Origin of the sequence: Paenibacillus sp. FSL R5-0345, from assembly GCF_000758585.1 — a bacterium.
Lineage (GTDB): Bacteria > Bacillota > Bacilli > Paenibacillales > Paenibacillaceae > Paenibacillus_AQ.
On record NZ_CP009281.1, the window covers coordinates 1,153,431 to 1,211,101 of the forward strand.

The 57,671-nt window shown below is 45.2% G+C and carries 52 protein-coding genes and 1 pseudogene (1 of these 53 only partly in view); 27 read left to right on the forward strand and 26 right to left on the reverse strand.

What is annotated here, in order from left to right; translation table 11 throughout:
- Positions 1-388, reverse strand: partial view of a bifunctional metallophosphatase/5'-nucleotidase gene (locus R50345_RS05030; RefSeq protein ID WP_042124625.1) — the 5' end (the start) only. Its footprint begins 1,193 nt before the window's first position; 388 of the gene's 1,581 nt are visible here — the first part of the coding sequence; it begins with the start codon at positions 386-388; its stop codon lies beyond the left edge, outside the window.
- Between the two features lie 174 nt (positions 389-562).
- On the opposite strand from R50345_RS05030, the gene R50345_RS05035 reads away from it, so the two are divergent.
- From R50345_RS05035 to R50345_RS05055, 5 genes are all read left to right on the forward strand, one after another.
- Positions 563-1,540, forward strand: a complete 978-nt coding sequence (locus R50345_RS05035; RefSeq protein WP_042124627.1) for a phosphate/phosphite/phosphonate ABC transporter substrate-binding protein — start codon at positions 563-565, stop codon at positions 1,538-1,540.
- 138 nt (positions 1,541-1,678) lie between these two features.
- Positions 1,679-2,461, forward strand: coding sequence for a phosphonate ABC transporter ATP-binding protein (phnC, locus tag R50345_RS05040; protein ID WP_042124629.1), 783 nt, complete (start codon positions 1,679-1,681; stop codon positions 2,459-2,461).
- Position 2,462: 1 nt separating this feature from the next.
- Positions 2,463-3,254, forward strand: coding sequence for a phosphonate ABC transporter, permease protein PhnE (gene phnE, locus R50345_RS05045; protein WP_042124631.1), 792 nt, complete (start codon positions 2,463-2,465; stop codon positions 3,252-3,254).
- Positions 3,251-4,054, forward strand: a complete 804-nt coding sequence (phnE, locus tag R50345_RS05050) for a phosphonate ABC transporter, permease protein PhnE (RefSeq protein WP_042124633.1) — start codon at positions 3,251-3,253, stop codon at positions 4,052-4,054. The genes phnE (R50345_RS05045) and phnE (R50345_RS05050) overlap by 4 nt, the downstream gene beginning before the upstream one ends.
- A gap of 170 nt (positions 4,055-4,224) precedes the next feature.
- Positions 4,225-4,956 (forward strand): ZIP family metal transporter, encoded by a 732-nt coding sequence (locus R50345_RS05055; RefSeq protein WP_042124635.1) that lies wholly within the window; start codon positions 4,225-4,227, stop codon positions 4,954-4,956.
- Between the two features lie 82 nt (positions 4,957-5,038).
- Here R50345_RS05055 and R50345_RS05060 read toward each other — a convergent pair whose 3' ends face one another.
- Both R50345_RS05060 and R50345_RS05065 read right to left on the reverse strand, forming a co-directional pair.
- Positions 5,039-6,028, reverse strand: coding sequence for an aldo/keto reductase (locus tag R50345_RS05060; protein ID WP_442950200.1), 990 nt, complete (start codon positions 6,026-6,028; stop codon positions 5,039-5,041).
- 94 nt (positions 6,029-6,122) lie between these two features.
- Entirely contained in the window at positions 6,123-6,971 is an 849-nt protein-coding gene (locus tag R50345_RS05065; RefSeq protein ID WP_042124639.1) for an AraC family transcriptional regulator, read from the reverse strand.
- Between the two features lie 202 nt (positions 6,972-7,173).
- Here R50345_RS05065 and R50345_RS05070 point away from each other — a divergent pair, with 202 nt between their 5' ends.
- Positions 7,174-7,842 (forward strand): general stress protein, encoded by a 669-nt coding sequence (locus R50345_RS05070; protein ID WP_081953998.1) that lies wholly within the window; start codon positions 7,174-7,176, stop codon positions 7,840-7,842.
- A 78-nt stretch (positions 7,843-7,920) separates the two neighbouring features.
- Here the strand turns inward: R50345_RS05070 and glpX are convergent, their stop codons facing one another.
- The 4 genes from glpX to R50345_RS05090 form a co-directional block, all read right to left on the reverse strand.
- Positions 7,921-8,916, reverse strand: coding sequence for a class II fructose-bisphosphatase (gene glpX, locus R50345_RS05075; RefSeq protein ID WP_042124641.1), 996 nt, complete (start codon positions 8,914-8,916; stop codon positions 7,921-7,923).
- Between the two features lie 143 nt (positions 8,917-9,059).
- The gene (locus R50345_RS05080) at positions 9,060-9,866 is read right to left on the reverse strand and encodes a pyruvate, water dikinase regulatory protein (RefSeq protein ID WP_042124643.1); all 807 of its coding nucleotides are present in this window, start codon (positions 9,864-9,866) and stop codon (positions 9,060-9,062) included.
- Positions 9,867-9,878: 12 nt separating this feature from the next.
- Positions 9,879-10,535: a CBS domain-containing protein gene (locus R50345_RS05085; protein ID WP_042124644.1), complete on the reverse strand. Its 657-nt coding sequence runs from the start codon at positions 10,533-10,535 to the stop codon at positions 9,879-9,881.
- A gap of 141 nt (positions 10,536-10,676) precedes the next feature.
- Positions 10,677-11,609, reverse strand: coding sequence for a DMT family transporter (locus R50345_RS05090; RefSeq protein WP_042124645.1), 933 nt, complete (start codon positions 11,607-11,609; stop codon positions 10,677-10,679).
- Positions 11,610-11,755: 146 nt separating this feature from the next.
- Here R50345_RS05090 and R50345_RS05095 point away from each other — a divergent pair, with 146 nt between their 5' ends.
- Together R50345_RS05095 and R50345_RS30120 are read left to right on the forward strand one after the other, a co-directional pair.
- Complete coding sequence (locus R50345_RS05095) at positions 11,756-13,165, forward strand: aminotransferase-like domain-containing protein (RefSeq protein ID WP_042124647.1); 1,410 nt, start codon at positions 11,756-11,758, stop codon at positions 13,163-13,165.
- Between the two features lie 136 nt (positions 13,166-13,301).
- A complete protein-coding gene (locus R50345_RS30120) occupies positions 13,302-13,982 on the forward strand; it encodes a hypothetical protein (RefSeq protein ID WP_052414470.1) in 681 nt (226 codons plus the stop codon).
- A 450-nt stretch (positions 13,983-14,432) separates the two neighbouring features.
- On the opposite strand, the gene R50345_RS05105 is transcribed toward R50345_RS30120, so the two are convergent.
- From R50345_RS05105 to R50345_RS05125, 5 genes and pseudogenes are all read right to left on the reverse strand, one after another.
- Positions 14,433-15,842, reverse strand: a complete 1,410-nt coding sequence (locus R50345_RS05105) for a nucleoside recognition domain-containing protein (RefSeq protein ID WP_042124649.1) — start codon at positions 15,840-15,842, stop codon at positions 14,433-14,435.
- Positions 15,820-16,528 (reverse strand): annotated as a pseudogene (locus tag R50345_RS05110) (FeoB small GTPase domain-containing protein). Before R50345_RS05110 ends, R50345_RS05105 begins: the two are co-directional and overlap by 23 nt.
- On the reverse strand, positions 16,525-16,779 hold the full coding sequence (locus tag R50345_RS05115; protein WP_042124651.1) for a FeoA family protein: 255 nt from the start codon (positions 16,777-16,779) through the stop codon (positions 16,525-16,527). Before R50345_RS05115 ends, R50345_RS05110 begins: the two are co-directional and overlap by 4 nt.
- Positions 16,780-17,051: 272 nt before the next feature.
- Positions 17,052-17,510 (reverse strand): SRPBCC domain-containing protein, encoded by a 459-nt coding sequence (locus R50345_RS05120; protein ID WP_042124653.1) that lies wholly within the window; start codon positions 17,508-17,510, stop codon positions 17,052-17,054.
- A gap of 102 nt (positions 17,511-17,612) precedes the next feature.
- Complete coding sequence (locus R50345_RS05125) at positions 17,613-18,569, reverse strand: helix-turn-helix transcriptional regulator (RefSeq protein WP_042124655.1); 957 nt, start codon at positions 18,567-18,569, stop codon at positions 17,613-17,615.
- A gap of 435 nt (positions 18,570-19,004) precedes the next feature.
- On the opposite strand from R50345_RS05125, the gene R50345_RS30125 reads away from it, so the two are divergent.
- Positions 19,005-19,955 carry a GNAT family N-acetyltransferase gene (locus R50345_RS30125; protein ID WP_052414471.1) on the forward strand — a complete coding sequence of 317 codons (951 nt, stop codon included), beginning with the start codon at positions 19,005-19,007 and terminating at the stop codon, positions 19,953-19,955.
- Between the two features lie 477 nt (positions 19,956-20,432).
- Here the strand turns inward: R50345_RS30125 and R50345_RS05135 are convergent, their stop codons facing one another.
- On the reverse strand, positions 20,433-21,590 hold the full coding sequence (locus R50345_RS05135; protein WP_042124657.1) for a phosphodiester glycosidase family protein: 1,158 nt from the start codon (positions 21,588-21,590) through the stop codon (positions 20,433-20,435).
- Positions 21,591-21,766: 176 nt separating this feature from the next.
- Here R50345_RS05135 and R50345_RS05140 point away from each other — a divergent pair, with 176 nt between their 5' ends.
- The gene (locus R50345_RS05140; RefSeq protein WP_042124659.1) at positions 21,767-22,345 is read left to right on the forward strand and encodes a histidine phosphatase family protein; all 579 of its coding nucleotides are present in this window, start codon (positions 21,767-21,769) and stop codon (positions 22,343-22,345) included.
- 76 nt (positions 22,346-22,421) lie between these two features.
- Complete coding sequence (locus tag R50345_RS05145) at positions 22,422-23,240, forward strand: GGDEF domain-containing protein (protein WP_081389765.1); 819 nt, start codon at positions 22,422-22,424, stop codon at positions 23,238-23,240.
- Positions 23,241-23,338: 98 nt separating this feature from the next.
- Here R50345_RS05145 and R50345_RS05150 read toward each other — a convergent pair whose 3' ends face one another.
- The 7 genes from R50345_RS05150 to R50345_RS05180 form a co-directional block, all read right to left on the reverse strand.
- A complete protein-coding gene (locus R50345_RS05150) occupies positions 23,339-24,556 on the reverse strand; it encodes an SLC45 family MFS transporter (protein WP_042124661.1) in 1,218 nt (405 codons plus the stop codon).
- Positions 24,557-24,573: 17 nt separating this feature from the next.
- A complete protein-coding gene (locus R50345_RS05155) occupies positions 24,574-25,302 on the reverse strand; it encodes a glycerophosphodiester phosphodiesterase (protein WP_042124663.1) in 729 nt (242 codons plus the stop codon).
- A 157-nt stretch (positions 25,303-25,459) separates the two neighbouring features.
- Positions 25,460-26,326 carry an STM4011 family radical SAM protein gene (locus R50345_RS05160; RefSeq protein WP_042124666.1) on the reverse strand — a complete coding sequence of 289 codons (867 nt, stop codon included), beginning with the start codon at positions 26,324-26,326 and terminating at the stop codon, positions 25,460-25,462.
- Positions 26,323-27,672 (reverse strand): STM4012 family radical SAM protein, encoded by a 1,350-nt coding sequence (locus tag R50345_RS05165; RefSeq protein WP_042124667.1) that lies wholly within the window; start codon positions 27,670-27,672, stop codon positions 26,323-26,325. The genes R50345_RS05160 and R50345_RS05165 overlap by 4 nt, the downstream gene beginning before the upstream one ends.
- A gap of 128 nt (positions 27,673-27,800) precedes the next feature.
- Positions 27,801-28,583, reverse strand: a complete 783-nt coding sequence (locus tag R50345_RS05170) for an STM4013/SEN3800 family hydrolase (RefSeq protein WP_042124668.1) — start codon at positions 28,581-28,583, stop codon at positions 27,801-27,803.
- Positions 28,583-29,920 carry an STM4014 family protein gene (locus R50345_RS05175; protein WP_231574051.1) on the reverse strand — a complete coding sequence of 446 codons (1,338 nt, stop codon included), beginning with the start codon at positions 29,918-29,920 and terminating at the stop codon, positions 28,583-28,585. The genes R50345_RS05170 and R50345_RS05175 overlap by 1 nt, the downstream gene beginning before the upstream one ends.
- On the reverse strand, positions 29,880-30,725 hold the full coding sequence (locus R50345_RS05180; protein WP_042124670.1) for an STM4015 family protein: 846 nt from the start codon (positions 30,723-30,725) through the stop codon (positions 29,880-29,882). The genes R50345_RS05175 and R50345_RS05180 overlap by 41 nt, the downstream gene beginning before the upstream one ends.
- A 169-nt stretch (positions 30,726-30,894) precedes the next feature.
- On the opposite strand from R50345_RS05180, the gene R50345_RS05185 reads away from it, so the two are divergent.
- Genes R50345_RS05185 through R50345_RS05200 form a run of 4 tightly spaced genes read left to right on the forward strand, consistent with a single transcriptional unit; the run spans position 30,895 to position 33,863 of the window.
- Positions 30,895-32,370 carry an amidase family protein gene (locus R50345_RS05185; protein WP_036680384.1) on the forward strand — a complete coding sequence of 492 codons (1,476 nt, stop codon included), beginning with the start codon at positions 30,895-30,897 and terminating at the stop codon, positions 32,368-32,370.
- A gap of 36 nt (positions 32,371-32,406) precedes the next feature.
- Entirely contained in the window at positions 32,407-32,940 is a 534-nt protein-coding gene (locus R50345_RS05190) for an NAD(+) diphosphatase (RefSeq protein ID WP_042124672.1), read from the forward strand.
- 1 nt (position 32,941) lies between these two features.
- On the forward strand, positions 32,942-33,313 hold the full coding sequence (locus R50345_RS05195) for a cupin domain-containing protein (protein WP_036680386.1): 372 nt from the start codon (positions 32,942-32,944) through the stop codon (positions 33,311-33,313).
- Positions 33,314-33,317: 4 nt separating this feature from the next.
- Positions 33,318-33,863, forward strand: a complete 546-nt coding sequence (locus tag R50345_RS05200) for a GNAT family N-acetyltransferase (protein WP_036680387.1) — start codon at positions 33,318-33,320, stop codon at positions 33,861-33,863.
- Between the two features lie 97 nt (positions 33,864-33,960).
- Here the strand turns inward: R50345_RS05200 and R50345_RS05205 are convergent, their stop codons facing one another.
- Positions 33,961-34,830 (reverse strand): AraC family transcriptional regulator, encoded by an 870-nt coding sequence (locus tag R50345_RS05205; protein ID WP_042124674.1) that lies wholly within the window; start codon positions 34,828-34,830, stop codon positions 33,961-33,963.
- Between the two features lie 170 nt (positions 34,831-35,000).
- On the opposite strand from R50345_RS05205, the gene R50345_RS05210 reads away from it, so the two are divergent.
- From R50345_RS05210 to R50345_RS05235, 6 genes are all read left to right on the forward strand, one after another.
- Positions 35,001-36,086 carry a glycoside hydrolase family 88/105 protein gene (locus R50345_RS05210; RefSeq protein WP_231574052.1) on the forward strand — a complete coding sequence of 362 codons (1,086 nt, stop codon included), beginning with the start codon at positions 35,001-35,003 and terminating at the stop codon, positions 36,084-36,086.
- A 33-nt stretch (positions 36,087-36,119) separates the two neighbouring features.
- Positions 36,120-37,064, forward strand: a complete 945-nt coding sequence (locus R50345_RS05215) for an ABC transporter permease (protein WP_036680389.1) — start codon at positions 36,120-36,122, stop codon at positions 37,062-37,064.
- A 12-nt stretch (positions 37,065-37,076) separates the two neighbouring features.
- Positions 37,077-37,958 (forward strand): carbohydrate ABC transporter permease, encoded by an 882-nt coding sequence (locus tag R50345_RS05220; RefSeq protein ID WP_036680390.1) that lies wholly within the window; start codon positions 37,077-37,079, stop codon positions 37,956-37,958.
- Between the two features lie 51 nt (positions 37,959-38,009).
- Positions 38,010-39,599: an extracellular solute-binding protein gene (locus R50345_RS05225; protein WP_042124676.1), complete on the forward strand. Its 1,590-nt coding sequence runs from the start codon at positions 38,010-38,012 to the stop codon at positions 39,597-39,599.
- A gap of 64 nt (positions 39,600-39,663) precedes the next feature.
- Positions 39,664-41,436 carry a DUF8769 domain-containing protein gene (locus tag R50345_RS05230; RefSeq protein ID WP_036680394.1) on the forward strand — a complete coding sequence of 591 codons (1,773 nt, stop codon included), beginning with the start codon at positions 39,664-39,666 and terminating at the stop codon, positions 41,434-41,436.
- 70 nt (positions 41,437-41,506) lie between these two features.
- Positions 41,507-45,082 (forward strand): hypothetical protein, encoded by a 3,576-nt coding sequence (locus R50345_RS05235; protein WP_042124678.1) that lies wholly within the window; start codon positions 41,507-41,509, stop codon positions 45,080-45,082.
- Positions 45,083-45,127: 45 nt separating this feature from the next.
- Here R50345_RS05235 and R50345_RS05240 read toward each other — a convergent pair whose 3' ends face one another.
- From R50345_RS05240 to R50345_RS05260, 5 genes are all read right to left on the reverse strand, one after another.
- Positions 45,128-46,816 carry a glycoside hydrolase family 13 protein gene (locus R50345_RS05240; RefSeq protein WP_042124680.1) on the reverse strand — a complete coding sequence of 563 codons (1,689 nt, stop codon included), beginning with the start codon at positions 46,814-46,816 and terminating at the stop codon, positions 45,128-45,130.
- 37 nt (positions 46,817-46,853) lie between these two features.
- Positions 46,854-47,675 carry a carbohydrate ABC transporter permease gene (locus R50345_RS05245; RefSeq protein WP_170880249.1) on the reverse strand — a complete coding sequence of 274 codons (822 nt, stop codon included), beginning with the start codon at positions 47,673-47,675 and terminating at the stop codon, positions 46,854-46,856.
- Complete coding sequence (locus R50345_RS05250) at positions 47,672-48,538, reverse strand: carbohydrate ABC transporter permease (protein ID WP_036680400.1); 867 nt, start codon at positions 48,536-48,538, stop codon at positions 47,672-47,674. The genes R50345_RS05245 and R50345_RS05250 overlap by 4 nt, the downstream gene beginning before the upstream one ends.
- Before the next feature lie 82 nt (positions 48,539-48,620).
- Positions 48,621-49,892 carry an ABC transporter substrate-binding protein gene (locus R50345_RS05255; protein WP_042124682.1) on the reverse strand — a complete coding sequence of 424 codons (1,272 nt, stop codon included), beginning with the start codon at positions 49,890-49,892 and terminating at the stop codon, positions 48,621-48,623.
- 153 nt (positions 49,893-50,045) lie between these two features.
- Positions 50,046-51,050 (reverse strand): LacI family DNA-binding transcriptional regulator, encoded by a 1,005-nt coding sequence (locus R50345_RS05260; protein WP_042124684.1) that lies wholly within the window; start codon positions 51,048-51,050, stop codon positions 50,046-50,048.
- A 396-nt stretch (positions 51,051-51,446) separates the two neighbouring features.
- Between R50345_RS05260 and R50345_RS05265 the strand changes: the two genes are divergently transcribed.
- From R50345_RS05265 to R50345_RS05290, 6 genes are all read left to right on the forward strand, one after another.
- Complete coding sequence (locus R50345_RS05265) at positions 51,447-52,400, forward strand: AraC family transcriptional regulator (protein WP_042124686.1); 954 nt, start codon at positions 51,447-51,449, stop codon at positions 52,398-52,400.
- 7 nt (positions 52,401-52,407) lie between these two features.
- Entirely contained in the window at positions 52,408-53,484 is a 1,077-nt protein-coding gene (locus R50345_RS05270) for a Gfo/Idh/MocA family protein (protein WP_042124688.1), read from the forward strand.
- Positions 53,485-53,543: 59 nt separating this feature from the next.
- Positions 53,544-54,275 (forward strand): ThuA domain-containing protein, encoded by a 732-nt coding sequence (locus R50345_RS05275; protein ID WP_042124690.1) that lies wholly within the window; start codon positions 53,544-53,546, stop codon positions 54,273-54,275.
- Positions 54,276-55,244: a sugar phosphate isomerase/epimerase family protein gene (locus R50345_RS05280; RefSeq protein ID WP_042124692.1), complete on the forward strand. Its 969-nt coding sequence runs from the start codon at positions 54,276-54,278 to the stop codon at positions 55,242-55,244.
- 141 nt (positions 55,245-55,385) lie between these two features.
- Complete coding sequence (locus tag R50345_RS05285; protein WP_231574053.1) at positions 55,386-56,123, forward strand: copper homeostasis protein CutC; 738 nt, start codon at positions 55,386-55,388, stop codon at positions 56,121-56,123.
- A gap of 312 nt (positions 56,124-56,435) precedes the next feature.
- Complete coding sequence (locus R50345_RS05290) at positions 56,436-57,350, forward strand: L,D-transpeptidase family protein (protein ID WP_231574054.1); 915 nt, start codon at positions 56,436-56,438, stop codon at positions 57,348-57,350.
- Positions 57,351-57,671 lie beyond the last annotated feature (321 nt).

The following is a 57,671-nucleotide window of genomic DNA, read 5'->3' on the forward strand; positions in this document are numbered from 1 at the left end:
ATGTCGTGCGATCTATAATCCCAGCAGATAACCAAGGGAATTTGGAATCCTGAATGGCTTTATTGAGCAGTGGCTTACCAAAATTAAACTCATGGTTGCCGATAATTGCAGCGTCATATTTTAATTCGTTCAGTGCAGCTATGCCTGGATTTAATTCGTCACTGTACTGTGTGGCTGCATAATAAGCTAGCGGTGTCCCTTGAATAAGATCGCCGTTATCCAGAAGAATCAGTTCCGGACAATGGGATCTTTCTTGTTTAATAAGGCTGGCAATGGTTGCTAAGCCCTTTTGTCGTTTCTCACCTGTACGGTAATCAATGGGTCCTAAGTGCCCATGTAGATCACTTGTTATGAGGATTTCACAGGTTAAAGTGTTGTCTTTATTCATGGGAAGCCTCCTGCAAATTATAAGTTCAGACCCCCATTCTATCAGATAATTTGGAAATTTTAAGAGATTAAAATAAATTTTACATATATTTAATAGTTAGATGCCCTAGATTTAATACAAAATATTTATAGTCTAGAAGTACTAAAAAAAAAGAAAACAGTGGAGGTCTTTCGTTTGAGAAAAATAAGTAAATTCGTATTGCCGCTAATGATGTCTATTACACTGCTTAGTGGTTGTGGTGCTAATAACACTACTAATACTGCAAACCAAGGATCTACAGATGGAACAAATGCACCGAAGGAAACGGCAGCTCCTGTAGCAGAGGGTTATGTTCCAGAGAAGCTTACAGTACAATTTGTCCCTTCCCAAAATGCAGATACGCTCGAAGCTAAGGCGAAACCTCTTGAAAAATTACTGGGTGATAAACTCGGTATTCCTGTAGAAGTAAGTGTCTCGACTGATTACAACACAGTTATCGAAGCTATGGCTTCCAAAAAAGTGGATGTGGGCTTCCTTCCTCCAACAGCTTACGTATTAGCAAAAGAAAAAGGAGCTGCTGAAGTTATTCTTCAAGCTCAGCGTTTTGGAGTAAATGATGAAACGGGTGCTCCGACAGATGAATTAGCTGATTTCTACAAATCTATGATTATTGTTAAGAAAGATTCTGCGATCAAATCCGTTGCCGATTTGAAAGGCAAAAAAATTGCCTATCAAAACGTTACATCCTCAGCAGGTTTTGTATGGCCGGCTGCAACGCTGATGGATGCAGGACTTGATCCGTTGAAAGATGTACAAGCCATCACGGTTAAGGGACATGATCAAGGCGTACTTGCTGTGCTGAACGGTGACGTAGATGCAGCAGCTATTTTCCAAGATGCTCGTAATGTAGTCCTTAAGGATTATCCGAAAGTATTTGAAGATACCCAAGTTCTTGCCTTCACTGATAAAATCCCTAACGATACGATTTCGGTTCGTTCAGATATGAACAAGGAATGGATGGAGAAGATTCAGCAAGCATTCATTGATATCGCAGCTGACAAAGAAGGACATGAGATTGTTAAAGAAATTTATTCTCATGAAGGATATGTGAAGTCACAAGATAGCAACTTTGACATTGTTCGTGAATACAACAATAAAGTAAAAACAGAGTAGTCCAAGCCGTTCAAGGATACAACGATGTTGGTGTATAACAGTCATTAAGGATAGCCAGCTCCGGATTCCCCCCCCGGATCTGGCTATCTCTTTCTCTTTTATACGATTATACGAAAACACACACAAAGGAATGATTTCATGATAAAGATTCAGAATGTATCCAAGACGTATCAAAACGGAACTAAAGGCTTGAACAACATAAATCTGACTATTCCAGCTGGGGAATTTGTAGCTATTGTTGGTCTTTCTGGAGCGGGGAAGTCCACCTTGCTGCGTTCCATTAACCGGCTTCATGATATTTCAGAAGGCGATATTCTTATCAATGGGCAATCCATCAAGAAGGCAAAGGGAAGCCAGCTCCGAATGATCCGTAGAAATATCGGAATGATCTTCCAAAGCTTTAACTTAGTCAAACGTACGACGGTGCTTCGTAATGTATTGGCAGGGCGGGTCGGCTATCATTCTACAATGCGGACGATCATTGGGAGATTCCCACAGAAGGATATCGACTTAGCCTTTGAGTCACTCGATAGGGTCAATATTGCTGAGAAGGCCTACACACGTGCAGATCAACTATCTGGAGGTCAGCAGCAGCGCGTGGCTATTGCCCGTGTTCTTGCGCAGGAGGCGCAAATTATCCTTGCAGATGAACCTGTCGCTTCACTGGATCCGCTCACGACCAAGCAGGTTATGGATGATTTGAAAAAAATTAATGTGGAGCTTGGGATCACCACCATCGTGAACTTGCACTTTATCGATCTTGCTAGAGAATATGCTACCCGGATTATCGGACTCCGAGCAGGAGAAGTGGTCTTCGATGGCCCTGTATCGGAGGCAACCGATGAGAAGTTCGCTGAGATTTACGGAAGACCGATTCATCAGGATGAGTTGTTAGGTGAGCCTGTAATCGGGGGCATGTGATATGAATTTGAATGCAGAGAAACTACACCCCAAACCGCCAAGGAAAATAAAGCATTATTTCACAGTCATCATATTAGTAGTATTACTGTGGAGAAGTGCAGTTTTGACCGATTCATCTATCGGTGAGCTGATCTCCGGTCTGCCGAATATGCTGGATCTGTTTAAGGAAATGTTCCCTCCAAACTGGGGGTATTTTGACAATATTATAGATGCGATGCTGGAGACGATCCGGATGGCATTGGTCGGTACAACGTTTGGTGCCATTCTTGCAGTTCCCATTGCACTACTGTGTGCAAGCAATATTACGCAAAGTCGATGGCTTCATTATCCAGTGCGTATGCTGCTGAATTTGATCCGCACAATTCCTGATCTATTGCTGGCTTCTATTTTTGTCGCCATTTTCGGTCTCGGTGCGCTTCCGGGAATATTTGCTTTGACGGTATTTTCGCTGGGGCTGATCGCCAAGCTTACGTATGAATCGTTGGAGACGATTGAAAAGGGACCTTTGGAAGCAATGACTTCAGTCGGAGCGAATAAGACGCAACGAATTATATTCGGAGTCATTCCGCAGGTACAGGCTCATTTCATGTCCTATGTGCTGTATGCCTTTGAGATCAATGTCCGTGCTGCAGCAGTTTTAGGTTTGGTAGGCGCGGGTGGAATCGGCCATTACTATGAAGTGACATTAGGCTTTTTAGAATACGATAAGACTTGCACCATTATCTTGTTCACATTAGCAGTAGTATTGATTATTGATTATGTAAGCACTAAGCTGCGGGAGAAATTAATATGAGTAAATCATGGAATACCCTTGTCCCTAAACCTCGTAAAAATCGCTTCCGCCTACTGATTTATGTGGCATTAGTGATAGTCTATATTTGGGCCTTTTCCGGAGTACCGTTTAATGGATTTAAAGAAACCGCCGGGGTCATTACTAAGGCGATCTTTGCCGGGATATTCTCACCTGACTGGGCCTTCGTTTATTTACCAGATGGGGAGGATCTGCTTCGTGGATTGCTTGAAACGCTTGCTATTTCAATTTTAGGAACTTTTATCTCGACCTTCATATGTATCCCTTTTGCTTTTTGGGCTGCGGTCAACATGAGCAAGGGAAAGGTGATTTCGGGTTCCGGTAAGCTGGTGTTAAGCTTTATACGGACATTCCCTGAGATCATTATGGCTTTGCTGTTTATCAAGGCTGTTGGGCCGGGTTCATTTGCAGGTGTACTGGCTCTGGGACTGCATTCCGTGGGCATGCTCGGCAAATTGTTCGCGGATGAGATTGAGAATATTGATAACGGTCCACTTGAAGCCTTAATTTCTTCTGGCGCCAGCCGCATGCAGGTGTTATGGTTTGCTGTTGTACCGCAGGTATTGCCAGGCTTTCTATCCTACACTTTATACAGGTTCGAAATTAACGTTCGCTCAGCTACGATTCTGGGTGTGATTGGAGCTGGGGGGATTGGTACGCCGTTAATCTTCGCACTCAGTTCACGGAATTGGGACCGGGTCGGAATTATCCTACTAGGCATTATTGTGATGATTACGATTATTGATTTGATTTCCGGCATGATTCGGAAGAAGCTAGTATAACTGAATCGCGTAATTACATGTTAGACAAAGACCTCCTTAGGGTATGAATAGAGCCTATGGGGGTCTTTTTATGATTAGCGCATTATTCGGAAAAGCTATATAGAAGTAATAATACTTTTTGTGTTAACATATGTTGGTCTATCCGAACTTGTACCAAAGGAGTTGAAAACTTGGAAACTGCGCTTATTGGCAGCTTTGTATCAGCAATGGCTACGGTGCTTGGAGCGTTTCCGATCCTGTTTGTGAAGAGGTTATCTGAGAAATGGAAGGACGTTCTCGTTGCTTTTACAGCAGGTATTATGGTATCGGCTTCTACATTTGGACTCATGCCGCAAGCGATTAAAGAATCGGGGATTATCGCTTTAACCTTAGGCTTGATTACAGGTGTACTGCTTCTCGATTTAATTGAAAAAAACATTCCGCATATCGACGTGGAGAATAAACCCGGATACACCAATATGGATTCGAAGGCGTTGCTCGTTTTGATCGCGCTATTCATTCACAACATACCAGAAGGTCTTAGTACGGGATTCAGTTATGCCAGTGAACAGGCGAGCCTGGGTCCGACCGTGGCCATTGCAATTGGTGCGCAAAATATGCCCGAAGGATTGATTCTTGCAGTCTTTTTGATGAATTCTAGAACAAGCAAGTTAAAAGCCCTGGGAATTGTTACGCTTACCGGACTTATGGAAATGGTATCTGCGGTGATCGGCTATTTTACAGCCAGTTATCTGCAAAATGTAGTGGGTTATGGTCTTGCTTTTGCAGCCGGGGCTATGCTATTCATCGTCTACAAGGAACTTATTCCAGAGAGTCATGGCCATGGTTACGAACGGCCTTCGACGTATTCATTTATCTTTGGATTATTAATTATGGTGTATATTACGCAGATATTTGGGTGAGTAGAAAAAAAACGGCCAATGAAGTGCCAGAGCAGCTTAAGCTGCCTGACCTCATTGGCCGTCTTTATGGTTTAATCTATAATTATCCTCGCAAAATCGTCTCGATTTGCTCCAGCTCTTCTGCGCTTAGCTCCGGTGCATTCAAGGAAGCGACAGCATCTTCAATCTGGCTCACCTTACTTGCACCGATCAAAGCTGAAGTGACTTTACCTCCGCGGAGTACCCAAGATAACGCTAGTTGAGACATTTTTTGTCCACGTGCAGCAGCAATCTCGTTCAGTTTGCGAACCTTAGCGATCTTCTCTTCCGTAATGGCATCTTCGGACAGGAATACACTTGGTCCAGCAGCGCGAGAATCGGGAGCAATTCCGTTAAGATAGCGGTCGGTAAGAATGCCTCCTTGTAGTGGAGAGAACACAATCGATCCGATACCCTCCTCAGTTAATACATCCTGCAAGCCGTCTTCGATCCAGCGGGACATCATGGAGTAGTTAGGTTGATGAATCAGGCAAGGCGTTCCAAGCCGAAGAAGAATTTGTGCCGCTTCGCGTGTCTGTTCAGGGTTGTAATTCGAAATCCCAACATACAGCGCTTTACCTTGACGTACAATAAGATCCAGCGCAGCCATAGTCTCTTCCAGTGGTGTATTCGGATCTGGACGGTGGTGATAGAAAATATCTACATAATCAAGGCCCATACGTTTCAAGCTTTGGTCTAGACTGGAGACGAGATATTTCTTGGAGCCCCATTCGCCATAAGGACCGGCCCACATATAATATCCAGCCTTAGTAGAGATGACCATTTCATCACGATAAGGAGCAAGATCCTTCTTAAGGATTTGACCAAAGCTTTCTTCTGCGGAGCCAGCTGGGGGACCGTAGTTATTAGCGAGATCAAAATGAGTGATTCCAAGATCGAAAGCTCTTCTTGCCATGGCGCGACCATTCTCGAATAAGTCGTTTCCGCCAAAGTTATGCCATAGTCCTAGCGAGATCGCCGGAAGGAGTAGACCGCTTTTTCCAGTGCGGTTATATTTCATATTGTCATATCTGGTAGCGCTTGCGTTATACATCATTATTTCCTCCTAAAAAGACTTATTTCTGATTACGTTACGTCCTTATTGTAGCGAAAGATCCCGGACAAACGTATGTCAGCAAGGAAGAAGTTTATAGTACAATGTCATTTTCGAGATGACGGACACGGTATTCTTTTGGAGAACAACCTTTCACCTTCTTGAACATCCGCGAAAAGAGTAAGGGGTCCTGATAGCCGACAGAACGCGAGATCTCACCGATAGTACAAAGGGTTTCTGTCAGAAGCTCGCATGCTTTAGCGATTCGGTAATTTAATAAATATTGCTGCGGTGGCATACCAATGGTCCGTTTGAACAAGGAAGATAAATATTTTCGATCCAGTTTGAGAGAAGAAGACAGCATCTCCACGGAAATGTTCTCACAATAATGTGTATGCAAAAAGTGCAGACTTTGCTCAACGTAAATACTCTTTTGACGCGGTAAAGGAAGTACATCCGGAACAGCTGGCACCGCTTGAAGCAAAAGGGAGAAAAAATCATACATAATCGCTTTTAGTGGCAGGTCAAGACAATCCGAAGTGTCGGCTGCTTCTGTCAGGCGCTCGTAGAGATTAGGCATAAGCTGTTCATCCATCGGGAAGATTGGCTGCTCAGGCGATAAGGAAGTTTTGGATAAAATATATGATACCTGTACTCCGGTGAAAGCTACCCAAGAATAAGTCCAGGGCTTTGATAGGTCTGCTGCATAAGAAGTAACGATATGAGGGTAGGTAAGAAAAGCTTGTCCTGCTTGCAGGATATGGGTCTGTTCTCCCACAGATACCTTTCCTGTTCCCTCATGAATGAAATGTATTTTGTATACGTCACGAACCCCTGGTCCGAAAAAATGCCCAGGTAGACACTGCTCCCGACCCCAGTAATGGAGATGCAAATCGGGATTACCTCTGAAGGGACGCTCAGAATTATAATTAAATATCGCCATGATTTCTTCAGTCTCTTTCTTTTATAGAGTTAAGCAAGGGCAATTTTGCCCGTCTTCTTTTATTATACAGCATATTTTAGTGGGACCATTACTTGGAATGGAATGCGAATTCTGAGATAGAAGTTTATCCCTGCCCAGTTTGGTTAAGTAAGCTATGAAGCTGAACGTATGAGCTAACTTCGATCACTAGGAGGTAATGGAGATGAATAAGAGAATAGTGGGTGTCTTTGCTGCCGAATACGAAGCTTCGAGGGCTATTGAAGAGTTGAAACGTCAAGGCTGCAGAACAGAGGACATATCGATTATCGCGAGAAATTCAGAGAGTGCGGATACGCTTAGAGATGAATCAGGGACTCAAGCGCCGGAAGGAATAGCTACTGGTGCGGCTACTGGTGGTCTGCTGGGTGGTTTGACAGGGCTCCTGATGGGAATAGGCGCTTTGGCTATTCCTGGTATTGGACCGATTATCGCAGCCGGACCGCTTGCGGCAATGCTGGCTGGAGCGGCAATAGGTGCTGGTAGCGGTGGACTAGTTGGCGGTCTTATTGGTCTTGGCATTCCTGAAGAGGAAGCCAAGCGTTACGATAACTACGTAGGTGAAGGCCATATTCTTGTAATGGTGGATGTGGAGGGTGAGCGTAAGGAGGAAGAAGTGAAGCGGATTTTCGTACAGCATAATAGTCTGAACTCAGACCGTTTTGAGGATATCGCAAATATAAATACAGCTGAGAATCGAAACTATGATGGCAGTGTAAAAGAAAGCGATGCGCTCCGGGCCGCTGATCAGCAAGAAGCGAGAAATTTAGCTCAAGCCACCGGAACCATGGATGCCATGGATACCTTAGCGAGTGAGCGCATTAGAAATAAATAAGAGTGAATAGCTATTTAGTAAAAACAGACTATTTCACTAGCCATGGGTGAGCTGGTGAGATAGCCTGTTTTTTGTGATTTATAAAGAGGCGACGTTCTGTCTAACAGTCAGTGCATCCGGTATTTCTTTACCAGGAAGGAAATGAATGCTGCGGATGTAGCGGATCGTCCGACTCTGTGCCCGCATAATGACCGAATGTGTCTCTGCGCGTTCTTTCCCAATGAAACGGACGCCGTTCAGGAATTCGCCTGACGTTACACCCGTGGCGGCAAAGAGAACGTCACCTGTGCCAACCATGTCCTCCATGTATAGCACTCTCGTAGGATTGGTAATTCCCATACGTACACAGCGCTGTAACTCTATTGGTCCATCTGGGAGCAATCTGCCTTGCATTTCTCCGCCAAGGCATTTCAGTGCAGCGGCGGCAAGGACACCTTCGGGTGCTCCGCCCGAGCCCATGTACAAATCCACATCGCTATCCGGCAGTGCAGCCGCAATAGCGCCAGCTACATCTCCGTGACCTAACAGCTTAATCCTTACACCCGCTTCTCGAAGGCTATGAATGAGTTGTTCATGCCGTTTGCGGTCAAGAACCATTACGGTTAGCTCGGAGAGGGACTTGCCACTGAAGTGGCATGCTTTCTGGAGAGTGACCTCTACAGGGTCTTCGAGACTAAGCTTACCGGCAAGCTCAGGACCGCAAGCGAGTTTCTCCATATAAATGTCTGGAGCATGAAGCAGGCTGCCCTTATCTGCTATGGCAATCACGGATTGGGCATTGTGTAGACCACAGGCCACCACTTCAGTGCCTTCCAGAGGATCGACGGCTACATCGACAGAAGGGCCCTTTTGATTCCCAACTTTCTCGCCAATATAGAGCATTGGAGCATCATCCATCTCTCCTTCACCAATGACGACCGTTCCGTCGATGGAGACAGAATCAAACATGGAGCGGATGGCAGTCGTGGCTGCATCATCTGCCGCATTTTTATCTCCCCGCCCGATCCAGCGAGCCGAGGATAATGCACCTAGTTCAGTTACCCGTACAATCTCAAGAGCCAGTTCGCGATCCATTCTAATTCCCTCCAGTACATCCCATATATTTTATAAAATATAAGAATTTATAAGTTTCACGCTATATATTATCCTTATATTTCTCGCATAAACGCTTACCGTCCTTATTAGAACGCCGAAGGCGTTTTTGCTTGATTCGAATGTTAGATATAACCCATAATAATACCAGCGGTTTCTTCTATAGCTTTGTCGGTAATATCGATTACAGGACAGCATAGTTTATTGAACAGAGAAGAGGCACATTCCATCTCCTCTGTAATCCGCTCCAGACTTGCATATTGGGAGCCAGTCGGTAACCCAAGCACCTTCAGCCGCTCGGAGCGAATCTTCAGCATATACTCCGGCTTCATGGTTAGTCCGATTAGTCGGTTCGGCGGCAGACTTAGCAGCTCTTGCGGAGGAGCAATTTCCGGAATAATCGGATAGTTAACGACCTTTTTCCCCCGATGAGCCAAAAAGATACTAAGTGGTGTCTTCGAGGTACGGGACATCCCTAGCAGAACGATATCGGCTTTTAGCATGGCGCCGAGATCCCGGCCATCATCACAGGCAACTGTGAATTCGATAGCCTCCATGCGGCGGAAATAGTTCTCATCAAGCTGGTGCAACAGACCCGGTCGCTGCTGTGGAGCATCGTCAAACGTATCGATGAAAGCTTGCATCATGGGGCCCATGATATCGACGATACGAAGGTCAAGCCGTACGGCCTCTTCTTTAATCATTTCTCTTAGCTCCGGCTGCACCAGCGTATAGACGACAAAACCTTTATGCTGCGCGGCTTCTTCCATAAGCTTCCGGAGCTCATCTTCATGTCTAATGTTCCCGTATCTTTTGATGGTGATCTGCTGATTCTGGAATTGATGAATGACGGCCTGCACGACAGCTTCTGCCGTATCTCCTATAGAATCTGAGCAGATCGTTATTAGGTTGGAAGATTGCTCGATGCTCATGAATTCCTCCTGTTATCCTTTGGCTTCAAGTTCGAGGAGAAGTTTTACGATAGCAGTTTTCGTCAAACGTCCTATGACATCCAGTTTCGTACCACTGTCCTCAGTGGCGCTGGGAACAACTACCGGTAAACTATCTACCTCGTGAAAAATCATTTTATGTGCGGCGTCAAGCACCGTCTCATCTGGTGAAGTTGTAACTACTTTGGGCTGGCGTGTCATGACCATGCTTACGGGCATGGAGACAGCACCCGGATTGCCAAGGGTTACCTTCAGGAAATCCTTACGTGAAGCAACACCGGTGAGCTTACCCTCTTCGTCACAAATAATAAGGGTGCCAACATCCTGTAGAAACAGCGTAACTACGGCATCTTGAACCGTAGTAGTCTCACGGATAATGATAGGTACACTTTGAATCTCTTTAACCTTTGTCTCCTGCAACAAATAATTGCTTCCCAGACGATTAGATGATTTGAGTCCTGGGAAGTAACCGACTTTAGGTTTAGCATCAATATATTTGAGCATAACCAGAACGGAGAGATCAGAACGAATCGTTGGCCGCGTTAGATCTAGACATTCGGCAATCTGTTCGCCGGTAATCGGAGCTCTTTTGTTCACAATATCAATGATTTCTAGTTGACGTGATGTCAGTTCGATCGCAATTCCCTCCACTTCAGATAAAAAGGCATTCCTCTTAGAAAAGAAGCGCCGTTAAGCGAATCCTCCTTTCATATATGAGTCATATATAGACATTTTTAATTTAACTTGGTTATATAATACGCAATAGTGGTCATAAATGCAATATATAGTACGTCATATATTTGATTTTTTTAAACCGGATGTACTGATCCTACGCTTTAGCATTAATTGCTTCAAGGCGTCAGCGTTCACTAGGATAGTCCCAGCAATAATGGTGAATACACCGAGGATCGTAACCCAATTCACGGCCTCATTATAAAAGAAAAAGCCAACCCCTACGGCAATCGGTGGAGAAATATAGAGCCAGGTAGAAGGAAACACAGGATTTGTCTTAGCGACGAGCCAGTAGAACAACGAATGACCGACCATCGAGCCGATTACGATTAGATAGAGCAGTGAACCTGCGGTCTCGTAAGAGAGCAGAAACTCAGGATGTACATTTTCGGTCGCTAAAGAAAGAATGAATAATAACACGCCACCATACATCATTTGGGCTGCATTAAGTGCGATTGGAGAGACCTCGGGCATACTGTTGATTACTTTTTTAGAATAAATCGCACCTACTGCGTAACAGCATTCCCCAATGAGGACAGCTGCGCAGCCGATGATCCATAGCGGTGAAATATCAACGACAAGATTAGGTAGAACGAGCAGCAATACACCAGTTAATCCGATAATGCAGCCATATAGGGAGATGGCGGGTGCTTTTTGACGAAGAATAGAGGTTTGGAGTAATAGAATCATGATCGGTCCGGTCGCAGAGAGTACGGCTGCAAGCCCAGAAGATACATATTGTTCAGCCCAGTAAAGACCCGCGAAGGTGCCAAAGGTTAATGCAGAGCCGGTGAAGAGCATTTCTTTACGCAGGAGCAGGGAGAAGCTTGCCTTTCGTTTCCAGACCATCCATAGAAATAGTACAGCACCTGCAACGAAAAAACGTAAGCCAGCTGAAAAGAAGGGCGGCGCACCAGCATCCACACCGATTTTGATCGCTAGAAAGGTCGTGCCGAAGATCAGACATACAAGTGCATAAGCGAATAAGATCATTTTGAAAGTCCCCTTTAATGTGTTAAATCATTTTGTTAATCATATAGGGGAGTATACAGAACAGATGACGTTGAGTAGAACAGATGACTTCGGAAATCGTGTACAATACTGTAAATAGGAGTTGCTCGGAGAGGAGTTGCAGTGAGGTGAAGAAGTCAGCGAGCGCGGAGCATAATCATCCCTTGTTTCGGCAGGTATATGGATTTCTAGTGAATCGCATGGAGCGAGGAGAGTGGGAGGCACATGATAAGCTTCCTTCTATACGGCTGCTTGCGGAGGAATTAAAGGTACATCGACTGACGGTATTCAAAGCGTATAGAATGCTGACGGAGGATGGTAAGGTATATGTAAAAGACAAATCGGGTTATTACGTATCACCAGTAAGCAGGCTTCCTTCAAATGAAGAGGGTGCCGCAGTATCTGCTTATGCGCTCACTAATCCGCTATCAGATATACAAAGAGTGCCGACCAAGTATCAGTTCTCGCAAGCGCTGATTGATCCGGGATTACTGCCGAACCTTTTTCTATCCGACTATGTCAAAAAAGTGTTCGATTTATATCCAAAGGTAATGGGGACATATTCTTCGGTTCAGGGAGATGAAGAGCTACGTGAGACGTTAAGTCGTCATTTTCGGAAGAAACATCGGTTACAGTTATCCTCGGAAGAGCTGCTTATTACTTCAGGCGCGCAGCAGGCGATCAATCTGATTGCTCGAATTGTGCTCGGGCCTATGGACACGGTGCTTGTGGAGCGACCAACCTACAGTGTGGCCATGGATGTTTTTCGCCGGGAGGGGGCACGGTTGATTCCAGTGGAGATTACTCCGACGGGCTATGACTTGGAGAAAGTTGAAGCTTTGATGAAAAAGCATAAGCCACGCATGTTCTACATCAATCCGACCCATCACAATCCAACCGGATATACGGTGCCAGTGCAGCAACGCAAACTGTTAGTAGAGCTAGCTGAACGTTATCGCTGTCTACTGGTAGAGGATGACCCATTTCGCGATATGTATTTTGAAGAGGAGCCCCCGCCGCCTTTTTTTGCTTATGATACGGAGGGCTGGGTGATTTATATCAGCAGCTTCAGTAAATATGTAGCTCCAGGCTTACGGATCTGCGCGGTGGCTTGCCGTTATCCATTTATGGAACGCTTGATCACAGCTAAATCACTCGCGGACAATGGAACTCCGCTGCTTAACCAAAAAATATTCTTGCATTACTACACTTCAGCACGCTTGCAGAATCATCTCGGTAAGCTGCGTATTGCGCTTCAGGTGCATAAGGAAATTGTGGAAGAAGAGCTAGCTGCAACTGGGTGGGAGTGGACGCCTCCGCAAGGTGGTTTAAATCTATGGGTGAAGCTGCCGGATCATCTTTCGGTGGATCGACTGTTTGCCTCAAGTATGGCGCAGTCGATTGCATTTGTGCCAGGAGAGCTGTTTGATCCGCTGGGGGAAATGAAGTCGAGAATTCGAGTTAGCTATTCCTTCGCAAGTGAAGGGGTGCTACGTGAGGGGATTCAGCGGTTGATTGCTATAGCGCGGGGGTTATGAGTAGGTACATTAGATATGAGAGACCAATGAAGACCAATCCGGGTAGAATTGACTAGACTTGTATAACTTGTTTTAAAATTCCTGTAACACTTTCCACATCTGCTCCGTCTGTAAGATAAAGAAGGAGGTCATTAAGGTGCGAAAGTTCAATTTTCGAAGTCCAGTGATGATAATTCTATGTATTACATTAATATTTATGGCCTTGCTGACGGTGCGGCCCTCCGTTACTTATGCATGTTCCTGTGTTGTACCTGCGGAGCCGCTTGAGGCTCTGGAGTCAAGCTCGGCCGTCTTTGTTGGGAAGGTAGTAAAGATAAAGGAGCCAAGGGGAACTATAATCTCGTCCGCGGATCCAGTAAAAGTAACCTTTGAGGTTGGTTCCAGTTGGAAAGGGGTCGAGGGGAATAAGGTTACCTTGACAACTGCTCTATCGTCTGCCAGCTGCGGGTTTGAATTCGTGGAAGGGGAAAGTTATATCGTCTATGCAAATGATAATAGGGAAGGAGATTCAGGTGAAATAGTGGCCAGTTTATGCAGTCGAACGAAGCTGCTTGCCTCGGCATCAGAGGATCTGAAGGAGCTTGGACCTAGTATATCGGCAGGGACTCCTACAGCTACTCCGGAGGTAACATCAAATCATTCGCCGAAATCAGGAGCTGGGAATAATGGTGCGACTGATGTTGAGGGGAAACCAGCTGCGGACAGTGACTCTTTTCCACTTGTGAATGTTGGGATCAGTGGAGTCATTATCGTTTTGATAGCGATAGTTGGCACTGTGCTCTACCGTCGTAGAGATGGTGGAACGCGAAAAAAATGACGCTGTGATGAAGCGGTCGCCCGGGAGTTATTCGTGCGACCGCTTATTTATTTGAGCTGACCTTAACTACAGTAACCAATAATTAGGGAAATCCTCCCTTAAATTAACGTGTTTTACTCGATATTATTGATAATAAGGGAAAACCTCCCTAAAATTCAGCGGAAATTGTCCATTTTGGCAATATTCTGCTCATTTATAGGGAGGTTTTCCGCAAAAGGTACAAAATACGCTTATAAAGTTCGATTTATAGGGAGGTTTTCCCTAAACTTAGTTTCAGGGAGGGCTGATTCTGTGAAGCCAGCTGAAAGTGAGGTGCTATAGGTGTTGCAAGTGTTACAGCCGCTGCAGGTAGTGTGCGGTTCTTTACGGTGATGCAGGTGATGTGCAGTGATGTAGATGATGAACAGTGATGTACGTTGAATTTGGGCAATTTTATGCCGCAAGCTTACGTCACACCCACCCGAACAACCGAGCGAGTTGTGCAACAACGAAGGTTACTCCAATGGCGATACCGAGTGGAATGACTGCGGAGAGAACAGCCCACTTCATGCTTTTCGTTTCCTTATAGATGTTCACGAGTGTCGTACCGCAAGGATAGTGGAGCAGGGAGAACAGCATCATGTTAAGTGCGGTCAGCCAAGTCCAGCCATGTGATAAAAAGACATCTTTGATGCTGCCCAAGCTGTCGATATCGACCATAGCTCCTGAGGACATATAGCCCATAAGCAGGATAGGCAGGACGATTTCATTTGCAGGAAGACCAAGAATAAAGGCCATGATGATAAAGCCATCCATGCCGAGCATGTGTGCAAAGGGATCAAAGAATGCAGCCATATGATTCAGGACAGAATCCCCGCCAATAAACAGATTACCTAAAATCCAAGTGATAATCCCAGCAGGCGCAGCTACCACGATTGCCCGAGTAAGTACGTTTAAGGACTTATCTTTGGAGGAAATAAGTATGGTCTTCCAAATTTGCGGCCGGCGATAGGGTGGGAGTTCCAGTGTGTAATGTGTTGGAACACCGCGCAGCGCAGTTTTGGACATGACCCAGGAAACCGTCAGTGTAACAACGATGCCGATTAGCACCATCCCCATAAGTACGGAGGCGGTTGTGAGCGAACGGAGTACGCCTGTCGTAGCGGCACCTGCCATGAATAAGGAAGACAGTAGAATCAATGTCGGCCAGCGGCCGTTACATGGAACGAAATTGTTGGTCAAAATCGCGAGCATCCGTTCACGCGGCGATTCGATGATTCGTGTGGAGAGGATAGCGGCGGCATTACAGCCGAAACCCATAGACATGGTCAACGCTTGCTTGCCGTGGCCTCCTGATTTTTTGAACAACCGGTCCATGTTAAAAGCAACTCTTGGCAGATACCCGAAATTCTCAAGCAGCGCGAACACTGGGAAAAATATCATCATTGGCGGCAGCATGACGCTGATTACCCATGAGGTTCCTCGATATAATCCGAGAACAAGCACACCGTGCAGCCAAGCGGGAGCATGGATCGCCTCGAATCCGGCCGTCAGATAACCTTCAATGAAGCCGAAGAAGGAAGCTAGCCAGCTTGAAGGATAGTTGGCGCCGGCAATTGTAATCCAGAACACGATACCGAGGATGGCGAGCATAATAGGGAATCCCCATATTTTTGAGGTAACGATATTATCTAGCTTATAAGTGCTGTTCAGCTTTTTCTTATCTTGATAAGTGACTGCATCCCCGCAAATGCCTGCGGATACGCCGTAAATGCCGCTGACAATCTCATCTCGAATCGATCCGCCGTCAGCGAGCTTCTTCGCTGTAGACAGCAGGGAATCTAAAGGATCTAATCCCTTAGTGATATGCGGTGACTCCATGACCGATGACCTCCTTTGCTTCAGGTAAATCTTTATCCGTCATATTCTCTTTAAGAGAAGTTAGTAGGCTGTCATCACCGTCCAGCAGGCGGAGTGCAATCCAGCGGGCTGGGTATTTGCTGCCGATGGTTTGTTCTACCAGTGGGGTAAGCTCTGCAATTCCTCGTTCAATCTCCTCGTTGTACGTAATTCGCAGTGGTTGTGCGGTGAATGCACCTGTAGCGACTCTCTCCACCTGGTCCAATAACGCCTCAATGCCGATTTTATTACGAGCTGATATCGCTACAACAGGCACGCCGAGACGTGTCGATACCCAGTTTTCGGGCTTCATCAATGAGGTTGATGCAGACGACAGTCTGCCCGGTAATCTCTAGCACTTGCAAGGCAAGGTTGAGGTTTCGTTCTAGCGAAGTAGCATCAAGTACGACTAGTGTCACATCGGGTTGTTCAAAAATAATATAATCTCTAGCCGCTTCTTCATCAGCGGAATTCGAGTACAAGGAATACGTACCAGGAAGATCTACTGCTAGGTACGTATGGTCTTTATGCTTAAACTCGCCTTCAGCAGTAATGACGGTTTTACCTGCCCAGTTTCCAGTATGCTGGCGCATGCCGGTCAGCAGATTGAAAAGCGTGCTTTTGCCAGTGTTAGGATTGCCTGCAAAAGCGACTGTGAACTGACTCATGCCTCAACACCTCCGATTACTTCTCCGAATATTAAAGAACTTTCTTCTCTACGCAATGCAATGGTCGTGTTGCTTACCCGAAAAGCTATAGGATCTCCTAATGGACTGCGTCGCAATACCTCTACGGCATTCCCCACTACAAACCCGAGATCCAGTAATCTTCTTCTAAGTACGCCCTGAACTTCAATGCCGCTGATACGTAGCGTGCTGCCTTTAGCCGCTTCTGATAATGGAATACTAGTTCCAGACATAAGATCTCCTTCTTTCATTTATTGTTATTTGTATTTTTATGGTTATTATTTTGTGCATTGGAATTTTTCTTGCGGTCTAACACAATATTAGTATATGCGAACAACTTTGTCCCTGCAACAAGAATGTTTCCCTAAGGCAAAATTAATTTAGGCAGCAAAAAGCCCCTAACGGAAGAAGGCTTGCGCTCTCCAGCCGAGGGGCTAAGGTTGAGTCTACTCATAGGCTTGTCTTTAATTGGAACAGTCTAATCCAAGTTGTATCAGCCGTGATGTTACGTCCAGCTTCCAAAATCAAGCGTGCGACCAGTCTCTACTAAGGTTTTGGTATTACTTAGAATTTGCCACCAAGCGCTGGTGCTTCCGGCATACGAAGGATCTTCAGGATGCCATTCATCGTGGATAAGCGTGAGCTTTGTAGTTCCACCCACCGGTTCAAGCAGCCAAGAAATACGCGATTCATATCTTTCATGTCCTTTATGATAGGAGGGGCCGACCTGATGAGTGAAACGTAGTGCTTTTTGTGGGGTGAACTCGAGCAGAGTCCCATAGACATGCAGCGTTTCATCTCCATCTGCACCGGGCCCGATGTATTCCAGTAATTCTCCTTCTTTGAAGGTCGAACGAATAACGCTGCCGTAATAAATCTGCTTCGTACCTTCCGGAGAGATTAAGGTTTCCCATACCTGCTCAGGTGTTCCGTTAATATAAAACTCATAGTGAAGTTCTTTCATTGGTTATTCCTCCTTGGTTTCTACTTTCCTTAACTCCTCTTACTCTTTTACACTATATAAAAGGATCACTGACAACTACGGTCAGTGATCCTAAAGAATAATTTAAGTTTTATAATGAGCTGCTAAGTTGGAGGCAATGTCAGCTAGTCTTTCTTTCAGTGAAGAAGGTTCTATGATGCGTAACGTGGTTCCATAAGGCAACAAGAAATAGGGCAAATAGGTGAGTAAAGAAGCTTCGTCTACTAGAAAGCGGGCTTGTCCTTCCATGCGCTGTACCAGCGTATGCCCGAATAACCAATGGCTGCATAAATCATTCAAGATTCCTTCGTCTGATGCGATGATTACTGTAACTAGTTCCGCATCCGTATTGCGTGCAGGCAGTAAGTTTTTTAACAAAAAATCACGTGCAGAGAAGTCAGCAGGACGAGCAAACACAGCTTCTGTACGGTGGAGTTCAACCATTCTATCGACCCGGAAACTGCGAATTTCTTGCCGCTCGTGGCAGTAAGCTACGGTGTACCATTGGCCCTTCCACAATACAAGTCCGTAAGGATCAATAGCTCGGGAGGATATGTTTTCTCCATTCCCCTTACGATACTCCATTTGCAGGGTGTACCCGTTGGCTGTCCCCAGCTCTAATTCTTGGATCAGGTGGCTAAGCGGCGGGGAAGGAGAGTGGATCGTCTCAATACCATTCTCATGCCGCTCCATCTGTTCTAATTGCTGCGCATTGCTATACCTTTTGAGCTTAGAGAGGGCTCGGTCTAGAGCATCTACATAAGGATAACCGGTTCCCTTAGCAAAGGATGAGGCTTGTAGAAGGGCGCGTTGTTCTTCGGAATCAAAGAATAATGGAGCTTCGATAAAATGTTCGGGTAAGCTATAACCGCCGCCAGGTCCGCTATCTGCGATAACGGGTACACCACTGATGCAAAGCGCATCGATGTAACGGTATACGGAGCGGACACTGATCTCTAACGCTTCAGCTAGTTCTCCGGCGGTTCTTCCCCGCTGCTTGAGCATCCAGAGAATAGATAACATATGATCGGCCTTGGACATGAATCAGGGCCTCCTTGCCAGTGGTATTGAATAACTATAGCAAGTTTAACGTTAAGTCACTGTTTCGCCAACCGGAACCGGAACCGGATTCATTAAACCACTATTTACTTGACTAACCCTTTTAATAGAGGCAGGTAGAGATTCATTCAACTTTATTCTCAGTATCGCTTAGGAGAAACGCTAACTTGCTTCAGAGGGTAAGCTTAATTTAAGTGTGCTTTGTACATCTATTTCTGCTTAAATCACCACCAGAATCCGTTTAGTTGTACTTTGTACATTTAACAGTTCGGTAGAGGTATTGATTTTTACTCGGAGATTGGTATTTTGTGAACGCACTATTCATTTTTTGGCGTATTAAATAATAATAACTAAATTTGACATGTTATTGATTTTTAATCCCCTGTAATATGAAATTAAAGGAAAGGGGTGTGGAAAATGAAATTTAATTTTAGACCTTACCGTTCTGAAGATCTGCTTAAGGTCCGTGATTTTCTTATACATAGTTATAGTAAGCTAAAAGGTCCAAATACTTGGCTTATAGACCGCTGGGAATTCGTTATTTATTTTCAAGAGACGCAAGGTGGGACGCTGGATCAGTGGGAACGAAACGTAGGCTTATGGGAGTATGATGATGGAGAGCTGGCTGCCGTAGTATGCATGGACGATGGATTTTACTTTCAATGTGCAGAGAAGAACCCTCCAGAAAGCTTGCTTGATGACATGTTTTCCTTTGCTGAACAGAGAGTTGGGGATGAGAATGAGGGTTTCGTACAGCTGTATGTTCCAATACCGGAGTTCATGTCCTCTGCTGCAGCGGTTGCTAATAAGAGAGGTTATAGTCTAACTAAGAAACGGGAGAGTGTAAACTCTCTGCAGTTGGATAAAGAATTTCCTGTTGCGCTACCCTCTGGCTTCAGAATCTGTAGTGGTGATGAGATCGATGTGACTTCAAAAGCACTCGGACATATTATGGCCTTCGACTATGCAGACACACCGGAGGCTGAGCTAACGCTGCAGCATTATGGAAATATCAGAAAAGCGCCGAGCTACAACTCACATTTAGATCTCAGTATCGTGAACGAAGCTGGTGAAGTCGTCTCCTTCTGTAATATTTTTTGGGACAGTGTTAATGGAATTGGCATACTGGAGCCTGTAGGCACATCCATTAGATATAGATCACTGGGACTTGGTCGGGCGGTTTTGCATGAAGGATTTAACCGTTTAAGAGAGCTTGGTGCTATCAAAGTCTATGTAGGTTCGATGCAGCCGTTCTACGAAAAATTGGGGTTTAATACCGAAGTTTGGCTGCAAGTATGGGAGTACTCTGGTCACATATATGAAGCTGTTCGTGATGATCTCAACACTGGAAACGTGAGTAGTAAGTAGGTTGGCAGCACGTCATAAATAATCCCCTTGATGCGTAAGACATCGAGGGGATTATTGTTTTTTTATTTTGGCTGAACAATACAATGATACGTTAAGATATGCTCGCATAGGAGTTGAAACTTCTGTTGTTGATTGCACTTTGTACAATAGATTCTATCAAAAAGCAGCTGGAATCTGCTTCTATTGCACATTCTGCAATCAATTGTTGTGAGAACGGCTGACTATTACAAATGCGTCGTATTCTAATGTACAAAATACAACAGAATCCCATTTTCCTATAAAAAAGAATGCTTCTATTGCACAAACTGCAATAGAAGCATCAAAAGAAGTATTCTTAGAAGCCGAAGCCGAAGCCGAAGCCGAAGCCGAAGCCGAAGCCGAAGCCGAAGCCGAAGCCGAAGCCGAAGCCGAAGCCGAAGCCGAAACCAAAGCACGGAGCGTAGCACAACGCGCTTACGATCCGCCGCCTAGATCGTTCTATTGATATTTAACTACAATCGCATTGCTAATCTGACGCCCAGGGGTCGTGAGATATTTGCCATTGTAGTACAGTCCGCTCGACGCGCCGCCATCCAGATTCATGGCTTGATACGCACCAGCCTGCTTCATCATTTCGGCCAGTTGCGGGATAGTAGCTCCACCAGTGGTCAGCAGAATCAGCTTGTGGTCCCGAGTGAGACCAAGTGCGCTGCGGGCGCCGCCGCCGGTTAAGATTTTAGGATCTTTGAAGCCTTCTGCCGCTACATTAAGAGATACCTTGCCGTTCACAAGAAGTCGCGGACCGGCTTGAAGTGCTCCTTCCATGGAACCGGAAGCGAAGCGGCTTGTGAAATCCAGCCCTGGAATAAGCGAGGCAAGATGGTTACTGTCATAGGTGAAAATTGTTCGGCGATCCCCGGAGCTATTTTTGAGCATTTTTCCGCCACTGACCATGTAGCCGTAAGGAGTCTTGTAAGCCCCTTTGGTGTAAGCATCAAAGAAGGTACCATTAATTGCAACTACGGCATTATTGCGCTTAGCTAGACTGCTCAGGTCCTCTACCTTTCCAATTGTATTTCCTGCTAATACAACATCAAGCTTCACCTTAGGATGCAGTAGGGATACCGTAACCGTCTGGGCTTTGTAAGATTTGCCGCCCACCTTGAAAGTTTTACTAGCACTGACAACGGGGGAGGAATCTGTTTTGATAAGTGCGCCAGTCTGTACAGGAACGGTCGATGAAATATCGCTATTAGTCAGGGTTACAGAAGAGGCTTCCTGATTCCAATCTAATTGAATGCCCAGCGTTTTGCTGATAAAGGACAAAGGGATATATACCGTACCGTTATCACTAAAAGCGGAGTCGGTTAGTGTAACGGACTTGTCATTGACGAGTGCAGCTGCTTGTCCTACAGTAAGTGTAATCTTAGTGTCTGCGTTCGTAATGGTTATACGTTTGTCACTCGCATTCATTTCAGCATGTATGCCCGTGAAATTATTTAAGAGGCGCAGTGGGATGTACGAATGGTTATTTTTGGTCACATACACGGTGTTTTTCGGAACCGGAGCAGCACCAACAGTGGAGGAACAAAATGTGTAAACCGGAATGAAACATAGAAGGAATGCAAGAAAGAACGGGAACAATAACTTTTTCATATTAACCAAAATCTCCTTATCCTGTAGCTGATGTAAAAAGCGGTAAGGTTTATTATACCTCAAGTTCTAAAACATGGATAACTCTCATTTTTCAAATACTCATGGAAGGATTCTGATAGAATATAGATACCATTAAAAGAATAGTACTAGAACTCAACAACTAAAGGGAGATCTTTATGACTACAATAGGCTTAATTCGCCATGGAAGCACAGCGTGGAATAAGGAAGGCAGAGCACAAGGACATACGGATAATCCATTGGATACTGAAGGCCTGGAGCAGGCGGCTCTTCTTGCCGAACGGCTAAGCACAGAACATTGGGACTATTTATATTCAAGTGATTTACTAAGAGCAAGACAAACAGCAGAGGTAATTGCTACAAGGCTCGGCATGGAGATCGCCGGTTTAGCACCGGGTATCCGTGAGATGAACGCAGGGCTAATTGAGGGGACTACGGAACAAGATCGTGTTGAACGCTGGGGAAGCGGGTGGAAGACATTAGATTTGGGACTGGAAAATCCAGAAGCCAGCGAGATCAGAGGTAGTCAGGCGATCGAAGAAATTGCGGAGAAACATCCGGGCAGTCGTATACTGGTGGTTAGCCATGGTGCGATTTTGCGTAGTACGCTTAGACGACTTATTCCAGATCTGAACGTAACCGTTTTGCTGAGCAATACGTCTATTACTCAGATTACTAAATCCGATGCAACCTGGAACTGTGAGCTGTACAATTGTGCGCAGCATTTGACGATGTAATTAGTGTTCAGAAAATGTTCAGAGCATTTTAATATAGTAATTGCTCAGAAAGCTAATCATTTTTGTAGTCAGAAGGATGTGCGAATCTAAGGTGGCAGAGGTCCAGATTTACTTACAAACGTTATTATCCATTCTCATCGCAGCAGCGGCCGGTTATTTAGTACTAAGGCTTTACCGGGATATTTCTTCTAAAACGCCTCAAAAAAGAGCGATTCATACCGGCCTTTCCGTTATCATTATCGTCGCCTCCCTATGGAGCATGCACCAGCTAGGCGTAAAAACTTTACTGGGAAATGAAGTGGCCGATGATGGGATTATTATACCGCTATTGGTCTATGGACTTACGATAGCCCTAATCATGTTTTTGATTACACGAATGAATCTAGTATGGGCTGAAAGAGAGCAATTGAAAGAGCTGGCATATAAGGATGCTTTGACAGGGTTACTGAATAAGAATGGAATGGATCATTTTTGGGATCGGTGCAAGGTAAATGAACAGCTTGCTGTGTTGTTTCTGGATCTGAATCGTTTCAAATCGATCAATGACAGCTTGGGGCATCATGTGGGGGACTTACTGCTGCAAGAGGTGGGTAAAAAGTTAATTCAATTCTCCAGCAAAAGAAAACGTCATATCTTCCGCGTGGGCGGGGATGAATTTGTAATTGTCGCTAAAGGTTGCTCCCAGAAGGAAGCGGAGCAGCTTGCTGTGCGGATTCTGGAGAAGACGACTAAGAGTTACCAGCTAGGTGAGCATAACTTGTTCGTCTCCATGAGTATAGGGATCAGCATAAGTCATGGTAAAGTGGATCATTTTAGGCTGCTTAACGAAGCAGATACAGCGATGTACGCCGCCAAACAGCTCGGTACGGGGCGTTACTCCGTCTATAAGAATTAGAATGTGTTTGTGTAAAATACAAGCGGCAGCCATGGACCTCATCATAAGTCCTGGACTGCCGCTATTTTTATTGGACTTACTATACTCTTGGGATGAAATTATGCGCCAGGCGAATGAATACTATTAGTCACTTGTTTGCTGCCCTTCATGAGGAACAAGCAGACAAGAGCAACCGCCATACTAATCGCCGCCACGTAGAACAGGATCGAGTAATCAAAGATATCAATCATAAGTCCCAGTAGTGGAGGCGAACTGATGGCAGCCAGAGAAGAGACCAGATAATACATCCCTGTTCGTGTGCCAATACTTTCTTCTGTTCCTGTTGCCACAACATAAGGATAGGAATTGATATTAATGCAAGCCCAGAAGACTCCACCCAGCAACAGTAATCCACGAAGGAGCAAAAGGTCCTTTGCAAAACCGACAAGAGCAAAGATGGTCATTAGTCCGCATACGCCGATGATGATCATCTTTTTCTTTCCGAATCTTCCGCCCAGCCAGCCGCTCGGTATGGCGAACAGCACAAAAGCTAAAGAGAAGAAGGTGAGCGAGAAAGAAGCCGCTTGTTCACTAAGACCGAGATGATGTTTGCCATATAAGGTAAACAGTGTCTCAACGCCTTGATAAGCTACGAACCAGAAGAAAATCGCCGCTAGCAAAAATACTGTTGTACGGTCAAGCTGACTTCGAAAGGAAATACGTGAGGGCTTGGTGGCAGTAACAGCTTCTGAAGGAAGCTTCATTTGTACGTTTACGCCATCCCGATTTTCTTTTATGAAGCGTGATACGATAAACAGACATAACAAGGTAATCAGTCCAGCAACGATAAACGGAAGCGCTGGATTTGATTTATACAGGATCGAACCTACGCCGAAAGCGAGTATAGAACCGAACCCACCCATGAAATTAATCAGCCCGTTTGCCTTCGTACGCTGTTCTTCAGGTGTAATATCCGGCATAAGGGCGACGGTTGGTGAACGGTATAAGCTCATGGCCAGATTCATCAGCATCATAAACAACAGAAGTGTAAATAGTCCGGTATGGAACGGAATCAGCATGGTTAGCACGGCAGCGAAAGGCATACCGATCATAAGATAAGGCATTCTGCGTCCAAAAGGTGAGGTAGTGCGGTCACTGCGGTTGCCGATCCAAGGCTGCAGGAATAAGGCAAAGTAATTATCAATCGTCATCAAGAAGCTGATAAGTGCCACACTATGTACGTATTTTTCTAGAAAAAAGGGTACAAATGCGTTATACAGACTCCACGTAATGCTGATGCTGAAAAAGCCGAATCCGAGCAACCAGACTTTTTTCACACAGTCACACTCCCTTATTATTTAGCTAGAAGCCCAGCCAGCACATCTGGATGATCTGTAATAATACCTGATACTCCAGCTTCGATTAAAGCCTTCATCCGCTCTGGATCATTAACAGTCCAAGGATGATAAGCGATGCCATGTTTAGCTGCTTCTTCGACAAATTCAGGAAGTACCGCTTGATGATAAGCATGTAGTGCGTTTGCGCCAAGCGTAGCTGCATAATCCCAAGGACGATACAGACCTTCCCCGTATAGAATTCCTGTCTTGATCTCAGGTGCGATCGTTTTACTGTGAGCTAGTGAATAATGGTTGAAGCTCGAAAAAATCACGCGATCGCTCATCTTGAAATCCCGTACAGCCGCGATAACCTTTTCCTCCATACCCGGGTAAAAGAAAGTACCATTTTTAAACTCGATATTTAGTACTGTATCTCGTCCTTGCAGCAGATCTAACAAATCCTCCAGCATCGGAATGCGCTCAGCTTTAAATTCGGGACTGAACCAAGAGCCCGCGTCCACTTCCAAAATTTCTGCAAGGGTCTTATCCTTCACATAGCCGCTTCCGCTTGTCGTACGGTTTAGAGTTTCATCATGAATAAGAACAAGTCCGCCATCTTTGGTCATTTGTACATCGGTTTCAATACCGGTTGCACCTAACTCAAGACCTTTGCGGAACGCTGCCATAGTATTTTCCGGACACACTGCCGATGCGCCGCGATGCGCAAAATTAATAATGTTTTTCATCAGCTATTCATCCCTCCAACTAAGTGTTTGCTGTCGCCCTGTAGACGAGGGCTACTGTTCATATTCCACACAGAGTAAAGAAACCCTGTTAAGAAATGCTGACAGGGTTCTTTTTCTTGAAATTTAACACACAGTTAACCGTACTGTTGTTTTCGGTTCAATGGTTCATAGCGCCATAAGGGATTCGTTCCAGCAGACCTGATCCATAGATGTTTTGCAGCTTCAGCTCTGGCATATGAATATAACCGATATAACAGTCGCACACCTTCATTCGGCAGCTTCTTATAGCGGATAGACCCTCCAAGCCATCGCGGTAGAGATTGCCAATAACACCTCTGTCCTTATAACAGCGTTTCACCAGTCCAGCACCTTGTACATAAAAGACTTCATTACCAGCATTGCAGGTTTGACCAAGACTTTCGTAATCCATAGCATTCACAGCAAAATGCGGATCAATCTTGCTCAGAAAGGAAAGATCCTCGGCTGTATAGTAATCCGGTTTATCTTTATAAGCATTGACCCACAGATATACACGCTCCGGTAATGCTGCGCGAAGCGAAGCTATCGCTGGAAAGGCGCTGCGAATCCCAACGCTCCCTACACTGAAGGGCACTTCATTCTCGTACAAGGTCATGCATTGCGTTAGAAACTTATCCTCGCTCACTTGCCCGGGGTGGTAAGTAGCCCAAAAGGCAACCTTGCTTCGATTCAGCTTTTGGACGAAATCAAGATTTGCCGAAAGGTTCGTTTGAATCGCTACCTTCTCCACATGCTCCATATTGGAGAGCGTGATCATCGCTTCTTTGTACCAGCGGTGAATCAGTCCTTCGCCGTAAGGATTGAAAAAGATAGACAGCCGATGACCCGCTGCACCTTGCAAAGAGGCCCACTCGACAAAGGTCTCCAGACCTTGTCGATCCTTCGCGAGAGTAGCTGCGCTGTCTCTTGTTTTGCCGAAAGGGCAGTACGGGCAGTCATAGTTGCAGGAGGTGAGAGAGCCGCGGTAGTAGAGGACCGCATTCATGGCAATACGAACCTTTCCATCTGCGCTCGAATCTCTCCTGAAATAAACCAATCACCGATGGAATCGGAGTAGCCCATACCTTCGGTAGTAAGGTGCAGTACGCCGTCTGCTTCCTTCCCTAAGCCGGTATGAAGCAGGCGCGACAGTTCAGGATAATCATCCCAGAGTGAATTTCCGAAGCGCAGGTTGTAATCTTCAATCCTCAGACCTTCGCTATGTAAAATCGCCTTCAGAATAAAGCGGCGCTTCTGTTCTTCCAGACTTAGCACAATTCCGTAATCTGCCGTATCGTAACGATCTGTATTGACGTAATCGGCAATAATGCTCTCGGTTGCTTTACGGCTCACCCCATAACGGGAAGCGTAATGCACATTGCGAGTATAGGATCTAGCCCCGCAGCCCAGCCCGACCATTCCTTCTTCCTGACAGCTATAGTCAAGAATGGGTTTATCCGTTCCTGCGGTTTCCTTGGCGAAACGCCGCATGGAATATTGATGGTAACCTCTGGCATTAAGCAGTTGCCCAGCTGCTTTGTAGCAGTCTAGGCGAATATCCTCCTGACGCTGGATATCACCTGGCTTCACAATCGTATGCTCACGCGTGTAGAGCGGATAAATAAAGATTTCCTCTGGATCATGGCTAAGCGCCTGATTTAGCGAATACAGCCAAGAGTCGACGGTCTGCCCCGGAAGCCCGTAAATCAGATCCAAATTTAGAATGGGAAAATCATATTTCCCCAGTAGCTCCAGCGCCCGATATACCACATCCGGATTCTGCGGGCGATAAATGGCCGCTGATTCAGCAGCGACAAAGCTTTGGATGCCCATGCTTACCCGATCCACCGTATATTCTTTTAGAATATTCAGCTTCTCTTCGGTAATGGTCTCCGGTGAAGTTTCCACTGAGATGGAGGCTGTATTCGTATCCAGTCCCATCGTATCTACGGCAATGTGGAATAAACGGCGCAGTTGATCTGCCGCCAGTAATGTAGGTGTTCCACCACCAATCGCAAAACGGGCATACGGTTTATGTCTGGTGAATGCAGCCCACTGCTTGGCCTGACGTTCTAGCGCGTCTACGTATGTAGCGTGAACATTCGCGCGTTTATCAGGCAAGGTGAACAGGTTGCAGAATCCACAACGAGCACCGCAAAACGGTATATGCATATATAGAAAAAAGGATTCTGCAGGCTCATCTTGCCATAAGGATTCTAGTGGAATCGGCGGCTGTAGATCCCTGTAAGCTGTTTTGTGTGGATAGGAATACAGATAAGATCGGTAAGGGTGAGCAGTAATGTTTTCTTTCCATTGGTGAAGCTCTTCTAAAGAGAAGGACGATAACGTCATAACAGTTCTCCATCCTTTCCTTTTCCTTGAGATATAATAAAGTATAAGTTTCACACTATACTTTATTGTCTTATATTTCTCGCATAAACGCTTACCGTCCTTATAAGGACGTCGAAGGCGTTTATGCTTTATAAAATAAATTCCCGGTAAGGGACGTTCCATACGGTCTCGTGAGCCAAGCGATGCCCCTGATAGCCATCTTCACCATAGGCGGTTCCATGATCAGAAAACGCCAGACAGAAGGTAGGATTGCCACGTTCCCGGAAGGCATCGAATAATCGGCCCAGTTCACCATCCACATATCGGAGTGCGGCGCGCTGGCTGTCTACGGAGTCCTTTTTAGCACCGGGTATAAAATAATGGTTCGGTCCGTGAATGGCAGAGACGTTGAGGAACATGAACAGTCTTTGCTCGCTTGGAGTATCCTTTAGCAGCTTTAAGGCATGGTTCACCTGATGCTCTGTGGAACGCGGATTGGTGACCCCGAACGTCATCCGCCAGTAGCTGTGCTGGAAATAGCTTGGTAGCACACGGGCGAGTGGATTTTTTTTGGTGAAAAAAATAACCCCCCCAATACAAATCGTACGGTAGCCCTCGGCAGCAAGCCCGGATACGATATCGGGTGTATCGAACAGCCAGGTATGGGGATGCGTCTTCATTCCGGTGTTTCGGGAATGGAACATGCGGATATGTTCTTTCTTATCCGTTGTGGCTGGAGTAGGCAAGAAGCCGCCGAAGAAGGCATGATGAGCGGCATAGGTAAAGCTGCCTGGGGTATGTCTTTTCTCCCATGATCCGGTTCCGCACAAGTTCGGGCAGTTCGCTTCTTCCATAACAGCAGCATCATAACGAAGCGTATCGAGTGTGATCATAAGAATGTCATGAGTGCCGACGATGGTGTTCATATCCATTAAGATAATCCTTCCTTTATAAGCGGTGTGGAGGGAGGCGTGATATAGTCTCTAGCCGACAATACCTTCATCTCCCATTCGTAGGTGCTGCAGCCGCGGTATTTCACATCGTAAAGCAAGTCGCCAAATGGATTGACATCCGCGACAAAACATTGCTGTGAACCCCCGGATACCAGGACATCAATTCCGGCTACCCCGGAACTGGGAAAAGCAGCCAGTGCTTGCACAGCGGTATTCTGCACCTGCTCCTGTACGGATTCAGACAGCCCGGCTTCCGAAAGAGACATCCGCTGGTTGCGTAAATGCAGATTCGTAATTGGTGTAGGGCTGACCCGAGCAACCGCGTGGCAGGCCTCGCGGAGAACGACTAGCTGGCGAATATCGAATGCTTTTCCCTTAAGCCCCGCTTTAGGGATCCATTGCTCAGCATAAGCACCGTGCTGGTAGATCCAGTTCACAATTCCCGAGATTGTGGCGGTATCAGTGTACCGTCGCAGTGTACCAGAATTATAGTAAATGGGTGGTCGAGTGATGTAATTCTCGACCCCCACTGTTGTTAAGGCAATTTCGGCACCCGTCACGGGATGGATCTGATAGGCGATCACTCCAGAAGCGGCAGAGCCGAAGGCCAGCTTAATGAATACCCGGTGCATGCGCCGGGATAACATCATCTCCCGGAGAGAGTCATAATCCGTAGGCTGCTGATCTTCACCTAATGGGCGAGGGATTGGAATCCCCGCCTTACTCAGAATCTGTTGAGTCTGGCGTTTATCGGTCATAGCCGCTATCTCGGCAGGGTCATTTAACCATAACGAACCCGGACATGCGGTTTTGGCTTCGCGCTGTAGTCTAGCCAGCATTCGGCAGTAGCCGCGGAACCATTGGGATGGATGATGCAGGACACCTTGCATGTCCTTCAATTGACGGGCTACCTTCACGCGGAGTGGCCGCGGATCAGGTCTATCGGCGTAGGGGTGAAGCGAATCGTCCATATCATCCGAATCCGGCGCACCCAAAGCGATTAAGGCTCGTTCTATCTCGAAGCTGCTGCCAGGTGATTCCAGTCTCAGTAAGGGAGGAGCTGCATTGAGATCTATTCCGTTATAAACGGAGGGCTGACTGGATAACGGCTTCTGCTGCTCCTCCATAAGATCACTTAACGATCTACCTTGCAGAAACTCAGCGTACGATAAAATGATGGCAGGAGGCATTCCGAGATCGGAACGCGCTTGCTGGATGCCGCTAGTCCGTTTATCACCAGGAATACCGATAACAATCATCGGCCTCATGAGGGGCTCACTCTGTGATGGAAGGATAACGCCAGTCTTCCTCATCATCGCTTTCCTGCTTGTCGCTTACATCAACAGGTAATCCACTCTTCTGCCAGCGGTTAATCATTTCGTCAGACATATAATGATGGCTAAGGTTTAATGCTTTCAGTCCTTTGATTCGATCGCTGGCGAGAAGTAATTCAGCACCTTCGTCGCTAAGGGTACCAAGTGACAGATCGAGCGTATCCAGTTGATCCAGAATAGGAGCGTCTGCTAATGCACCTGCGATCTCATCTTGAATCTGGCTGTTTTTTAAACCAAGATAAGTAAGTTTAGGGAACTTTCCTACTTCTATAATAGGGAGAAGATCTGCGAGACTGCCGTCAAATCCGTAATCTTCTACGCCTAGATATAGCTCCAGCTTGCGCAAATTCGGCAATTGGCTAGTTGCAATATGTTCAAGAACAGTTGTGCTTAAGCCTCCACTTATAATAATCAGTTCTTCTAGCTTGTCGTGTTTTAGTTCTGAGAGACTCAGCTCATTCCCACCTTGAATCGTGAGTGATTGCAGCTCTGGAAAAGCGGGGAGCAGCGGTGATAGATCGCTTTGGGTAATCCAAGAAATCTCACATTCCTCAGAGCTCATCTCGCCTATGAAAAGCTTGCGTAAAGCAGGGAAGCTAGCACTATGCGTAACGAGTGCCTCTACAACCTCTTCGGAACCATTCTCGTAAGCTTGGCCCCAATCGCCGATAATTAGGCTGGTCAGCGAAGAACTTTCAGAGCTGCTGCTAAGCTTCTCAATTTCTGTGCCGATTCTTTGGCCTTCCTCAAATTCGTCGTATCCGATGCTAAGCTTTACTTCCGTCATGGGCATTCCCTCCCGGAAAAATTTAACTTCGGAAATACCCTATCATCTGTAGGCGAGGGAGTCAAATCACAGGTGAAAATAATTATAGTCAAATTCGTCATGTCATTGTGCTAAGAATTTATGGTAGGTTTATGCTAGGGAGAATTACATTATTGAAGGAGCTGCTCTGATGAAGATCAAACTTCAGGAATGGATAATAGAAGCGGATATTGCAAAGCTGCAAGCGGCTATGGAAGCAGGCGTAGTCAGTTCAGAAGATTTGGTAGTAGCCTATTTGGAACGGATTCATAAGTACGATATAGACATAAACGCAATCTTAGAAATCAATCCAGAGGCTAAAGACATCGCGAGAACACTGGATATTGAACGTAAGGAACAAGGAAGTCGGGGAAGTCTACACGGCATTCCTATATTGTTGAAGGATAATATAGATACCGCGGATAAAATGCATACGAGTGCTGGGTCAGTAGCTTTAGCAGGATCATTTGCGGCAAAAGATTCCTTCGTAGCTGCGAAGCTCCGGTCAGCAGGAGCTGTTTTGCTTGGAAAGGCGAATATGTCGGAGTGGTCTAACTTTATGTCTAGTTCAATGCCGGCTGGGTATAGCTCACGAGGTGGTCTAGTACTTAATCCATATGGGCCAGGGAATGTATTTGTCAGTGGTTCAAGTTCTGGACCTGCAGCAGCTATTGCGGCGAATTTGGCAGCAGCCTCGATCGGAACGGAAACCGCGGGATCAATTGTTGGGCCAGCCTGTCAGCATGCTCTCATCGGGATCAAACCAACGGTCGGATTAGTCAGTCGTACTGGAGTGATTCCTATTTCAGTTAGCCAAGACACTCCTGGACCTATTGCTAAAACGGTTACGGATGCGGCGATTATTTTGGGGGCATTAACGGGAGTGGATGACAGGGATGAAGCAACATTATCGAGCGAGAAGCATGCTTTTACGGACTATACTCCATTTCTAGATAAAAGCTTTATACGGCAAGCAAGAATAGGCGTTCCACGGCACTATTATAACCATTTAGATGCAGAGCGACTTTCAATTATGGAAACAGCTATCCAGACTTTGAAGAACGAAGGGGCTACGATAATAGATCCGGTTACGCTTTACGTTGAACAACAAAACTGGAATAATGATGTAATCTGTTATGAATTTAAAAAGGGGCTCAACGCGTATTTATCTGGGGTAGATGATTCCGTTCCGATTCACTCTTTGCAGCAATTGATAGCGTATAATGAAAGACATGCTGAAATCGCATTACAATTTGGGCAAGATACATTAACTAGGTCAGAGGGTATAACTTTAACCGAAGAAGAATATCAGCAAAAGAAACAAGAATACAGAGAGCTAGCACTTGAGCAAGGCATAGATTATGTGTTGGAGCAATATAGCTTGGATGCATTATTACTGCCTGGAGATGTAGATGGTATGTATATTGCAGCACGCTTGGGGTATCCGTTAATTACCGTTCCGGCAGGATTTGTAGCTCAGGGCATTATTGATTCCGACGGTGACCCAACTCGGGGGCCCTTTGGGGTAGTTTTTTCCGGAAAAGCCTATAGTGAGCCTACGCTCCTATCCATAGCCTACGGGTTTGAACAAGCTACGCAGCATCGTGTTCCACCGCAATTGGAATAGGTATTGACTACTTTATTATAGAAGGAAGAGATCAGCTTGAAATATTGCCTAGAATGTGGAACAGCGTTAGTAATGAAAGAAAGCGATGGGGAAGGACAGGTACCTTATTGTAATGCATGCGAAATGTTCAGATTCCCTATTTTTAGCACGGCGATCAGTACAGCAGTATTAAATCAGGATATGAATAAGATTCTATTGATCCAGCAGTATAACCGACCAGATTATATATTGCTTGCAGGGTACGTGAATAAAGGTGAAGATGCGGAAACCACACTTATTCGTGAAGTAAAAGAAGAGGTAGGAATTGATATTGTAGCCTATGAATATATGCGCAGCTTATATTTCGCACCTTCTAATACGCTAATGCTGAATTTTATAGGTGTTGCAGATTCGGAGGACTTAAGTCAGATGAGTGCTGAGGTTGATCATGCAGAATGGTTTACCTTGGAAGAGGCCGCCAGAGCCATTAAAAAGAATAGTCTAGCCGAAACCTTCCTGTTGGCGATTATTGAAAAATTGCATGCAGATCAGGTACAGGTAAATCCGGTGTCGGTAGGAGGAACAGTGTAAGATGATAGTATATAGCTTTGCCAAAGAAGCTGGTAAATCTATTGATGCGTTCGGAAGCCAGCAGCTTTATATGTCGAGAATACTGACAGAGGCGGTTTCTCCGCATGTGGGTTGTATGCACTTGGGTGTGAATGGACTTGTTGGCTGGCATCAGGCTCCGGTTCCACAGCTATTTCTTGTCGTTAGCGGAGAAGGCTGGGTCAGAGCAGGGGAAGAAACAGAGCTTTCAGTTAGCGCTGGCTCAGCTGTGTATTGGGACAAGGGCGAGTGGCATGAGACACGCACAGAGACAGGACTAACAGCGATAGTAATCGAAGCAGAGAATATGAGTTTGGCGATGCCAATTGTGCAGGAGATTCTTGAGCGGAGGTAAAACAATGTTTAATCAAGAGAAAAGAACAATTACGACCGAAAGATTGATACTGAGACCCTTTGAATTATCTGATGCAAAACGTGTCTCTGACCTCTGCAATAATTATAATATCTACAAAAGTACGTTGACTCTACCTTATCCTTACACTATCGAATGTGCAATATCCTGGATTGAAGCTCATGAAGAGAATTTTATCAATAATATGTATTATGAGTTTGCCATTACTGATAAGAGTACAAACGAGCTTTATGGAGCTATAGGACTGACAAATAAGCAAGCATACAGAAATGGTGAAGTAGGATATTGGATCGGTGAGGAATATTGGGGGAAAGGATACGCGACTGAAGCAGCAAAAGCGATCATTGCGTTTGCTTTTTCAGAAAAGCATTATCATAAAGTATTTGCAAGACACTTTGCTTCAAATCCCGGCTCTGGGCGAGTGATGCAAAAATGTGGAATGGTGGAGGAAGGCATTTTATTGCAGCATATCTATAAAGAAAATAAATATGATGACCTAATTCATTATGGGATTATAAATACTGAAGGTTAGGCTACATAAGATGGATTTTTAAAGTTTTTACAAGCAAATAAAACAAAAAGGAGCCGAGTGGCTCCTTTTTGCTGTGCAATAAGGGCTATACAAATTGTTATTTGGATTTATTGCGATAGGTGCGCGGCGTTGTACCGACGATCTTTTTAAAAGCACGACCAAAATAGGAGAAACTGTTAAAACCCACGGCTTCCGAGATTTCTGTGATCGGCATGCTAGTATTTGTGAGCAGCCGCTTGGCGTGATGAATCCGTGTTTGGATTAGAAAATCGGTTATAGTCAGACCAATCGTTTTTTTGAACAAATGACACAGATAATACGGATTGATATATAAATCCTGTGCAAGCTTTTCGAGCGAAATATCCGTGGTGAAGTTTTTGGATAAATATTTTACCGCTTCTTCGATTTTGACATTGATTGTATTTCTCTCAATGGGCTCAAGACCATGCTCTTCTCCGTTAAACACAAGGCGGTGTATTTCAAGTAGCATCTCATTGAGGTAAATTCGCATAGCCAAAAAGTCACCAGTATTCAGCTTTACATATTCTTCTTGCAGTCGATCTAGGAGATATTCGAAATGACGCAGACGTTCACCGCTCATTCGTATATGCCTATGCTGGTTACTGCGGTCAAACATACGAAGAAATCGTTGCTGAATTTCAGAATCCAGGAGTTCAGGGAGAAAGTGGATGGCGGTACGTGTGCTGGGTACTTGCAGCTTAGGCGAACTTTTATGAGATTCTAGGGAGCTTATCAGAATCAAGTCGTTGCCTTCAAGCGGATAGATATTTTCTTCTATTAAAAAATAACCACTGCCTTCGTGAAACATATAGATCTCAAATCCGGCATGGGAATGGAAGTTCATGTAAAAGGTTTGTTCAGTTTCTCTATACTTCATATGAATGGGTAGTTCTTGCAATTTATTGTTCACGAAAACGTCAGTCGATTGGTAAGTTCGGTCTTCCATACTCCACTCCTCCTGTATTAGAATGCGCTTTCATACATCATATAGGCTCGTAATCAATAAAGCAATATCGGTATGGTTTTACGCAATTCATCGAGAGAATTGCATCCGTTTTCATAATATACTTGGATTCAGGCCGCTAATAGCGCCGTTGGGAGGTGGCGATATATTGTATGGCGGTATTCAACCAGAGGAGTGGAATTAAGGAAATGATTATTGAAATGAATGAACAAATAAGACATGCCGCTGATCGTGTGTATCGATATATGACGGAAAGCAGATCGACCGATTGGGGAATGAACATCAATGAATGGGACTGGGTCCCTGGTGTAGGTACGATGGCATTGCTGCATTATTACGAGAAGACGGGAAACCAGGAAGTTCTTGATTATTTAATTAGATGGGTCGAAAGAAATCAAGAAAAAGCAGGACGTACGAAAGTTATTAATTCGATGGCGCCGTTCGCCATTTTTCCCAGGCTGTATGAATTAACCAAAGAAACGTATTATTTGGACCAAGCGAAACAAATCTCTCAGTGGATGGTACGAGAGGCTCCGCGAACGCGAGAAGGTGCATTTGAGCATACCGTCACGGAGAAAGGTAGCTTCCCAGAGCAGGTATGGGCAGATACAATGTTTATGGCTGTACTACTGCTTGCCCGCACAGCGAAATTAACGCAAGATTCGGATCTTGCAAAACAGGCTTTGGAGCAGGTCAGCTTGCATATGCGGTTGCTGCAGGACGAAGTGACCGGGGTTCTATTTCACGGCTGGAACAGTGCCGAGAGAAATCATTTATCCGCTGCCAGATGGACGCGGGCGAATGCATGGGTTTGTATAGCCGTACCTGAAATCTTGCAGGACATCGTAGGACTAGTCACGATCCCGTCTGATATAAGGTCTAGCTACAAGCGCATGATGGATGGCTTGATCGAATACCAAAGCAGCAACGGTCTATGGCACACGGTAATGGACCGGACAGACTTTTACCAGGAAACGTCGGGAAGCGCGGGTATTGCCTGCGGAATACTGCTGGCTATCCGTACAGGTCTGTTGGAAGAAACCTATGGAGTACACGTGTTAAAAGCTTTAAAGGGTGTTTTGAGATGTATTAATACTGCCGGAGAAGTGAGCAGTGTTTCCGGAGGGACACCGATCATGCCGACCATCGAGGCGTATCAAACGATTGAGCGTATACCGACCTTGTATGGTCAAGGGCTTGTGTTGATGCTGTTTTCGGAGTGCTTCGGAAATGAGTAAACGAAAGCTATTTTTTGTTCTGGAGGGTTAGGTATGAACTTACAAAAGTCAGCGTCACCTCTGACCAGCCCCCGAAAGGGATCGATATTGCGCAGCATGTATCGCTATCGCAGGTTGTATGTGCTCGCGCTTCCCGGCATCATATATTTTATTATTTTTCATTATGTGCCAATGTGGGGCGTGTTGATCGCGTTTCAAGATTACAGTCCGTTTCAGGGTTTTTTTGGAAGTGATTGGGTCGGGTTTAAACATTTTATTGACTTCTTTCAAGGGGACAATTTTATCAGGTTGCTAAGTAATACACTCGTGATCAGTGTGCTGAAGCTTATCTTTTTCTTTCCTGCACCGATTGTACTGGCGCTTTTACTGAATGAGGTTCGGAATGCACTTTACAAGCGATGGGTACAAACGATCGTCTATTTACCTCACTTCTTATCGTGGGTCATCGTCATAGGGATCTATTCACTGATGTTTTCTTCAACGGGCTTCGTCAATGAACTTGTAGTCATGCTCGGAGGAACGGTCAAGAATTGGATGATGATGCCTGAGCTATTTAAAATAAGCATCGTACTCCAAAATATCTGGAAGGAAACAGGGTGGGGAACGATCATCTTTCTCGCTGCACTAAGCAGCGTATCACCTGAACTCTATGAAGCAGCGGTAATGGATGGGGCAAGCCGCTGGCGCCAGTTGTGGAACATCACGCTTCCTTCGATCCGCCCAACCATCATCATGATGCTGTTACTGCAGCTCGGCCATATCCTTAATGTCGGCTTCGAGCAAATCTTCTTGATGCTGAATCCGCTCGTTATGGATGTTGGTGATGTATTTCCTACTTTTGTGTACCGTGAGGGTATTCTTCAAGGGGACTTCAGCTTTGCCTCAGCGGCGGGTTTGTTCAACTCTCTGGTAGGACTCATCTTAATTCTGAGTGCAAACAAGCTGACCAAAAAACTGGGTGAAGAAGGAATATTCTAAAGAGGTGAAATTATGAGATTCAAAAGAACCCTTGGCGAAAGATTGTTTGACCGCTTGAACTATGTACTACTTGCCCTTGTGTCGGCTGCCATGCTGCTACCCTTTGTCAATGTGCTTGCTTCGTCGCTCTCTACCGGGGTTGGGCTGAGCAGAGGGGGTCTTGTTCTCTGGCCGCGTGGCTGGTCACTGGAGGCATACAGCTATATTTTCAAACAAGGGGATTTAATTCGGGCTTTGGGCGTTACCATCTTTATCACCGTAGTAGGAACAGCACTAAATCTAATCGTTACATTTACCCTCGCGTATGCACTATCGAAATCGCATTTGCCGTTCCGTAATCCGATGCTTATGATGGTATTCTTTACTACACTATTTAGTGGCGGGATGATTCCAACATTTATTCTAGTTAAAGATCTGGGGATGCTGGACAGTCTTTGGTCGCTTATCATTCCCGGAGCGGCAAGTGCATTTAACATCATTATCGTAAAATCGTTCATGCAGACGATTCCAGATGGGCTCGAAGAGTCAGCGACGATTGACGGATGTACGGAATTCGGTACCTTTTTCCGCATTGTGATTCCGGTGTCTATGCCAATCATTGCGACCATGATCCTGTTTTACGCCGTCGGACATTGGAATGAATTTTTTCAAGCGATATTGTATATCAACAACCCACTCAAATGGCCTATGCAAGTGTTCTTGCGCCAAGTGCTTCTGGTATTGAGTTCATCGGAGCTTAACGCTTCTATGATTGATCAGGATCAAATGATGCAGCTGGCTGAACCTATCAAGATGGCGATGATCATTGTGGCTACAGCACCGATTGTTATTGTTTATCCTTTTTTACAAAAGTATTTCGTGAAGGGTGTCATGATCGGTTCAATCAAAGGGTAGATTTCCCCTCGATAATTAAAGTAAGCGATTTATTCCAAGGAGGAATATCAAATGAAAATGCTGTCTAGAAAAAATGCTTATACCTGCTTCACTGCCCTGATTGGGGGAACGCTCATCTTGTCTGGCTGTGGCAATTCGAAGGGAGGTAGTTCTGAGGGAACTGCCAATGCTCCATCCAAGCCAGTACCGATTGAATTCTCGATGAACGTGAACACGGTTCCAGATGTTAATAACAATGAAGGGATCAAATGGTTGAATGAAAAGTTCAATATGGATCTAAAATTCACACCGATTCCAAACTCTAATTTTAAGGAAAAATTCAATGCGATGGTCGCTTCTGGCTCGATGCCTGATGTATTTACCTTTAATTTCGATGCAACCGCGATCAAGCTCATCAAGCAAGGAGCCGTCGCTCCGCTCGACGAGTACATTTCGGAGTATCCGAATTTGAAATATACCCAGCTTCATTATGATAATGTCAGCTATGATGGGAAGGTTTATGGTATTCCTATTGCACGCTCATTGCTTGCTGCTCCAAACGCGCCGCTGATCCGCCAAGATTGGCTGGATAAATTGAACTTGCCTGTTCCGAAGACATTGGATGAGCTGTACGCTACCATGCAGGCGATGACAAATAATGACCCGGACGGCAACGGGAAGAAGGATACGTATGGGCTGCAGCTTGGTGAAATTACTGGTCGAGCAGGCGATTTCAATGGACGGGAATTTTGGGGAACAGGCGACCTGTTATACAGTTTCGGTCTTGATGGCTCGGGCTGGGTGCTGAAGGATGGTCAGCTTGTTATGAACGAAGCGATGCCTGAATATAAAGTTTATCTGGATTGGCTGAAAAAAGCTGTCAGCGAAGGCTTGGTTGATCCTGATTTCGTCTTGAACCAAGCGAATGAGGCACAGGATAAATTTTTCAAAAACGGAAAAGGCGGAATTGCCTTCGACTTTGTTTCGATGATCCGTAATTTTACTTCGACCGTTCCAGTGACTACACCTGGGGCTAAGCTAACTGCATTTGAACCTCCGGTTGGACCTAATGGCGAAAGCGGAGTCGTATCTGGTCCGGGTAATGTAGGTGTCATCTTTATCAGTGCTGAGGCCGCGAAAGATAAGAATAAAGTGAAGACGATTCTGCAATGGCTTGACTACGGTCCGTCCATGGAAAATGGTTATGTTGTAGACGGTGTACAGAAATACAACAAATTGCAAAACTATGGGCTTGATGGCGTTACCTTCAAAACGAACAGTGACGGCAGTGTTGAAGTGACCGATAAGGATAAGCTGAAAAAACTTGGAGGCGGATACATTTTGCCAACTCAAGCACTTCCGAATCCGGAGAACACGAACTATACAAAAGATTCGGATGATCCTGAAACATTGGCACTGGAAATCGCTGCTAACGATATTTTGCTAAAGCATCTGAAAGTAAGCCCCATCGCCGGACTTCATTCCCCTACAGAACAAAACACTCCGGATATGTACATGGATCTTGTAAAAGCCAAAGTGAAATACGTCATGAGTCAATTGAGCTCTGAGGAATGGGACAACGCGCTTAAATCGTTCATGGACAAAGATGGTACAAAAGTGACGCAAGAATTTAATGAAGCACTGAAAAACGCTAAAAAATAAAGCTTCTCCCCCGGTTTCCGGGGGATATTTTCAAATTATCCTCTGTAAAGGAAGGGCAAGACATATGATGAATTCATCAATCCAACAAGTCTATAAAGATGTTATAGAGAAGCAGTGGAAGGATTTCGACAAGCAGTGGCTTGCACTTAAGACTAGGAGAGGCCCAGCCTACAATTATCATACTAATGTGCGCGACGCAGAGGTTCATTTGATTCGTGAATCGTTTTATTTTTCCTTATCTTTACTAGACCGCCAAGATGAGGGCGATGCCGAACTTGCGGCGCAAATGATCGGCTGTCTGCTCGACTTCCAGGAACTAGATAGAGAACACCCTTATTACGGAATTTGGCCTTATTATATGGAAGAATCAGTCGCCGATATGGCCTCTCCTGATCGCAATTGGGCTGACTTCTGTGGGAAAGCGCTCATTCAGGCCTATGTGGATCATGGCGATAAGTTGCCGGCTGAGCTACAGGGTCGAATTAAGAATTCACTGGAGGCAGCTGCTGAATTAATTAAAGAGCGCAATGTATTACCTTCGTATACGAATATTTGTATCATGGGGACTTACGTAGCACTGCTTGCAGGGGAATTGCTCGACAACAAGGACTTGTTCACTTACGGACGGAGTAAATTGAAGCTTCTGCATGAATATTGCACACTGCATGGTGCATTTACGGAGTACAATAGTCCGACTTATACCATTGTAGCGATTGAAGATTTGTCACTTATGCTCAGACATATACGGGACACAGCCAGTTTAGAGATGATCCGTGAGCTGCATGACATGGCGTGGGCTTCCATCGCTGAACATTATCATAGCACTACTGGACAATGGGCAGGACCCCATAGCCGATCATACGAAACGCTGCAAGGAAAGGGATTATTGTCATTCTTACAGCTTGCAGGGCAGGGACGTCTCCATTTCTTGGATGAGGATGAGCTGGAGATCAGCGCGCTTTGGGTGCGTGTCGGGTTAAATATGCCGGAACAGTATGTGTCTTATTTTAAGGAATCACGCGCTGCTTCATACTCGGAAAAGGTGATAGTTAAAGGAGCTATTCCGGTAGTTGCATCTTCTTACCTGACGCCTGAATTAGCGCTTGGTTCTTTCAACCATTGTGATCTGTGGAATCAGCGCAGACCACTGACCGCGTACTGGGGAGAGAGAGGGCATGCTTCCAGCCTGCGTTTCCGCTGTCTTCATGACCAATATGATTTTAGTTCTGGATTGCTACACACGGTTCAGCATCGTGGTATGCTGCTTGGCATCGCTCATTTCTGTGCGGATCATGGTGACAAACATTTTGTCTTGGACCCTATTCATGGAGTGGTTAAAGCTACTTCCTTACTCTTTCGATTTGAATTCGGTGGAGAACGAAGTCAGCTGGTGATGCCGGAGCAGATAGAAGCGGGCAAACCGCTGTTAATCCGTTCTCCATATGTAACGATAGGGCTTGTGTTTGAAGATTACCGTTTTGGAGCTTATATACCGCAGCTTCGCGTGATCGAAGAAGAAACAACAACCTCTCTGGAAATCATCCTATATGAAGGAGCAATTAAGGAGTTGAAGTTAACTGAACTAAAGGAAGCACATCTTGCGTTCGGATTAGTGGTTGAAAATGCGAATGGTTCAGAGGAAGAAATACTTGCTAAGCTTGCTGGTATAAGTACGGTAAACAAAGAGGGGCAGTTACAGCTTGCTTATGAGGATCCGTGCAAAAAGTTGGAATTACAGGTGCCAACTGGGGTATTGCCATTCCGTCAAACGATGGAGCAGGCTGCTGGAAGGATAGAAATTAAGCTCGAAGCGGGAGCGCCGATATGGTCGGTGTAAAAGGAGGAGCAGCTTCACGCTCGCTCCAACAAAAACATGTAAGTAAATATTAAGGTGTGGGAGGTCAACTATGAAGGATAGATTGAAACGAAACCCAAGCAAACGGTGGTACTCGCTGGTACTCACCATACTGCTTACAATCACTGCCGTTAGTCCGGCAGTGGAAGCTGTCGGGCTAACGACCATGACACAGGACACACCGATCTATTACGATAGGGTAGACAATGTCTATCCTGATTTGGCCAGAAGTGAAGTAATGCTGGACTTTTTTGAACAGAACCTAATTGCCAATCAGCAGCCTGATGGACGTTTTGACAATTATCCGCAAAAAGTATATGTCACAGGAGATACCTTAACCGCAGGAAACGTTACAGATAATTACGGTTTTGAGTCTGGCGCATCTGGCATAGCGGAAGGCTGGAGTATTATTGACGAAGCCGAAGGAGCACCAGAACAGGTAAGTGTCGCTTGGCAACAGGATGTTTCTGCGGCTCTGGAGGGTAAGAGTTACTTTGAAATGACAGCGCATTCATTTGGCAGTGCTGCGCTCGTACAGCATATAAGTAATCCGCTACATGTTTTGGTGGACTACACAAATCCCGCTGATGTAACGCTAAAGCCTGGCAGCCTGATGATTTTCAGCGCTTTTTATAAAGCGGATCAGGTTATGACAACACCACAAGGTCGGGGAATTTATGGCAAAGTGACATTTGTGGATCAGGGTGGTACCCCGATTGGAGACCCTTATGTGTTCAATGCTGCATCCAATGCTGCATCCAATGCGGTAGACTGGCAAGAGATTCGCGGGCTTGTGACGGTTCCTCCACAGCAGCCTGCTGGCATTATTGTGCAAGTAGGCTTGGATGAGAGTAAAGGAACCGTAATGTGGGATGGTGTCCGTCTGATGCGTGTGAACACATCGGTTGGAAGCGATCAGATTCCATATGCAACGAAAGGAACAGCAGCAGTTCCGAACGCCGGATTTGAATCGTCTGCTTCATGGATGCCGGTGACAGAAAGCGGATCGGTGGATTCCATAACACCGTCGGTCGCTGGAGGTTATAGTGGAAAGGGTGGCTGGATTGTGTCCTCATCCACCTCGGCTGTCGCTCTACTGAGCAATACGCTGTCCGCATCTGGTAACGGGACGCGGCAGTTTGGTGGGGATTATCGCATTTTCAACGTGAAGTACAAAACAGAACCGGGTTTTACCTCTACCGAAGAACATGGCGTAGAAGCTCGTCTTATCTATCTTAATCAAAGGAAGGAGCAAATCGGCAGCCAGAGCTTTTATGGAGATTCGACAGGGGGAGAGTGGATGGAGATCAATGGCGTCTTTGATACTCCATATCCCGTTTATTATGTGCGGATCGAACTGCGGAGCAATCATGCCCAAGGCACGGTAGTTTTTGATAATGTCTCATACATTGGTGTAGATCAACAGGCCAGCAGTACGGAGGCGGGCTTCGGCACGATAGGGCTGCTCGCTTTCAACTGGGTCCGCGGCGGCAAAACAGACGAGATGCTTGCCAAACGTGCTAGAGACGGACTTGATTTTTATTTAAATAGTAGAGTCACTGCAATCGATAATATTGCTAATGCAAGTAAGTTAATGCCCGGTCAGGCTAACAGTGGGGCAGCTTATGTTCCATACAGCGTAAGTGGTGCTACTACAGGTGCAGATTATCCAACGACAGCCTTTGGTCTGCATAACTTGGCTACGGCTATCGAGTATGGAGACGACTTGTTTACGCCACAGCAAATGGAGGACGCCAAGGAGAAAGCTTTGTCAATGTGGAATTGGCTCACTCGGGTAAGCCAATTCAATACACAGCAGTCTATGAACCAATCACTTGTCGCTTTGTTAGGTGGGATTCAGATGGCGAACCTGGTTCAAGATGATGCGTTGAAAAGAGAAATTCGCGATTATTATGCGGCAGGCATCGACGGCACAAATCTCCCGATAGTGTCTGGTGGCATGCGCAAGGCCGCGCGGCAAAATATCGATGGTTATGATATTTTTTACGAAGTTAATGGATTTGACGTGAGTTATGCGGGCGTTTCGTTAAGCGACTTAGCCGGTATTATGCAGGCTCTTCCCGATCAGGATGCTGGTTATGGTGATGTGAAGGAACTGCTATATCAGGATGGCTTGGAAATGGCGAACTATTTCAACATTCGCATGTCTGCGGATGGGTGGATTTTTGCGGGATCACGGCATAACGAGGGCGGCAGCTCAGCTTATAATATGGGGAACTTTTCAGGGCTTTCGTACTGGGGTCATGCACTGCAAGCGGATCTCGGTCGTTTTTTGATCAAATCGTTCGGCTCTCCTGTAATGTCATACGGGGATACAGCCAATTTGGGACATCTAGCGGTACATGGTCCGCTGCAAATGTACGAAACAATCAAGCGATATCCGTGGGATCGTACTCAGCAGCAGAAGCTGGAAGATAGCAGCATGCGCAAAGGAGAGGTATCGATTTATTTTAAAGCCGATTCCAAGCAGCCGCTTAATATTTCTGTATCCGGCACCGATTTCATGGAGAGCCTGCACGATACCGGAAAGGATGATCCCGATAAACCAGGCTTCCCAAAAATCGATCGGGTGAACGGTTGGTATGCAAAAGGGGCTGACGGAAACTGGAAATACGATGATATCAAACAGCTTACAGTGAGTCACGAGCTTCCTTCTTATTATGTACACCAAGATGAAGGTACGACAGCGAATGGAGTTAATTTGACGAAGCAATATTACATCACCGACGGCAAATCGTTATATAATCTTTTAGCGGTCCGGTTCGGATCTGCTCAAAGCTATTTATCACTTGGTGAACTGATCGGCTTGCCATATATGTCTGTACCAAATCGGGTGTATATTCCGGGGGAGAATGAGCTTGATCGGATTCGTATTAATGGTCTTTACGGCACGGACGGTACGCCACTGCTCGATTTAGCTCAGGATAGCGGTTCTGTATCAGCACCTGCTTTTGTGGCGGGGACGGCCAGAATTACCGGATTCCCGATGTTGAAGGCGGAGAATGCACCCGCTGGAGGAGCAGCCAAGCCGACATGGTTATCCACTGCAGATGAGGGGGCGCTAAGCACAGGATTTGTTACTACACCCGGAAAAATTATGGACGATTTGTATTCAAAAGCGTTATGGGATCCAACGAATGTTCGTTCTTCCGCGAACAACGGAAATATCGTTCAGTTCGCCAACAGCGATAAGATTACTGTTCAAGTAACGGACAGTACACTTCCTGTATCCTATAAAGAAGGAGACTGGGTCTACTTCGTTAGTAAAATCGAGCCTAATGCAGAGGCGTCCGGCTTTACAGTCAAATCAGTTGCGAAGTATACAGGACGAACGGACGTACTTCGTGTATTGATGATTGAAGATGAAGGGATGCAACTGGTGTTGTATGACGGGCACTCCCTGTTTATTGATAAAGCGGGGAAAGCAGCTTTAATTGATGGTCATCTCGTTCATGGATCAGGTTTGTCTTTGCTTAGGGGACAACTAGACCGTTCATTAGGAGACGATCCAGAACAATTTCCATATATATTAGATTTGAACGGGGACGGCCAAATTGATGCTGATGATTTGGAATTAATGTCAGTGAATCAACTTCAGACAGAGTAGTATCAAAAAAAGGAAGAAGTCGCGAGGACTTCTTCCTTATTTAAATTATTTAAGCTTATATACACGAGCTTCATAAGGACGAAGCTGAATTGTGTTTAGTTCTTCTTCTGGATTTATTTCGTAGTTGGCAATAAGCAATTCCTTCGCTTGGAATTTCACAGTAGAAGGAAGTTCGAAAGTCGTAGGCTCTCCGAAGAAATTCAATACAACCAGTAGCTGTTCTTCTCCAAGAGTACGTAGATAAGCGTATACCTGCTCATTCTCCTCGGCCAAGATTGTATAGTTTCCGTATACGATAATCTCATGCTGCTTACGCAGTTCAATTAGCTTCTTATAGTAGTGGAAAATAGAATCGGGATCAGCCAGTGCCTTCTCTACGTTGATATCTTTGTAGTTAGGGTTCACAGCCAACCACGGATTGCCGGTAGTGAAGCCTGCCTGCGGTTCCGAGTTCCATTGCATCGGCGTACGGCCATTGTCCCGACCTTTGATGTAAATGGAATTCATGATTTTTTCTTCCGAGTGTCCGGCAGCCAAGTATTCCTTATACATATTTACAATTTCAATATCCTTGTAGTCATCGATGGAAGCAAATTGAACATTTGTCATGCCGATTTCTTCACCTTGATAGATGTAAGGTGTACCTTGGAGCGTGTGAAGCAGTGTTGCTAGCATTTTGCCAGACTCTTTCGGGAACAGCTTATCATCACCAAAGCGGGATAGCATACGTGGCTGATCATGGTTGTTCATATACAAGCTGTTCCAACCCTTACCGTCGAGTGCGACTTGCCACTTGGAAATAATGGACTTAATGTCCGCCAGCTTCCAAGGCTGTACATTCCATTTACCTCCAGGACCGGAATCGACGTCCATGAGCTCGAAATGGAATACCATGTTCAGCTCGTTACGATCCTCGGAAACATACAGTGAAGCTTCTTCTGGAGTGACATTAACGGCTTCACCCACGGTCATGATATCGTACTTGGATAGCACCTCACGGTTCATTTCCTGCATATACTCATGTACGCGTGGACCGTTAACGAAATAGTCTCCACCGAAGTGGTACGTAGGCTGTTCTCCGTTACTTTCCCCAGAAACGCTAGGTAATTCCGGTACTTTGGAGATCAGGTTGATTACGTCCATGCGGAAGCCGTCAATTCCTTTATCCAGCCACCAGGTCATCATATCGTAGATTTCCTTGCGCAGCTTTGGATTTTCCCAATTTAGGTCCGGTTGTTTTCGTGAGAAGAGATGGAGGTAATATTCTTCTGACTTCTCATCGTATTCCCAAGCCGACCCACTGAAGAAGGAGCCCCAGTCGTTAGGCGGTTGTCCATCTTTTCCAGGACGCCAGATATAATAATCGCGATAAGGGTTATCCTGCGATTTGCGGGATTCCACGAACCAGGCGTGCTCATCTGAGGAATGGTTAACTACGAGATCCATAATCAGCTTCATACCGCGGCTGTGAAGTCCAGCTAACAGTTCCTCCCAATCGGAGAGTGTTCCGAAATCATCCATAATACTTTGATAATTACTGATATCATAACCGTTATCATCATTTGGCGACTGGTACACTGGGCATAGCCAGACCACGTCGACGCCAAGATGATTTAAATAATCGAGTTTCGAAATAATCCCTTGCAGATCACCAATGCCATCCCCGTTGCTGTCTTTGAAGCTGCGGGGGTAGATTTGATACACTACGCTTTCTTTCCACCATTTCTTTTCCAAGGTTATAATCTCCTGTCTCTGTATAGATCTAGCTGTTTTATTTAATAGACCCTGATGTTAGTCCGCTGATAATCCATTTTTGCGCGAACAAGTAGACGATGAGCATCGGGGTTAATGCGAGCAGATATGAAGCAAACGCTAAGTTGAAATCTGTGCTGAACTGCCCCTGGAACACATATTGTACAAGCGGAAGTGTGTAGGAATCCTGATCGCCGAGTAGAACCAGCGGTAACATAAAGTCATTCCAAGTGGACAGACAAGATAGGATACCGATCGTTGCACTGACAGGAGCAAGGAGTGGGAAAATAATCTTCCAGAATGTTCCGAATGTCGATGCACCGTCTACTGTTGCTGCTTCTTCCAGTTCGTACGGAATGGAACGGATATAACCGGTGTATACAAATACGTTAAAGGCCAGACCATAAACAACGTATAGAATAATAATCCCTACAATGTTGTTCATGTGCAGGTCCGTAGTCACTTTGACCACAGGCAGCATAATAATCTGGAAAGGGATAAACATAGCGCTAATAAAATAGAAGTAAAGTACTTTAAAAAATCTTCGTTTCATATTACGTGCAATAGCATAGGCTACCATGGAGTTGGTAAGCAATATGAACACAACTGTTGTAATGGTAATTACGGTACTATTTCCTAATGCATTGAAGAAATTCGTTGCCTTAATGGCATTGGAGAAGTTCTCAAAATGCAGGCCGGTTGGCAGCGAGAATATAGATTGAGCCATTTCCTCGGGATTCTTGAGTGCGATGGCAATGGTCATGTAAAGCGGAAACAGGATCAGTAGTGAGCCTAGGGCGATAAGAATCGTTACTGGCCAATTGGTTGATTTTTTGATCATAAGTCCATCTCCCGTTTCTGCAGAAATTTAAGCTGAAGGGCGGAGATAACGACAATCACGATAAAATAAATTACGGCGTTCGCCGATTGATAGGCAAATTCTCCGCCTTGGAAGCCGCCTGTGTAGATTAAGTGGGCAATAGATTGTGTTGAACGACCTGGACCCCCGCCTGTCAAAGCGACGATTTGGTCAAATACCATCAGACCGCCCTTCATCGCGAGCACCATATTGATGGTGAAGAAGGAAGCAAGCATTGGGAACGTAATGCTCCAGAATTCTCTCCAGCGGCTAGCACCATCCAGATTGGAAGCTTCGTAAAGATCGTGAGGAATGGTTTGAAGACCCGCCAAATAGAGAATTGTGTTATAAGCAATCCCTTGCCAAACGGCTACAATGACGATACCGATCCAAGCCCAATCCGAGTTACCGAGAATGTTCTGTGATAAGAATTCGCTGCCGAGTTTCGCACCCCAAATAGGGAAAACATTAGCGAATAAGTAGTTAAAAATAAAGCCGACAATCAATACGCTGAGGATATTCGGCAAGAAATATACGCCACGGAAAAAGTTTTTGGCTTTAATTTTGGCGTTAAGTCCAAGCGCAATCAACAAGCTGATGATGTTGATAAGAATTGTGGTTAGAATGGCATATTTAAAAGTGAACACATATGAATTCAACACATTTTCGTCTTGAAAAATGTTAATGAAGTTCTTAAATCCTACGTAATCAAAGCTGTCACTAAAGCCGTCCCAGTTTGTGAACGAATAATATATACCCTGAATTGCAGGAAAGGTATGGAAGGCAAAGAAAAGAAGTAATGCCGGTATAGTCATCAGATAAAAGGCGACTCGGCGTTTGGCCATCATGTAATCCTCCTCATTGTAAAAGCGAAAGAGAAGTGGGGAAGCCCCGTTCTCTTTCGCGGTTCATGTTTGTCTGATCTAGTTATTTCCGGTTAGCTACTTTATCCCATTCCTTATCAAGCTGATCTAGGTAAGCTTTAATATCTTTCTTTTGTAAGAAGGATTGGTTGATGGTATCCACTTTCATTGCACTTGGGATGTAGTGGTCAGCAAAGTCAGCCAAGTTACCTGCGGTAAACGCTTCTTTGAAGCCGTCCATCGTTGGATCATCTTGTGTTACACCTTGTACAGCTGGGAATGCTTTTTGCTCATTGATGTATAGGCTAACATTCTCAGGTTGAAGCAGGAAGTCTACGAATTTCTTTGCTTCTTCTTTATGTTTAGTGTTCTTGGAAATCGTCAGCAACGTATCTACGCCAGAAATGACCTTGTTAGCGGCAGCATCATTTGTTGCTGGGAATGGGAATACGCCAAGTTCAATGGATGGATTGGCTTTCACGATTTCCGGGATCGCCCATACCCCTTGCAGGTACATTGCGGATTCACCTTTAGCGAATGCTGTGTTTCCGTCATTGTAACCTTTACCAAAAATATCTTTTTGTCCGAATTCGGTCAGCTTCAGCAGCTTTTCAGCAACCTCGGTATAGCTGTCTGCGAAGGTTACAGTACCAGCCGTACGCTCCTTGAAGAAATCATTTCCTTTAATGATCGTCGCAAGGGAGTTGAACGGTGTAAGTGTTGTCCATGAATCCTTCAGTGTCAGGTAGAAAGCATTCTGACCGTTATCTTTGAATTTTTGAGCGACAGCCATGAACTCATCCCAAGTAGTTGGAACAGTCACACCGGCTTCAGCGAACATCGCTTTATTGTAAATGACACCACTTGCGTTTGAAGAGAATGGAAGACCATTTAGTTCCTCCGAACCCGTCAGGTCTTTTAGCATTTGGAGATATGCTGGCTGGATATTCTCAGCGAGTGGATCACCTGTGAAATCTTCAAAAAGACCGCTGCCAGATAACGTCTTGTAGGTGTCAGTTGCTCCGATCCCTACCACGTCAGGGATATCTTTCTTAGCTGCACGAGTTTTCAATACCGTTTCAGCATCTGGCGGGTTAACCTGTGTAACGACAATGTTTGGATTGGCTTCATTGAATTTCGCAACCAGTTTGTCGAAAGTGGCTTTGGCTTCGGTTTTATTTTGGAAAAACTCGATTTTCACCTTTTCACCGGAGGAGGCATTTCCACCACTATTTGTGTTGTTGCCAGTCGCATTGTTGCTATTATTCGTACCACATGCACTAAGCACGGACATGGCCACTAAGCTAACCACTACGGGTTTGATTGTTTTTTTCATGATAAATCCTCCTAATAATTTGTTGGTATTATGAACATGTAAGAGATTAAACATGTACGTAAATGAAAACTAATTGATATTCTGCTACTTTAAGGCTGCTGATATGCATGAACCGATAAAGAGTAAACGTTTACGTAAAAGGGGTAAAAAGACTCAGGTAAGTGACCTTACCGTTTGTCTTTCCACGATGGAGTGATCGACAATTTTGCTTTCTACAGTCTCACCTGTTTCAATCATATGAATAAGTTTCTCTACGGCGATCTTACCAATATCGTACAGCGGTTGACGAACTGTAGTTAACGGAGGAATGATCATTTTCGCCATTCCAAGATCGTCATAACCCATAATGGATATATCCTCGGGAACACTTAAACCATATTTGATGACAGTGGAGAGGGCACCTATCGCCATTTCATCACTAGCGGCAAAGACAGCGGTGACATCAGGGGCTTGCTCCAAGAGCGTTTCCATTGCAATGCTCCCGCTTTCATACAGAAAGTCTCCAAAGGTGAGATACCGATTGTCGAAAGGGATTCCATTCGCTTCAAGCGCTTTACGATATCCCTCGGCTCTGGGTGCACCAGCGATAGCATCGCTTGGATTTCCGCTGATCATGGCGATTTTGCTATGACCTTTGGATATTAAGTAGAGAGTAGCATCATAAGCAGCTTGAAAATCGTCTACTTTCACGTATGGCACACTGGCAAACTCCGTTTGGGAAGAAACCAACACTACTGGGATCTTCATCGTTTCTAGCACATCATAATACTCTTTCTTCAAGACCTCACTAGCGTAAATAATGCCATCGACTTGCTTCTCCCTTAGGAGTTGTAAGTACTTTAACGTTCGTTTACCATCCTGGTCGGTATTACAGACCATTACACTGTAATTGCGGTCATTGGCCAATTCCTCAATGCCTTTAAGCAGATCGGAGGAGAAAGCTCCAGATACACTCGGAAACATTACACCTATGGTCTGCGTACGCTTATTGATAAGGCCACGAGCAATTGCGTTAGGTTGATAGCCAAGTTCTTTAATAGCCTCATTTACCTTTTGTTTCGTCTTGTCGGAGTACCCACTTAAGTTGTTTAGCACGCGAGAGACTGTCGCAATGGAAACGTTCGCTTTTTGTGCAACATCTTTAATTGTTGGGTTCATTTCATACGTGCTCCTTAAATTACGGTTAGCCTTAGATTAAACGTTTACGCTTTGAAAAATGAAAGAAGGTAAAGTGAATTACGTAAACGCTTACCCTGAATATAAATCCTGGCAGGTATACTTGTCAACTCCACTTAAAAAATTTGTGGACCCTAAGAACTATGAAAGAGAATTAATTTTTAATAGAATGAAACCGATTTAATTACCAATAATTTCTTTTAAAACGAAGATAGAGTGCTGAAATGCAGTAAAAGCATGATATTAAGGACCGTGTACATCTAGAATTGACAAAAGAATATTAGAGGGCTACCATTTAGAGAGTAAACGCTTACGTAAAAATCGAATTTGCATGTTCAACTTGTGTTTAAATGTTCGATCGGATAAGGAGCTGCACACATGAATATTTATCTCGAAATTCCGGATGTGGATAAGCACTTTCCCTTTAGAAGTTTACTTTGTGGAGGGGATACACTGTGCTATCCGCATTGGCATAAAGAAATTGAAATTATCTATGTAACTAAAGGAAGTCTAAATCTGGGAATTAACGATACCCCTATTCACATGGAGCAGGGTGAGGTTCAGTTCATCAATGGTGGGGATGTGCATTATTTTCTTGCCTCACCTGAGAGCGAACGGGTTGTGATCCAATTTGATCTTAACTTGTTTCAGGAAGTCGCAGCTTTGAGCGGAAATGACTATTCGCTTCGTGAGGTTTTTACGCTTATGGAGCATTCTAGTTCAAAATGGCCTGAGGGAACCGCCGAGAAGATCAAAGAGCTCATTGAGAGTATATACGAGGAAGACGTACAGCGGAGAGAGGGGTACGCCTACTTAATCAAAGCTAGATTGTTTGAACTACTGACCGTTATTTTGCGGGAGGTTCCGAAGAGTACAATCAATAAACAGCCTAAGTTCTCGGAAGATACACTGAATCAGTCCAGAGAGACGCTGGAGCGATTAGAGCGGATTTTTATTTATGTGGAGCAGCACTATCAGGAGGCCATTACACTTAACGAGGTTGCTAATTATATGGGCTTTAGTTCTTATTATTTTACCAAGCTATTTAAGAAGAATACCGGCATGACCTTTATAGCCTTCTTAAATGAATATCGGCTTAACAAAGCCAAATGGATATTGATCAATGATGATTTACCGATGTCTGCAGTGGCGGAAGCCGCCGGGTTTGGAAGCGTAAAGACCTTCCATCATTTTTTTAAGGAAGCAACGGGGATATCCCCACTTAAATACCATAAGACAATATTCGGGAATAAAAGAGCAAGAATGCAGGAAGAAAGCAGGTCCCGGGCTTTGTATGATAGAGATATCAAAACAGGAACAAGTGGAGGTTAGAATATAAATGACATTAACAGTAGGAATTATCGGCTGCGGAGGCATTGCGAACGGCAAACATATGCCAGCGTTAAAAAAAGTAGAAGGTGCGCGAATGGTTGCTTTTTGCGATATCGTTCCTGAGCGTGCGGAGAAGGCAAAAGCGGAGTTTGGGGATGAGAATTCTGCGGTTTACACAGATTATAAAGAACTGCTTAAAGATGCAAGTATAGATGTGATTCATGTATGTACACCGAATATTTCTCATGCTGAGATTTCCATTGCGGCTATGGAGGCAGGTAAGCATGTAATGTGCGAGAAGCCGATGGCTAAGACTACAGCAGAAGCGCAAGCCATGATCGATGCCTCAGAGCGAACTGGGAAAAAGCTAACTATCGGTTATCAGAACCGGTTCAGACCAGATTCAGCTTATCTGCATACGGTATGCGAGAATAATGGTCTTGGAGAGATTTATTATGCTAAAGCTAAGGCGATCCGTCGTCGCGCTGTTCCAACATGGGGCGTGTTTTTAGATGAGGAAGCACAAGGCGGAGGTCCATTGATTGATATCGGTACGCATGCCCTCGATTTGACACTTTGGATGATGGATAACTACAAACCTAAATATGTTGTGGGTAACGCTTATCATAAGCTGTCCGGTCGTAAAAACGCTGCGAATGCTTGGGGTCCGTGGGATCCTGAGAAATTTACAGTTGAGGATTCCGCGATTGGATTCATTACGATGGAGAATGGCGCTAGCATTGTTCTCGAAGCCAGCTGGGCGCTGAATACCCTCGATGTTGGTGAAGCCAAGACGGTGCTTTGCGGTACTGAAGGTGGAGCGGATATGGAGAACGGTCTGCGTATTAACGGAGAAGAATACGGCAAGACATTCGAGAAGCATATTAGCCTAGAAGCTGGTGGCGTTGACTTTTATGATGGCGCAGGAGATGATCCTGCGGTGACGGAGGCTACTCAGTGGATCGACAGCATCGTCAATGACACCGAGCCTGTAGTGAAGCCAGAGCAGGCGCTCGTTGTTACCCGCATCTTAGAGGCTATTTATAAATCCTCTGAGACTGGCATGCCTGTATTTTTTGACTAATTTGAATAATCAATAAAGATTAACGACATAGATAACTATGAACTAGGAGTGTGTCCAAAGTGACCAGAGTAACGGTATGGAATGAATTCCGCCATGAACGGCAGGAAGAGAGAATTCTCAAGGTCTATCCGCAAGGGATTCACGGACAATTGGCAAGCTTCCTTCAGGAAGCCGGATTGGACGCTCAGACAGCTACGCTGGATGAACCGGAGCACGGACTGACACAAGAAGTGCTGGATAACACGGATGTACTGATTTGGTGGGGGCATGTCGCCCATCAAGAAGTTAGTGATGAGATTGTAAACCGTGTTCACCAAAGAGTGCTGCAAGGTATGGGGCTAGTGGTGCTTCATTCGGGTCATATGTCCAAAATATTCATGAAGTTGATGGGCACCAGCTGCGATCTAAAGTGGCGTGAAGCAGGGGAGAAAGAGCGTCTTTGGGTCATGGACCCAAGTCACCCGATTGCTGAGGGTATTGGCGAATATATCGATTTGGAGCAAGAGGAAATGTACGGAGCACATTTTGATGTTCCAGCACCAGAGAGTCTTATTTTTGTCGGCTGGTTTGAAGGCGGCAATGTGTTCCCAAGCGGATCGACCTATCGCCGTGGGAACGGGAAGATCTTTTATTTCCAACCCGGTCATGAATCTTATCCAACCTATTACAACAAAGAAATCCAAAGAGTCATCATCAATGGCGTGAACTGGTGTGCACCAACGAAGCGTGATTATCCAGTTTACGGACATTCTGAAGCTTTGGAGCCAATCAAAGAAAAGGTGGTATTATAAATGAAATTAGGCGTATTTGATCCTGTATTTGGAAGTTTAACTCTCGATGAGATGCTTGATAAAATCGCTGCTGCTGGTTTGAATGCGGTAGAGATCGGTTCAGGAGGCAATCCCGGAAATGCTCACTGTCCAACAGATGAGCTGCTTGCCAGCGAATCAGCACGTAAGGAATATCTGGAGAAGTTCACGAAACGTGGCATTATGATCAGTGCTTTCAGTTGCCATAATAACCCGATTTCGCCGGATAAAGAAGAGGCTCGTGAAGGCGACGAAATTTTGCGTAAGTCGATCAAGCTAGCTTCACTAATGGGCGTTAAGGTAGTGAACACTTTCTCGGGAACCGCCGGAGACAGCGACGAGGCAAAAGCGCCGAACTGGCCAGTTACCCCTTGGCCTACCGTGTACAGCGACATCAAAACCTGGCAGTGGGAGCATAAACTGATCCCTTACTGGAAGGAAATCGGTAAGCTGGCAGAGGAGCATGGTGTTAAGATCGGTATTGAGCTTCATGGTGGATTCCTCTGCCATACTCCTTACACGATTCTGAAGCTTAGAGAAGCAACCTGTGATGCGATCGGCGCGAATCTAGACCCGAGCCATCTGTGGTGGCAAGGCATCGATCCTGTAGGCGCGATCAAGATTCTTGGTAAAGCTGGCGCGATCCATCATTTCCATGCCAAGGATACGTACCTGGATCAGGACAATATTAATATGTATGGTCTGACGGATATGCAGCCTTACGGCGATGTACAGACCCGCGCATGGACCTTCCGTTCCGTTGGCTGTGGACACAGTATATCTGAATGGTCAGATATCATGAGTGCGCTGCGTACTTATGGCTATGATTATGTGGTCAGCATCGAGCATGAAGACCCACTGATGACAGTAGACGAAGGCTTCCATCGTGCAGTAACCAATTTGCAATCCATTCTTATTCGCGATCAACCACAAGGTATGTGGTGGGCGTAAGGATAGTTTAAGAACGAAAGGTCTTGATTCTCTAGTTTCTGTAGAGGATCAAGGCCTTTTTTTTTTGCGTGTTTATGTGGATATGGATAAGAGTAATTTTCTACGTTCCATAGGAAAGAATAGCAAGGAGAAGGTTCTGAGATGAATGAAGGAGAGACAACAATGCTACTAGAGGTTATTGCTACAACATTAAGTGATGCAGTGCTGGCCGAGCAATACGGTGCTGACCGGATTGAATTGATCACTGGGATCAGTGAAGGAGGATTGACGCCCAGTCTGGGGCTAATAGAAAAAGTACGCGACAGCGTTTCGATCCCGGTTAGAGTAATGGTTAGACCTCACGCCAGGTCTTTCTATTATGATAAGGATGATATAGAAACCATGGCGCGGGATATTCAGCATATTGCATCTATCGGTGGATTAGCTATCGTAATGGGCATGCTGGGCCAGGAGGGGTCCATTGATGAGGAGTCCCTTCAGAGGCTGCTTCATGTTGCAAAAGATCTAGAGGTGACGTTCCATCGTGCCTTTGATGAAGTGAGGGATCAATTTGAGGCGTTAGAAATATTGACGCGTTATCCTCAAATTACTGACATTCTAACATCGGGTGCTCAGACTACAGCGCCTAGAGGTGCGGAACGTATTGCTGCGCTGGAGCAGTTTAGTGCGGGGCGATCTATCTCCATTTTGGCAGGGAGTGGGTTAACGGCGGACGGGATAAGCAATTTTATACAACAAACAGGTGTGCATCGGGTGCATTTTGGTTCAGCAATTAGAGAAGATGGTGATGCGCTGAATCCGATAGATCCTCTTCGTTTGCAGGCAGTTCGAAACCTTCTGGATCAAAAAAAGGTGACTAGCCATACCGATCATTATTGATTCCTTCCCTCGATAGGCTTGTTAGCAGATTTCGATTTAATTTCCGTTAATTGGATGGTATTATGAAATCGGAATATTAAAATTGTGAATGCTGATCTAGCATTAGTTGTCTAAACATGAAATACTGAGCATATAAAATACAGAGCCGATCTTTGGTTATCCAAAGGTCGGCTTTTTTTAATGTGCGTTCACGTGGTTACAGTATTGCAATCTCTGCGTCAAATGCAGGGGGACGAGTTGAAAAGAATAGGTACAGGCTGGTATGCAACTAATTTGAAATGATTTCGTCTTTATATATGGAGGTGGAGAAAATTGGGATTTTTTGTTTCGAGTAGCTGGTTTCAATCTTCATTACAGCGGAACATAAAGCTGATGCTTGTGTTTGGGCTTCTGTTCGCTGCATGTTTTACAGGTGTGGGAAAGGCGGAAGCTGCTGCTGGATCCGATCTGATTATCGTGAACAAAAAAACAAACAAACTCGCGTATTTCAGTGAGGGTAAGCTGGTAAAGATCTTTCCAGTCGCGACAGGGAAGTCGAAGGAACTGACACCCGAAGGCAGTTTCAAAATGGTAGTTAAAGTAAAGAACAGACCCTATTACAAAGAGAAAATACCCGGGGGTGATCCGGCCAATCCACTTGGCGACCGCTGGCTAGGACTAGAAGTGAACGGAACGTATGGTACCACGTATGCGATTCACGGCAACAATAATGAGTCCTCCATAGGAAAGTATGTTAGCGCCGGATGTATTCGAATGCATAATGATGACATCCACTGGCTTTACCCAAAAATAGCTAAGAATACAAGGGTTATCATCACAACAAGCACACTGGCGATGGAGAACATTGCGACTAAAAATGGATATTCCGTAGGAAGTAAGACGTTTGCTGGAGCTTTTGAGATGGATGGAGTCACGACAAAGCTGAAAGATCCTTTTTTAATGGATAACTCGCGTGTATTTGTTCCGCTGAGAGAATCTGTAGCCCTGTTAGGTGGAAGTTTACAGAGTGAAGCTGGAACGGGTGCATTGCTAATTACGATAGGCAACCGTACGGTGACACATAAACCGTTATCCGGTCAGGCTGTTGTGAATGGAAAAACACTTACGATGCCAGCATCCCGCAATGAAAATGGTCGATTGATGATTCCACTGAGCACCTTGCCTGAATTATTTGGTATTCAGGTGCAGTGGAGCTCAGAGTCTCAGTCGGTAAAGATTAATTTATAACTGTTCTTGAACTTTTATTTCTAAGTTGTGTTGTTATATACTGTACTCATTAAACAAATTCGGACAATGACGGAGGACCACCGACTGATGAATAACTAACACGTTTCCTAGAAGTAGACCACTTAAGCTTGTGAAGTGCATATGCACAAGTCACGGAGCACCCATGCAGGGTGATAACGGTCAGGGATACGTGTGTCGGTCGGGGGTCTTACGCTGCTTTTATATGAATAGATCTATCTATTGTTTGGTTTACTCTGCATGCAGCAGGTGATCACGGCCGTAGTCTATTCATGTTATGGCGCATTCCCCCATCATACGCTA

Excerpts from the sequence above, each read along its gene's own strand:
- phnC (WP_042124629.1), top strand. The coding sequence starts at position 1,679 with ATGATAAAGATTCAGAATGTATCCAAGACGTATCAAAACGGAACTAAA.
- phnE (WP_042124631.1), top strand. The coding sequence starts at position 2,463 with ATGAATTTGAATGCAGAGAAACTACACCCCAAACCGCCAAGGAAAATA.
- phnE (WP_042124633.1), top strand. The coding sequence starts at position 3,251 with ATGAGTAAATCATGGAATACCCTTGTCCCTAAACCTCGTAAAAATCGC.
- R50345_RS05060 (WP_442950200.1), bottom strand. The coding sequence starts at position 6,028 with ATGTATAACGCAAGCGCTACCAGATATGACAATATGAAATATAACCGC.
- R50345_RS05065 (WP_042124639.1), bottom strand. The coding sequence starts at position 6,971 with ATGGCGATATTTAATTATAATTCTGAGCGTCCCTTCAGAGGTAATCCC.
- R50345_RS05070 (WP_081953998.1), top strand. The coding sequence starts at position 7,174 with ATGAATAAGAGAATAGTGGGTGTCTTTGCTGCCGAATACGAAGCTTCG.
- glpX (WP_042124641.1), bottom strand. The coding sequence starts at position 8,916 with ATGGATCGCGAACTGGCTCTTGAGATTGTACGGGTAACTGAACTAGGT.
- R50345_RS05080 (WP_042124643.1), bottom strand. The coding sequence starts at position 9,866 with ATGAGCATCGAGCAATCTTCCAACCTAATAACGATCTGCTCAGATTCT.
- R50345_RS05090 (WP_042124645.1), bottom strand. The coding sequence starts at position 11,609 with ATGATCTTATTCGCTTATGCACTTGTATGTCTGATCTTCGGCACGACC.
- R50345_RS05105 (WP_042124649.1), bottom strand. The coding sequence starts at position 15,842 with ATGGAGTCACCGCATATCACTAAGGGATTAGATCCTTTAGATTCCCTG.
- R50345_RS05115 (WP_042124651.1), bottom strand. The coding sequence starts at position 16,779 with ATGTCTGGAACTAGTATTCCATTATCAGAAGCGGCTAAAGGCAGCACG.
- R50345_RS05120 (WP_042124653.1), bottom strand. The coding sequence starts at position 17,510 with ATGAAAGAACTTCACTATGAGTTTTATATTAACGGAACACCTGAGCAG.
- R50345_RS05125 (WP_042124655.1), bottom strand. The coding sequence starts at position 18,569 with ATGTCCAAGGCCGATCATATGTTATCTATTCTCTGGATGCTCAAGCAG.
- R50345_RS30125 (WP_052414471.1), top strand. The coding sequence starts at position 19,005 with ATGAAATTTAATTTTAGACCTTACCGTTCTGAAGATCTGCTTAAGGTC.
- R50345_RS05135 (WP_042124657.1), bottom strand. The coding sequence starts at position 21,590 with ATGAAAAAGTTATTGTTCCCGTTCTTTCTTGCATTCCTTCTATGTTTC.
- R50345_RS05140 (WP_042124659.1), top strand. The coding sequence starts at position 21,767 with ATGACTACAATAGGCTTAATTCGCCATGGAAGCACAGCGTGGAATAAG.
- R50345_RS05145 (WP_081389765.1), top strand. The coding sequence starts at position 22,422 with ATGTGCGAATCTAAGGTGGCAGAGGTCCAGATTTACTTACAAACGTTA.
- R50345_RS05155 (WP_042124663.1), bottom strand. The coding sequence starts at position 25,302 with ATGAAAAACATTATTAATTTTGCGCATCGCGGCGCATCGGCAGTGTGT.
- R50345_RS05160 (WP_042124666.1), bottom strand. The coding sequence starts at position 26,326 with ATGAATGCGGTCCTCTACTACCGCGGCTCTCTCACCTCCTGCAACTAT.
- R50345_RS05165 (WP_042124667.1), bottom strand. The coding sequence starts at position 27,672 with ATGACGTTATCGTCCTTCTCTTTAGAAGAGCTTCACCAATGGAAAGAA.
- R50345_RS05170 (WP_042124668.1), bottom strand. The coding sequence starts at position 28,583 with ATGGATATGAACACCATCGTCGGCACTCATGACATTCTTATGATCACA.
- R50345_RS05175 (WP_231574051.1), bottom strand. The coding sequence starts at position 29,920 with ATGATGAGGAAGACTGGCGTTATCCTTCCATCACAGAGTGAGCCCCTC.
- R50345_RS05180 (WP_042124670.1), bottom strand. The coding sequence starts at position 30,725 with ATGACGGAAGTAAAGCTTAGCATCGGATACGACGAATTTGAGGAAGGC.
- R50345_RS05185 (WP_036680384.1), top strand. The coding sequence starts at position 30,895 with ATGAAGATCAAACTTCAGGAATGGATAATAGAAGCGGATATTGCAAAG.
- R50345_RS05195 (WP_036680386.1), top strand. The coding sequence starts at position 32,942 with ATGATAGTATATAGCTTTGCCAAAGAAGCTGGTAAATCTATTGATGCG.
- R50345_RS05200 (WP_036680387.1), top strand. The coding sequence starts at position 33,318 with ATGTTTAATCAAGAGAAAAGAACAATTACGACCGAAAGATTGATACTG.
- R50345_RS05205 (WP_042124674.1), bottom strand. The coding sequence starts at position 34,830 with ATGGAAGACCGAACTTACCAATCGACTGACGTTTTCGTGAACAATAAA.
- R50345_RS05210 (WP_231574052.1), top strand. The coding sequence starts at position 35,001 with ATGGCGGTATTCAACCAGAGGAGTGGAATTAAGGAAATGATTATTGAA.
- R50345_RS05215 (WP_036680389.1), top strand. The coding sequence starts at position 36,120 with ATGAACTTACAAAAGTCAGCGTCACCTCTGACCAGCCCCCGAAAGGGA.
- R50345_RS05220 (WP_036680390.1), top strand. The coding sequence starts at position 37,077 with ATGAGATTCAAAAGAACCCTTGGCGAAAGATTGTTTGACCGCTTGAAC.
- R50345_RS05225 (WP_042124676.1), top strand. The coding sequence starts at position 38,010 with ATGAAAATGCTGTCTAGAAAAAATGCTTATACCTGCTTCACTGCCCTG.
- R50345_RS05230 (WP_036680394.1), top strand. The coding sequence starts at position 39,664 with ATGATGAATTCATCAATCCAACAAGTCTATAAAGATGTTATAGAGAAG.
- R50345_RS05235 (WP_042124678.1), top strand. The coding sequence starts at position 41,507 with ATGAAGGATAGATTGAAACGAAACCCAAGCAAACGGTGGTACTCGCTG.
- R50345_RS05245 (WP_170880249.1), bottom strand. The coding sequence starts at position 47,675 with ATGATCAAAAAATCAACCAATTGGCCAGTAACGATTCTTATCGCCCTA.
- R50345_RS05250 (WP_036680400.1), bottom strand. The coding sequence starts at position 48,538 with ATGGCCAAACGCCGAGTCGCCTTTTATCTGATGACTATACCGGCATTA.
- R50345_RS05255 (WP_042124682.1), bottom strand. The coding sequence starts at position 49,892 with ATGAAAAAAACAATCAAACCCGTAGTGGTTAGCTTAGTGGCCATGTCC.
- R50345_RS05260 (WP_042124684.1), bottom strand. The coding sequence starts at position 51,050 with ATGAACCCAACAATTAAAGATGTTGCACAAAAAGCGAACGTTTCCATT.
- R50345_RS05265 (WP_042124686.1), top strand. The coding sequence starts at position 51,447 with ATGAATATTTATCTCGAAATTCCGGATGTGGATAAGCACTTTCCCTTT.
- R50345_RS05270 (WP_042124688.1), top strand. The coding sequence starts at position 52,408 with ATGACATTAACAGTAGGAATTATCGGCTGCGGAGGCATTGCGAACGGC.
- R50345_RS05280 (WP_042124692.1), top strand. The coding sequence starts at position 54,276 with ATGAAATTAGGCGTATTTGATCCTGTATTTGGAAGTTTAACTCTCGAT.
- R50345_RS05285 (WP_231574053.1), top strand. The coding sequence starts at position 55,386 with ATGAATGAAGGAGAGACAACAATGCTACTAGAGGTTATTGCTACAACA.